This window comes from Variovorax guangxiensis, assembly GCF_003952165.1.
GTDB lineage: Bacteria > Pseudomonadota > Gammaproteobacteria > Burkholderiales > Burkholderiaceae_C > Variovorax > Variovorax guangxiensis.
This window is the reverse complement of the sequence record NZ_RXFT01000010.1, coordinates 223,610-268,099: the sequence shown is the minus strand read 5'-3', so window position 1 is coordinate 268,099 and position 44,490 is coordinate 223,610. Positions and strand designations below refer to the sequence as shown.

Here is a 44,490-nt window from a genome sequence, read left to right as displayed (position 1 = left end):
TCGAATACTCGGGCGCCAGTGCGTCGAGTGCGTACGGCAGGGGTGGGAGCACATGTTCCATGGTTTTTTCTCGTGGGTTGGTTGTGGGAATGAAGGATTCTAGGAAGTAATTATTGGGGCGACGTCGGACGCGTTCCCGTCGCGCCGCCCGGTGCGACGGTCAGGTCGACTTCACCGTCGGCCAATCGCGCCTTCACTGCATCGCCAGGCGCAAGTTGCTTCGCGCTGACGATCGCATGACCGTCTGTATCGGTCAGCCATGCATAGCCGCGCTGCAAGACCAGTGCCGGATCGAGCAGCCGCATACGAAGAGCCACACGTTCCAGCCGATCTCGCCGCTGCACAACCGCGCGGCCCAGCTTCTGCGGAAAGTCGGCGGCGATCAGGCGCGGTGCCTGCGTGAGGCGCTCCCTTCTGGCCAGCACCGTATAGCGAAGACGCTGCGCATGGTGTGCCAGGCGCAGTTGTTGCCGATTCACGAGGCCCGAAGGCCGGCCAAGGCGCCCCGCAGCCTGGTCCAGACGTTGCCCGAGCACATCGAGGCGTCCGCCCAGCGCCTCGCCCAGCCGCTCCTCGATCAGATCGAGCGCGCCCAGCCACACCTCGCGTGGCGCGCTCACCAACTCCGCCGCGGCAGTCGGCGTGGGTGCGCGCAGGTCGGCGCAGAAGTCGGCGATGGTGAAGTCGGTTTCGTGCCCCACGCCGCTGACCAGCGGCACCGGGCTCTGCACGATGGTGCGCGCCAGCGCCTCGTCGTTGAAGGCCCAGAGGTCCTCGATGGAGCCGCCTCCGCGCACCAGAAGAATCACGTCGACGGCAGGCGTGAGCTCATACAGCGACTGCAGCGCCCGCACCAGTTCACCCGGTGCGTTGACGCCCTGCACAGCCGCGGGGGCCAGTACGACCGGAATGTGTGGAACACGCCTTCGCAGCGCGGTGACCACGTCGTGCAATGCGGCGGCGCCGAGCGAAGTGACGATGCCGATCGAGCGCGGCATGGTCGGCAGCGCCCGCTTGCGCGCAGGATCGAAGAGGCCCTCGGCTTCCAGGCGCGCCTTGCGCTGCAGGAACTGCTCGAACAGGGCCCCCTGCCCAGCCCGGCGCAGGCTTTCGACCACCAGTTGCAGATCGCCGCGCGGCTCGTAGACGGCAAGGCGCCCGCGCACCTCCACCTGGTCGCCATCGCGCGGCGAAAAATCGAGAAGGCCGGCGGCCCGGCGGAACATCGCGCAGCGCAGCTGGCCCGACTCGTCCTTGAGCGCGAAGTAACAATGTCCACTTGAGGCGCGCGAAAAGCCGGAGATCTCGCCACGCACGGACACCGGGTTGAAGCGCGCGTCGAGCGCGTCGGCCACCGCCCGGCACAAGGCGCCGACGGCCCAGACACGCGGCCCCGGCGCGGAATTCTGTTCACGCACGCTCACAAAATGCACGCTCGGCCAGATGCCACTCTTCCACAACAGGCGGCAAGGCCCCGGCCTTGGGCCCCCGAGGCGAGACAGGCGCACGGTTTCTCGTGCAACCCATTGATTTCATTGAAAAAAGTGCTGCTCAAAATTCAGTCGATCCAGCGAAAAGGCCGTCCCATGCGGGTCCGGACACGTTGCGCAGCAGGTTAATCACAAAGTTATCCACAGAATCTGTGCGTCCTTGCTGACACAAAAACAAGGCGCGTGACGATGGTGACCTCAGTGGATAATCGCCGCGCATTTGCAGTCTACGGGCCGGAGGATTTTCTTGTTTTCCATCATAGTTGCCGCGGGTTGGCCGATCTGGCCCTTGCTTGCTTGTTCGATCATTGCGCTCGCGCTGGTTATAGAACGTTTCACGAGTCTCAAGACCGTGAGGGTACTTCCGCCGAAGCTGCTCGACGAAACCATCACCGCGTCGCACGGAGCCATTCCCGGTCCGGATGTCGTGACCAAACTCGAACGCAACTCGATGCTCGGCCAGGTCCTGGCCGCCGGCCTGCGCGCGCTGAACGCCAATCCGCGCTGCACCGAAGACGACCTGCGCGCCGCCATGGAAGCCTCGGGCCGCACCGTCGCCCACAAGCTCGAGCGCTACCTGCCCGCGCTGGCCACCATCGCATCGGCCGCCCCGCTGCTGGGCCTTCTGGGCACCGTGATCGGCATGATCGAGATCTTCGGCTCGCAATCGCCCGGTAGCGGCGCGGTGGGCTCGGGCAACCCAGCGCAGTTGGCGCACGGGATCTCGATCGCGCTCTACAACACCGCCTTCGGCCTGATCGTGGCCATCCCGACACTGATCTTCTGGCGCTACTTCCGCAGCCGGGTCGACGAGTACCTGCTGAACCTCGAACTCTCCGGCGAGCGCTTCGCCCGCCATCTCAACGCACTGCGCAAATGAGCCGCGCCCGCATGCAGTTCCGCCACGGCGCGCGCGACGAGCCGGAGATCAACCTGATCCCGTTCATCGACGTGCTGCTGGTGATCCTGATCTTCCTGATGCTGTCGACCACGTACAGCAAGTTCACCGAGATGCAGTTGCGGCTGCCCACGGCGGACGTCGATGCGCAGCGCGACTATCCGAAGGAAGTGATCGTGGCGGTGTCGGCCGACGGCCGCTATTCGGTCAACAAGAATGCCGTGGCCGACCGCAGCGTGGAAACCGTGACGGCCGCCCTCGCCGCCGCGGCCACCGGGGGCAAGGACAGCGTGGTGATCATCAGCGCCGACGCGACGAGCCCGCACCAGGCCGTGGTGACGGTGATGGAAGCCGCGCGCCGCGCCGGCCTGATGCAGATCACCTTCGCGGCCCAGTCGACGGCGCAAGCCGGGCACTGAGTGCCTTCGGACGGCGGCAGCAACAGCGGCAACCCGGGTTCGCGCCTGCAGGAGGCCTGGCTGCACCGCGGCCTCCTGGCCTGCATGCTGTGGCCGCTGTCGCTCGTCTACGCCGCGCTGTTCGCCGTGCGCGGCTTGTTCTATCGCATGGGATGGCTGCGGACCGAGCGCGTGCGCGTACCTGTGATCGTGGTCGGCAACGTGATCGCTGGCGGCGCGGGCAAGACGCCGGTCGTGATGGCCGTCGTGCGCCACCTGCAGGCGCGGGGCATTCAGGTCGGCGTGGTGTCGCGCGGCTATGGCCGCCGTACCGATGACTGCCGCGAAGTGCTCGGCGACAGCGATCCGCAAGATGTGGGCGACGAGCCGGCACTGATCCACCATGCGACCGGGGTCCCGGTGTTCGTGGCGCGCCAGCGCATCGATGCGGCCCGCGCGCTGCTCGAGCGGCATCCGGCCACGCAGGTCATCGTCAGCGACGACGGGCTTCAGCACCTGGCCTTGGCGCGCGACATCGAGATCTGCGTATTCGACGACCGGGGAATCGGAAACGGCTGGCGGTTGCCTGCCGGCCCGCTGCGCGAAGCCTGGCCGCGCCGTTGCGATCTGGTGCTGCACAGCGGATCGCGGCCGGCCTTCGCGGGCGGCCATACCGCCACGCGGACCCTCGCGAACGATGCCCTGGGCAGCGACGGAAACCGCGTGTCGCTGGCATCCCTCGCAGGCAAGCCCTTGACCGCACTGGCGGCGATCGCTCGGCCCGAAGCCTTCTTCGAAATGCTGCGCGCCCGCGGCCTGACGCTCGCCGACGTCATCGCCCTGCCCGATCACTTCGATTTCGAGAGCTGGCAACGCCCATCCGGCAAGGAGCAGATTCTCGTCTGCACCGAAAAGGACGCCGTCAAGCTGTGGCGCAAGGCGCCCGATGCGCTGGCCGTGCCGCTGGAGTTCGTACCGTCCGCGGAATTCTTCGCCGCACTCGACGCAAAGCTATCATCGCTCGATGGATACCAAGCTGCTTGAACTGCTCGTCTGCCCCGTCACCAAGGGGCCGCTGACCTGGAACCCCGAGAAGCAGGAGCTGTACTCGCGCAGCGCCCGCCTGGCGTATCCGGTGCGCGACGGCATTCCGGTGCTGCTCGAGAACGAGGCACGCACGCTTTCCGACGAAGAGCTCGGGCTGTGAGTTTCACCGTTCTCGTTCCGGCGCGGCTCGCGTCGACACGGCTTCCCAACAAACCCCTGGCCGATATCGCCGGCGTGCCCATGGTGGTGCGCGTGGCGCAGCGCGCCAGCGAGTCGGGCGCTGCACGCGTGGTCGTCGCTGGCGACGATCCATCCATCGTCGAAGCCTGCAAGGCGCATGGCGTCGAGGTTGTGCTCACCCGGCAGGATCACCCCAGCGGCACCGACCGGCTGGCCGAAGCCTGCGAGCAACTGGGCCTGGATGGTGAGGACATCGTCGTCAACGTACAGGGCGATGAGCCGCTGATCGACCCCGCGCTGATCGACGCCGTGGCGTCCACGCTCGCCACGCACGCCGAGGCGGCGATGAGCACCGCCGCCCACGAGATCGACTCGGTCGGCGACTTCATGAATCCCAATGTCGTGAAGGTCGTGCTCGATGCGCAGGGCAACGCGATGTACTTCAGCCGCGCGCCGATCCCTTGGTGGCGCGACGGCTCCGCCAATGGCGCCGCGCCTGCGATGCTGCCTGCCACCCCCGCGGCACTGCGCCACATCGGAATCTACGGCTACCGCGCCGGCTTCGTACGGCGATTTCCTTCGCTGCCCCCTGCGCCCGTCGAGTCGACGGAGGCACTCGAACAGCTGCGCGCGCTGTGGCACGGGCATCGCATCGCGGTGCATGTGAGCCATGTGGCGCCGGGGCCCGGCATCGACACGCCGGAAGACCTGGCGCGCGTGCGCGCCGTCTTCGCGGCGGCCGGCGCCTGAGCCTGCGCGTCTCCACGGCCACCGACAGCGGGATTTCCCGAAGGGCACGCATGCTATCCTCGAAGCAACTCCGCCCAGCCCAGCCATGGGGCCGACGCTCGGCGCGACACAAAATCTAAGAACCGTCCGAGGACACCATGAGACTAATTTTGCTGGGCGCGCCCGGGGCGGGCAAAGGCACGCAAGCGGCCTTCATTTGCCAGAAATACAGCATTCCCCAGATTTCGACCGGCGACATGCTGCGCGCAGCCGTCAAGGCCGGCACGCCGCTCGGGCTGCAGGCCAAGGCCGTCATGGACGCCGGCGCACTGGTCAGCGACGACCTGATCATCAATCTCGTGAAGGAACGCATCGCGCAGCCCGACTGCGCTAGCGGCTTCCTGTTCGACGGCTTCCCCCGCACCATTCCGCAGGCCGACGCCATGAAGGCGGCAGGCGTCAAGCTCGACTACGTGCTCGAGATCGACGTGCCCTTCGGCGACATCATCGAGCGCATGAGCGGCCGCCGCTCGCATCCGGCTTCGGGCCGCACCTACCACGTCAAGTTCAACCCACCCAAGGTGGAAGGCAAGGACGACGTGACTGGCGAGGACCTCATCCAGCGCGAGGACGACAAGGAAGAAACCGTGCGCAAGCGGCTCGACGTATACAGCCAGCAGACGCGTCCGCTGGTCGACTACTACTCCGCCTGGGCCAAGGCCGATCCGGCCGCCGCGCCCAAGTACCGCGCCATCAAGGGCGTGGGCACGGTCGACGAGATCACCCAGCGCGCCTTGGCCGCGCTGAGCAGCTGATCGAAAGATCGACCGATCATCCGACTCGCAGCAAACCGCCCCTCCAGAGGGGCGGTTCTGCTTTCAGCCCAGCAATTCGAGCATCAGGGCGATGCGGGCCTTCACGGGCGTCAGCGAGCCCGCATCGCGAAGCGGATCCCCCGCCTTCGGCAGAATGCGCCCGCTCGAGCAGCGCGTGGCTCGGAGCACCTGGATGCCGGCGTCCCGGGCCTTGAGCGCGGCAGCTTCCAGCGCATGGTGCAAGGTGCCGTTGCCGGTGGCGGCAAGCACCAGTCCGCGCAGAGGATCCGCTCCGCCCGCCTGAAGCAGCGCCTCGATCACAGCACCGCTGGCACCGGCGTGGCTCATCACGATCTCCACGCGTGGCCACTGCACCTCGGTAGCACCGAAGAGCTTCACTACCGGCAGCGTTCCGCCTTGCGGCCACGACCGGACAAGGCGCACCTCGCCCTCCTCCACATAGCCCACGGGGCCCGCATCGCCCGAAGCAAAGGCGTCCAGCCGATAGGTATGGACCTTCTGGATGTCGACGCCGGCATGGATTGCCCCGGCGCACACCACGGTGACTCCGTGTGCACCCCGTGTGGCGGCGACGCTGATCGCATCACGAACGTTCTGCGGACCGTCCGGCGACAGCGCGGTGGCCGGGCGCATCGCGCAGGTCAGCACGACGGGCTTGGACGGCACCAGCACAGAATGCAGGAAGAACGCGGTTTCCTCGATCGTGTCGGTGCCGTGCGTGATCACCACGCCTGCCACATCGGCCTGCGCCAGCCAGTGCGCGCAGCGCCGGGCCAGCTGCTGCCAGATGGCGAAGGACATGTCCTTGCTGTCGACCTGAGCCACCTGCTCGGCCTCCAGCATCACGCCGTCGGGTGCCTCGATGGCACCCAGCAGGTCGGCCACGCCCACCTGCGCGGCGGTGTAGCCGATGTTGTCGCCGCTACTGGCGGCCCGGCCCGCGATGGTGCCGCCGGTGCCCAGAACCACCACGCGGCGCGGCAGTTCGGACGAAGAGGAATTGACCATGGCTTGTCAACTTCTAAAAACTGGTTAAAAATACAGACACTGGATATCCAACCAGTGCCGCAAGGAACCACACATGCAGTTCGCCGTGAAGCTTACAGCCCGCCAGCAGCAGATCCTGGACCTCATCCAGAGCGCCATCGCACGCACCGGTGCGCCACCCACGCGCGCCGAAATCGCCAATGAACTCGGGTTCAAGTCCGCCAACGCCGCCGAAGAGCACCTGCAGGCACTGGCGCGCAAGGGCGTCATCGAGCTGGTCAGCGGCACTTCCCGCGGCATCCGCCTCAAGGGCGACGCGCTGCGCTCGCTCAACGAAACGCGCCACCGCGAGGGTGGACAGTTCTCCCTCTCGCTGCCCGGCATGGCCCAACTGGCGCTGCCGCTCATCGGCCGTGTCGCAGCCGGCTCGCCAATCCTGGCTCAAGAGCACGTCGACCAGACCTTCTACGTCGAAAACACGCTGTTCCAGCGCCAGCCCGACTACCTGCTCAAGGTGCGCGGCATGTCGATGCGCGACGCCGGCATCATGGACGGCGACCTGCTCGCGGTGCAGGCCACCAAGGAAGCACGCAACGGCCAGATCGTTGTCGCGCGCCTGGGCGACGAAGTGACCGTCAAGCGCCTGAAGCGCAACAAACAGGTCATCGAGCTGCACGCCGAGAACCCCGATTACCCGACCATCATCGTGCAGCCCGGCGAGCCTTTCGAAATCGAAGGCCTCGCGGTCGGGCTCATCCGGAACACCATGCTGATGTAGGCCGCTGCGACCTGCTTTCCAGAGCAACAGCACCCCATCCGGCAGCGACAGGTGGCGGGCGTATGGCGAAGAGTCGCCATCACCCTGTCGCGGCCGATTCAAGAAATCCTGCCTGTGTTCAACCTCATACTTTTTTGGAGTTCACATGGGAATCGCCCTCCTCGCCATCGCCGACATCTGGATGCCGCTGCAATCGCTGGCCAATCGCCTGATGACGGCTCGCCGCTCTTCGTCTTCGCACCGCAGGGATCGTCTCGACGCCACCGAGTCCTCGGCAGGGCTGCGCTATGTAGCGGTGCGCCCCGCCTGTACCGCCCGTTCCGGCGGCCCCGCGCCCTCTGAAACGGCCGCGCCGGCGCGCCCGCTGCGCGTGGTCCGCGTGGTCGATGGCAAGGGCCAGCAGCGCAACAACAACCGCGTGCGGATCTCCGGCCGCATGGCCGATGTCTGCGCCGAGCTCGACCGGCTGGCCGCTCTGGAGGCCGCGGAAACCATGGCCACTGCCCCGCGCTCCACGCGCCTGCACTGAGCCGGCGCCGGGCCCGAAACACCCTGCAAGCGGCTGCAGGGCGGGTATCCAAACGTTCGCCGGCGCGACATTCCAATGCTGCGAGGCACAATGGCACGCCATGAACATTGTGATCCTCGACGATTACCAGGACGCCGTACGCAAGCTGCGCTGCGCTTCCAAGCTGGACGCATACGCGGCCAAGGTCTATACCAACACGGTCAAGGGCATTGGGCAGTTGTCGGTCCGACTCAAGGACGCCGACGTGATCGTGCTGATCCGCGAACGCACCCAGATCTCGCGCCAGCTCATCGAGAAGCTCCCGAAGCTCAAGCTCATTTCCCAGACGGGGCGCGTCGCCGGACACATAGACGTCGCGGCCTGCACCGAGCGCGGCGTGGCCGTGGCAGAGGGTTCCGGCTCTCCCCAGGCGCCCGCCGAACTCACCTGGGCGCTCATCATGGCCGCCATGCGCCGGCTGCCGCAGTACATCAGCAACCTCAAGCACGGCGCCTGGCAGCAGTCCGGGCTCAAGTCGGCCTCGATGCCGCCCAATTTCGGTATCGGCTCCGTACTCAAGGGCAAGACTCTGTGCATCTGGGGCTACGGGCGCATCGGCCAGTTGGTGGCGCGCTACGGACAGGCCTTCGGCATGCAGGTCGTGATCTGGGGCCGTGAAGCCAGTTGCGCCAAGGCGCGCTCCGACGGCTTCCAGGTGGCCCAGAACCGCCATGAGTTCTTCGCCGCGGCCGACGTGCTGTCGGTGCACCTGCGGCTCAACGAAGAGACCAACGGCCTCATCACCCTCGAAGACCTCTCGCGCATGAAGCCGACCGCCCTGTTCGTGAACACCTCGCGCGCGGAGCTGGTCGAGGCCGATGCCCTGCTCGCGGCCCTCAACCGCGGCCGCCCGGGGCTCGCGGCCGTCGACGTGTTCGAGAGCGAACCGCCGCTGCAGGGCCACGCGCTGCTGCGCCTCGAGAACTGCATCTGCACGCCGCACATCGGCTACGTCGAGCAGGAAAGCTACGAGAGCTACTTCGGCCAGGCCTTCGACAACGTCGTGAGCTACATCAACGGCAACCCCACGAACATCGTGAATCCCGGCGCGCTGCAGGTCCGTCGGTGAGCCAGCCGGCGCCACGGAGGGCGCTCTGGGCGCTGCTTGCCGGCAATTTCGTGATCGGAACGGGCGTGATGGTCGTGCCCGGCACGCTCAACGAGATCAGCGCCTCGCTCTCGGTCACGGCCGCCACGGCGGGGCAGCTCATCACTGCCGCCGCGGCGGTCATGTGCATAGGCGCACCGTTGCTGGCCGCCGCAGTGGCCGGATGGGACCGCCGCCAGCTTCTCGCCCTCACCCTTCTCTGGTACGCCATCGGCCACGTTCTCTGCGCGCTCATGCCCACCTTCGGCGCCCTGCTGCCGGTGCGCATGCTCACGGTGATCGCGCCCGCAATCTTCACGCCCCAGGCCGCCGCCTGTGCCGGCCTGCTTGTGCCGCCGGAGCATCGCGGGCGGGCCGTGACCTTCGTCTTTCTCGGCTGGTCGATGGCTTCGGTGCTGGGCCTGCCCATCGGCGCGCTGATCGGCGGGCACCTGGGCTGGCGCATGGCTTTTGCGGCGATTGCGGCACTCAGTGTCGCGAGCGCGACATCGGTGTGGCTCACCTTGCCCAACGGCATCCGCCCCGCCGCGCTGACGGCCGCCGCATGGTCGCGCGTGCTGCGCAGCCCGGTGCTGATGGGCATTGTCTCGGTCACGGCGCTGCAGGGCGCGGGCCAGTTCGTGCTGTTCAGCTATTTCGGCCCGATCCTCAAGCAGAGCTTCGGCGCCGACGCCACCACGCTGAGCGTGATGTGGGCGCTGTTCGGTGCCTGCGGGCTGGTCGGCAACATGGTGGTCAGCCGCTTCATCGACCGCGTGGGCGCCGGGCGCATGGTGCTCGTCACCACGGTGCTGATCGCCTCCAGCCTGCTGCTGTGGCCGCTGGCCTCCACGCTGGCGTGGCTGGCGGTGGTGCTCGTTCCCTGGGGACTGGGCTGCTTCGCGACCAACTCGGCGCAGCAGGCCCGCCTGGTGGGCCTGGCGCCCGCGCTGGCGCCGGGCTCGGTGGCGCTCAACAGTTCCGGCATCTACACCGGGCAAGCCGTTGGCGCAGCGCTGGGTGGCTGGCTGCTCGCCAACGATGCGGGCGCATGGATGAGCTGGGTCGGCCTCGGCCTGCTGATGGTCGCCATCTCGCTGAGCGTGGCCATCGACCGCAGCCGTCGTGCGCCCTGAAAGCGCGCCCCCGCGTAAAACCCGTCACGCCCCGCCCGCGCGGGGCTGCAAAATCGAAGACTTCGACAGCGGTGCCGATGCGTACGGCACCTGTGTCGACGCCTGCCCCGCAGGCCCGGATACCACCCAACCAGTGAAAATCTCCAGCAAATGACAGTGAACTACTCCCGAATCGGCGTCGTCGGCGCCGGCGCCATGGGGCGCGGCATCGCGCAGATCGCGGCGCAGGCAGGCAGCGAGGTGCTGCTGCTCGACAGCTTCGCGGGCGCCGCCGAGCGCGGGCGCGAAGCCCTTTGCGCCCAATGGAACAAGCTGCACGAGAAGAACAAGATCGATGCCGCCATGCGCGATGCGTACATCGCCCGCGTGAAGGCTGTCGATTCGATCCAGGCGCTGGCGGGCTGCGACCTGATCGTCGAAGCCATCGTCGAAGACCTGGAAGTCAAGCGCAAGCTCTTCAGCGAGCTCGAAGGCGTGGTGGCGGAGACTGCCACGCTGGTCACCAACACCTCGTCCCTCTCGGTGACGGCCATCGCGGCCGGCCTGAAGCATCCGGCGCGCGTCGCGGGCTTCCACTTCTTCAACCCTGTGCCGTTGATGAAGGTGGTCGAGGTGGTCGCGGGCTTCAAGACCTCGCCCGATGTGTGCAAGCAGCTCGCCGGCTACGCCACGCAGATGGGCCACAGCGCCGTGCAGGCGCAGGACACGCCCGGCTTCATCGTCAACCACGCCGGCCGGGGCTACGGCACCGAGGCGCTGCGCATCGTCGGCGAAGGCGTGGCCGACTTCGCGACCGTCGACCGCATCCTCAAGGACCAGGCCGGCTTCCGCCTCGGCCCCTTCGAGCTGCTGGACCTGACGGCGCTCGACGTGTCGCATCCGGTGATGGAGTCGATCTATCACCAGTACTTCGAGGAGCCGCGCTTCCGCCCCAGCGTGATCACCGCGCAGCGCCTGGCCGCCGGTGCGCTGGGCCGCAAGACCGGCGAAGGCTTCTACCGCTACGACGACGGCGTGATGCAGCAGGTGCCCGAGGCGCCCGCGCCGGTGGTCGAGGGCACGCCTTCGGTGTGGGTGTCGCCGCGCGCGGCACGCCGTGCCGAGCTGCTGCGCCTGGTGAACACGCTGGGTGCGCAGATCGACAGCGGCGCCACCGCCGCGCCGCATTCGCTGATCCTGGTGGCGCCGCTGGGCTTCGACGTAACGACGGTTGCCGCGGTCGAGCGCCTGGACGCCACGCGCACCGTCGGCATCGACATGCTGATCGACGACGCGGTCACCAAGCGCCGCGTGCTCGCCACCAACCCGGCCACGCGCCGCGACATCCGCGATGCAGCGCACGCGCTCTTCGCACGCGACGGCAAGGCCGTGAGCGTGATCCGCGACAGCGGCGGCTTCGTCACGCAGCGCGTGATCGGCACCATCGTCAACATCGCCGCCGACATGTGCCAGCAGCGCGTGTGCACGCCGGCCGACCTCGAGACCGCCGTGCAGCTGGGCCTGGGCTATCCGCGTGGCCCGCTGGCCATGGGCAACCTCTACGGACCGACCAACATGCTCGAGGTGCTGTTCAACCTGCAGACGGTGTATGGCGACCCGCGCTATCGCCCGAGCCCATGGCTGCGCCGCCGCGGCGCGCTGGGCCTGAGCCTGCTGCACGAGGAAGAATGATCACGAAATGAACGAGGAGCACGGAAGCGAGCCATGAGCACCGCAGAACTCAAGAGCACGAGCGAGGGCAGCACCATGGTGCTGACGATCTCCAACCCGAGCCAGCGCAACGCGCTGGGCCCCGACATCTACGCAGCGGGCATCGAGGCGCTCAACGGCGCCGAGAACAGCGCGGAGATCCGCAGCGTGGTCATCGTGGGCGAAGGCTCATGGTTCTGCGCCGGCGGCTCGCTGCAGCGGCTGCTGGCCAACCGGCAGCTCGACCGCTCGGTTCAGGCCGAGAGCATCGAGGGCCTGCACAACTGGATCGACTCGATCCGCACCTTTCCCAAGCCGGTCATCGCCGCCGTCGAGGGCGCGGCTGCCGGCGCGGGCTTCTCGCTCGCGCTGGCCTGCGACTTCGTGGTGTCGGCGCGCGATGCGGTCTTCGCGGCCTCTTACAGCAACGTGGCGCTGTCACCCGACGGTGGCCTGAGCTGGCACCTGGGCCGGCAGCTGCCGCGCCAGCTTGCGAGCGAATGGCTGATGAACGGCGAGCGCATCGAGGCTTCGCGCCTGCATGCGCTGGGCCTCGTCAACGAGCTCACCGAAAGCGGCCAGGCCCTTGCGGGCGCGCTGGCGCTGGCGGGCCGGCTCAATGCCCGCGCACCGAACTCGCTGGCCAGCATCAAGGAGCTGCTGAGCGAGGCCCGGGGCGCCACCCTGGCATCGCAGCTCGCGCAGGAGCGAGACCATTTCGTGCGCAACCTGCACCACGCGAACGCAGGCATCGGCATCGCCGCGTTCCTCGAGAAGAAGCCGCCGCAGTACGAGTAAGCACCCATGTGACGGGCCGGCGCCTGACGGCGTCGCTCCCGTGACACCCACCAGCCTTCCAGTCGCCGAGAGGACAGACCAATGGACGACCCCATTCTTACCATCGAAGAACGTGAAGCGATCAACAGTGGTCGCTGGTTTTCTTCCCTTTCTCCATCGCTGCGGCACGACATCCTCCGATGCGCCTTCGTCAAACGCTACAAGGACGGCGACCTGATCGCTGCCCGCGGCGATCCGCCCGAACACTGGATCGCCTGCGCCAAGGGCGCGGTGCGGGTCAGCTCGACGGCCGTCTCGGGCAAGCAGGTGACGCTGACCTACGTGGAGCCGGGCATCTGGTTCGGCGACGTGGCGATGTTCGACGGGGACCGGCGCACGCACGACACCTACTCGCATGGCGACACCACCATCCTGTGCGTGGCGCGCGCCGACTTCCAGAAGATCCTGGCCTCGCACGTGGAGCTGTACGAGGCGCTGATGCGGCTGCAGGCGCGGCGCATCCGCACGCTCTTCGGGCTGGTGGAAGACCTCAACACCCTGCCGCTGCGCGCACGGCTGGCCAAGCAGCTCATCCATCTGGTGCGCAGCTACGGCGTGCCGAACCTGGAAGACGGCAGCCAGATGCGCATCGGCCTGCAACTGGCGCAGGAAGAACTGGCGCAACTGCTGGGCGCGTCGCGCCAGCGGGTCAACCAGGAACTGAAGACCATGGAGCGCGAGGGCACGATCCGCATCGAGCCGGGCGGCCTCGTGGTGCTCGACCGCTCGGCGCTGATGCGCGTCTCGGAAGCTGAAAGCTAGAACGACAACGACAGGCAGATAGACATACCGACATGAGCCAGGACTTCTCCTCCTTCATCGGCACCCGTGCCGTCTCGCAACAGCACGCCTTCGACGTCGACGCGCTCGCAGCCTGGCTCGGGAAGAACCTCGACGGCTTCAAGGGCCCGCTGACGGTCGAGATGTTCAAGGGCGGCCAGTCGAACCCGACCTACAAGCTGGTCACGCCCACGCAGAGCTACGTGATGCGCGCCAAGCCGGGCCCGGTCGCGAAGCTGCTGCCCTCGGCCCACGCGGTGGAGCGCGAGTACAAGGTGATGAGCGGCCTGGCCGGCACCGATGTGCCCGTGCCGCGCATGTACTGCCTGTGCGAGGACGAGAGCGTCATCGGCCGCGCCTTCTACGTCATGGAGTTCATGCAGGGCCGCGTGCTGTGGGACCAGTCGCTGCCCGGCATGAGCAACGCCGAGCGCGCCGCGCACTACGACGAGATGAACCGCGTGATCGCCGCGCTGCACACGGTCGACTTCGCCGCCCGCGGTCTGGCCGACTACGGCAAGCCCGGCAACTACTTCGAGCGCCAGATCGGCCGCTGGAGCAAGCAGTACAAGGCATCGGCCGACGGCGCGGGCGAGCTCTCGCAGCCCATCGAGGCCATGGAGCGGCTGATCGACTGGCTGCCCGCGCACATGCCCGCAAGCGCGCGCGACGAGAGCAAGGTGTCGATCGTCCATGGCGACTATCGCCTCGACAACGTGATGTTCCATGCCACCGAGCCGCGCATCATCGCGGTGCTCGACTGGGAACTGTCGACGCTCGGCCACCCGCTGGCCGACTTCAGCTACCACTGCATGTCGTGGCACATGCCCCCGACCACCGGGCGCGGCATCGGCGGCGTCGACGTCGCCTCGCTGGGCATTCCCACCGAGAGCGAATACATCCGCCGCTACTGCGAGCGCACCCGCATCAGCACGCCCGAGGCGCTGGCGCCGGACTGGAACTTCTACCAGGCCTACAACCTGTTCCGCATGGCCGCGATCCTGCAAGGCATTGCCAAGCGGGTCGAGGCCGGCACCGCGTCGAGCGAGCAAGCCGTGGCTTCGGCCCGCGGCGCCCGCCCCATGGCCGACATGGCCTGGCAGTTTGCCCAAAAGGCATAAGCCGCCCCACCCCACCAGGAGAGACAAAGATGGACTTCGAATACTCGGCCAAGACCAAGGACCTGCAAAAGCGCGTGCAGGCATTCATGGACGACCACATCTATCCGGCCGAAGCCGAGTACGCCGCCGAGCTGGCCGCGAACACCGCCGCCGGCAAGCGCTGGACGGCGCTCAAGACGGTCGAGAAGCTCAAGGAGAAGGCCAAGGCCCAGGGCCTGTGGAACCTGTTCCTGCCGGTCGACAGCGCCGCCGCCTCGGGCTATGACGGCGCGGGCCTCACCAACCAGGAATACGCCCCGCTGGCCGAGATCATGGGCCGCGTGCCATGGGCCTCGGAAGCCTTCAACTGCTCGGCGCCCGACACCGGCAACATGGAGACCATTGCCCGCTACGGCTCCGAAGAGATCAAGGCCCGCTGGCTCAAGCCACTGCTCGAAGGCCAGATCCGCTCGGCCTTCGCCATGACCGAGCCCGAAGTGGCCTCGAGCGACGCCACCAACATTTCCACGCGCATCGAGCGCCAGGGCGACGAGTACGTCATCAACGGCCACAAGTGGTGGATCTCGGGCGCGGCCGACCCGCGCTGCGCGGTCTTCATCACCATGGGCAAGAGCGACCCCGAGGCGCCGCGCCACTCGCAGCAGAGCATGATCGTGGTGCCGGCCGACGCCAAGGGCATCCGCATCGTGCGCCCGCTGAACGTGATGGGCTATGACGACGCGCCGCACGGCCACGTCGAGATGTACTTCGAGAACGTGCGCGTGCCCGCCAGCAACATACTGCTGGGCGAAGGCCGCGGCTTCGAGATCGCCCAGGGCCGCCTCGGCCCCGGACGCATCCACCACTGCATGCGCCTGATCGGCCTGGCCGAGCGAGCGCTGGAACTGATGTGCAAGCGCGCCTCGTCACGCGTGGCCTTCGGCAAGACCGTCGCCTCGCAGACGGTCACGCAGGAGCGCATCGCCGAAGCCCGTTGCAAGATCGACATGGCCCGCCTGCTCACGCTCAAGGCAGCGTGGCTGATGGACGTGGCCGGCAACAAGGTCGCCAAGAACGAGATCGCGATGATCAAGGTCGTCGCGCCGTCGATGGCCTGCCAGGTGATCGACTGGGCCATGCAGGTCCACGGCGGCGGCGGCATGTGCGACGACTTTCCCCTGGCCGCGGCCTATGCCGGCGCACGCACGCTGCGCTTCGCGGACGGTCCGGACGAAGTGCACCGCAATGCGATCGCCAAGTGGGAACTGGGCAAGTACGCGCCGGGCAAGGCCGACGCCGAAATGCCGGTGACGCGCTTCTGATCTGGCGGTAAAGAACAAAGGGCCGGTGGCGAACGATTCGCCCCGGCCCTTTTCCCTTGGTTGCTTGCGCTCAGAGCTTCTTCTGCAGGAAGACTGCGGTGCCGAATGCCGGATCGAGCTGGTAGCCCGCGAAGCCTTCGCGCTCGTAGGCGCGCAGCGCGGGCGCGTTGCCCGAAAGCACCTCCAGCGTGAGCTTGCACGCGCCGCGGCGACGAGCTTCTTCCTCTACCAGAGAGAACATCTTCTGCGCCACGCGCTGCCCGCGATGGCTGGGCAGCACGACCACGTCGTGCACGTTCACCAGCGGCTTGCAGGCGAAGGTCGAGAAGCCCTCGATGCAGTTGATCAGGCCCACAGGCTGCCCGCCGTCGAAAGCCAGCACGCTGAAGGCCTGGGGACGCGCGGCCAGCGCCGAGGGCAAGCCTGCGAGCACCGCGGGATCGAGCGGTGTGCCGCCGCCGGCCGGGTCACCGGCATAGGCGTCGAGCAGACCGACCAGGGCGGTCGCGTGGGCGGCGTTGCGGTAGTCGGCGATGAAGACTTCGATCGGCTGCGCGCCAGCCGCTGCTGTCATCGCGCAGGCTCCAGCGTGGCCGCGAGGCGCCTGGCGCACGATTCGGCCTGCTTCGCATCGCGAGCCTCGACCATCACCCGAACCAGCGGCTCGGTACCGCTCGCGCGGATCAGCACGCGGCCCGAATCGCCGAGTTCGGCCTCGATGCGCGTGGTTTCGCTGGCCAGCGCCTTGTTGGCCTTCCAGTCCTGGTCGGGCGAGATGCGCACGTTGATCAGCGTCTGCGGGAACAGCGTGACGCCTTCGAGCAGCTGCGCCACCGTCTTGCCGCTGCGCACGCAGGCCTGCAGCACCTGCAGCGCGCTCACGATGCCGTCGCCGGTGGTGTGGCGGTCGAGCGCCAGCAGGTGGCCGGAGCCCTCGCCGCCCAGCAGCCAGCCGCGCTTGTCGAGCTCTTCGAGCACATAGCGGTCGCCGACCTTGGCGCGCACGAATTCGATGCCCTGCCCGCGCAGGGCGACTTCGACGGCCTTGTTGGTCATGAGCGTGCCGACCACCCCCACCGGCTTGTCGCCGCGCGCGATGCGCTCGGACACCATCAGGTAGAGCAGCTCGTCGCCGTTGAACAGGCGCCCGCTCGCGTCGACCAGCTGCAGGCGGTCGGCGTCGCCGTCGAGTGCGATGCCGTAGTCGGCCTTCTGCGCCGTCACCGCGGCGATCAACGCCTCGGGGTGCGTGGCGCCGAAGCCCTTGTTGATGTTCAGCCCGTCGGGCGCGACGCCGATGCTCGTCACTTCCGCGCCCAGCTCGTGGAACACGTTGGGCGCCACCTGGTAGGCCGCGCCATGGGCCGCGTCGACCACCAGCTTCATGTCGCGCAGCGTCAGGTCGTTGGCGAAGGTGCTCTTGCAGAACTCGATGTAGCGGCCGGGCGCGTCGTTGAGGCGGCGGGCCTTGCCAAGGTTGGCGGAATCGACCCAGACCGGGTCTTCCTCCAGCGCGGCCTCGACGGCCAGCTCCCAGGCGTCGTCGAGCTTGGTGCCCTGCGCGCTGAAGAACTTGATGCCGTTGTCCGGATAGGCGTTGTGGCTGGCGCTGATCACCACGCCGAGGCTCGCGCGCTGCGCGCGGGTGAGGTACGCCACGCCGGGCGTCGGCAGCGGGCCGAGCAGCACCACGTCGACACCGGCCGAATTGAAGCCGGATTCGAGCGCGGATTCGAGCATGTAGCCCGAGATGCGCGTGTCCTTGCCGATGAGCACGGTGGGACGCGACTGCGTCTTCTTGAGCACGCGGCCCACGGCGTGCGCTAGGCGCAGGACGAAGTCGGGAGTGATGGGCGCCTTGCCCACGGTGCCACGGATGCCGTCGGTGCCGAAATATTTGCGGGTCATGGTGTGGGTGCCTGTCCTTGTGGTTGTAGTTGTGACTTTTCCTGAGCCTTCATTGCGCGCCATACGGCGAGTGCGGCGACGGTGTCGCGCACGTCGTGCACGCGCACCACGGCCGCGCCACGGTCCGCAGCCAAAACGGCAGCCGCGACGCTGGGCACGATGCGCTCGCCCGCCATCTCGATGCCGGTGACGGCGCCGATCGACGACTTGCGCGACCAGCCAAGCAGCAGCGGATGACCCGCCGCGAGCAGTTCGCGCTGACGCGCGAGCAAGGCGAAGTTCTGCGCCACCGTCTTGCCGAAGCCTACGCCGGGGTCGAGCGTGATGCGCGCAGCGTCGACGCCGAGGTCGTAAAGAAGCTGCGCCTGCTCCCGCAGGAAAGAAAGGACTTCCGGAACTACGTCGCCCGACATGGGCATGGCCTGCATGGTCTGCGGATCGCGGTGCATGTGCATCAGGCAGATGCCGCAGGAAGGATGCGCCGCGACGGCCTCGCGCGCGCCCGGCTGGCGCAGCGCCCAGATGTCGTTGACGATGTCCGCGCCCAGGTCGAGCACGGCACGCATGACCTCGGGCTTGTAGGTGTCGATGGAGATCGGCGCATTGAGCTTCACCGCCTCGCGCACCACCGGCACCACGCGCGCCAGCTCGGCTTCGAGCGGCACCGCCGGGCTGCCGGGGCGGGTCGATTCGCCGCCGATGTCGAGGATGTCTGCGCCCTCCTTCAGCAACTGCTCGCAGTGCCGGAGGGCCGTCTCGGTGGAGGCATGAGCGCCGCCGTCGGAAAAGGAATCGGGCGTGACGTTGACGATGCCCATCACGCGCGGCTGCGCGAGGTCGATGCGGAAGCGGGAGGTCTGCCAGAAAGCGCTGCCGGCCGCCGCGTGCTCGCCATCGAAAACGGGGCCAGAGGCCCCGTTGTGGTTTGACGCCGGATTCGCGCTCACGCTGCGTTGGGCGCCGGGTCGGTCGTCACGGCCGGCGTACCGCCGCTGCCGCCACCGCTGCCCGAGGGCGGAATGCGGGGCGTCCAGTCCTTGGGAGGACGTGGCGCGCGGCCGGCCATGATGTCGTCGAGCTGCTCGGTGTCGATGGTTTCCCATTCGAGCAGCGCCTTGGCCATGGCGTGCATCTTGTCGCTGTTCTCCTCGATCAGGCGGCGCGCCAGGGCGTATTGCTCGTCGATGATGCGGCGGACTTCCGAGTCGACCTTCTCCATGGTCTGCTCACTCATGTTCGTGGTCTTGGTGACCGAGCGGCCCAGGAACACTTCGCCTTCGTTCTCGGCGTAGACCATCGGCCCAAGGGCATCGCTCATGCCGTACTTCATGACCATGTCGCGCGCCAGGTTGGTCGCACGCTCGAAGTCGTTGCTTGCGCCGGTGGTCATCTGGTGCATGAACACTTCCTCGGCGATGCGGCCGCCGAACAGCATGCTGATCTGGTTCAGCATGTACTCGCGGTCGTAGCTGTAGCGGTCCTGCGAGGGCAGGCTCATGGTCACGCCGAGGGCGCGGCCGCGCGGAATGATCGTGACCTTGTGGACCGGGTCGCACTTGGGCAGCAGCTTGCCGATGAGGGCATGGCCGGACTCGTGGTAGGCCGTGTTGCGGCGCTCTTCCTCGGGCATGACCATGCTCTTGCGCTCGGGGCCCATGAAGATCTTGTCCTTGGCCTTCTCGAAGTCCTGCATCTCGACCACGCGCGCGTTGCGGCGGGCGGCCATCAGGGCGGCTTCGTTGCAGAGGTTGGCCAGGTCGGCGCCGGACATGCCGGGCGTGCCGCGGGCGATCACGCTCGGGTTCACGTCCTGGCCCAGCGGAACCTTGCGCATGTGCACGCCGAGGATCTGCTCGCGGCCGCGGATGTCGGGCAGCGTGACGTAGACCTGGCGGTCGAAACGCCCCGGGCGAAGCAGCGCGGCGTCCAGGATGTCGGGGCGGTTGGTGGCAGCCACCACGATCACGCCGAGGTTGGTTTCGAAGCCGTCCATCTCGACCAGCATCTGGTTGAGCGTCTGCTCGCGTTCGTCGTTGCCGCCGCCGAGGCCGGCACCGCGCTGGCGGCCCACCGCGTCGATTTCGTCGATGAAGATGATGCAGGGAGCGTTCTTCTTGGCGTTCTCGAACATGTCGCGGACGCGGGCAGCGCCCACGCCGACGAACATTTCGACGAAGTCGGAACCGGAAATCGAGAAGAAAGGCACCTTGGCCTCGCCGGCGATCGACTTGGCCAGCAGCGTCTTGCCGGTGCCCGGAGGGCCGACCAGCAGCAGGCCTCGAGGAATGCGGCCGCCGAGCTTCTGGAAGCGCTGCGGGTCCTTCAGGAAGTCGACCACTTCACGGACTTCTTCCTTGGCCTCGTCGCAGCCCGCGACGTCGGCGAAGGTGACCGTGTTGTTGTTCTCGTCCATCATGCGGGCCTTGCTCTTGCCGAAGCTGAACGCCCCGCCCTTGCCACCGCCCTGCATCTGTCGCATGAAGTAGATCCACACGCCGATCAGCAGCAGCATCGGCCCCCAGCTGACCAGCAGGGTCATGAGCAGGGAGCTTTCTTCGCGCGGCTTGACGTCGAACTTGACGTTGTGGTCGATCAGGTCGCCCACGAGGCCGCGGTCGAGCACGGTTGCAGTCGTGCGGATCTTGCGGTCGTCGTTCGTGACGGCGACGATCTCGCCGCCTGCGGCGCCTTCAGGAATGACGGCGCTCTTGATCTGGTTGTTGCGGACCTGGTCCAGAAACTCGGAGTAGCTGACTGTCCCCGAGCCGACGCCGCCGCGGGTGTCGAACTGCTTGAAGACAGTGAACAACACCATGGCGATGACGAGCCACACGGCAACTTTGGAAAACCACTGATTGTTCAAACGAAGCTCCAGGCTAAAGCGCGTGACAGGTGAATGAAAAAACGCGCTGTGGGTACGCAATTGCGCCCCATTTTAGGCTTTTCAAGCTACGAAAAGCTGGCATTTCCCTAATGCGGCCATAGCCTGACGTGGGTTTGTGCCGCCGAGGCTGTTGCTCCGGCCGGTATCAAGGCGTATCCACGGCCTTCAGTCCTACCCCGACCAGGAAGGTCTCGGCAGATTTGTCCCGCGACGCCTTGGGTTTGAAGGGTTTCACGACACGGAAATTGGCCTTGAAAAGCTTCACCAGCTCGTCGTAGCCGCTGCCATGGAAAACCTTCGCCACCAGCGCGCCCTCGGGCTTCAGGTGGTTCTGGGCGAAGTCGATGGCGAGCTCGATCAAGTGCGAAACGCGGGCTGCGTCGGCCGAATGGATGCCCGACAGGTTGGGCGCCATGTCCGAAACCACAAGATCGGCCTTGCGCCCGGCCAGCACGCCCAGCAGTTGCTGCAGCAGCTCGTCTTCGCGGAAATCCCCCTGCAGGAAGGTCACGCCCTCGATGGGCTCCATCGGCAGCAGGTCGAGCGAGACGATGGTGCCGTTCAGTTCACCGGCCGCAGCCCCGCCCGGCGACATCCGCCGGCGCAGGTACTGGCTCCATGCGCCCGGAGCGGAGCCGAGGTCCACCACCAGCTGGCCCGGCTTGACCAGGCCGAGGGATTCGTCGATCTCCTTGAGCTTGTAGGCGGCGCGAGCCCGGTAGCCCTCCTTCGTGGCGAGCTTCACGTAGGGGTCGTTGATATGGTCGTGCAGCCACGCCTTGTTGACTTTCTTGCTTTTGGCTTTGGTGCTCATGGGGGTCTTCGTGTACGGGTCGATAATACGGGGATGCCCGCCATTCAACTTACCCCTGCCGAGCGCAAGGTGCATCGCGCCGAAGCTCACCACCTGGATCCGATCGTCATGGTCGGTGGAGACGGGCTCACCCCTGCCGTGAAGAAGGAAGCCGACGCGGCGCTCAAGGCCCACGGCCTGATCAAGATCCGAGTCTTCTCTGACGACCGCCTGGCCCGCGATGCCATGCTGCGCGAACTGGCCGAAGAACTCGACGCTGCCCCCATCCAGCACATCGGCAAGCTGCTCGTGCTGTGGCGCCCCAAGGCCGAGAAGGAGCGCGTGGTCGACGAAGACCGCATGCCCGGCCCACGCGACGTGAAGATCGTCAAGTACAGCAAGCGCGGCGGCCAGCGCCCTGAAATCAAGACCCTGCGCGTGCTCGGCAACCAGCGCCTCACCCCTGGCGGCACCATCAAGCGCGCCAAGGCGAAACGGCCCCTGTCGGTCAAGAAACGCAACCAGGCGGATTGAACTTGGCGCCAGCGCAAGGCGCCCAGCGCCATATCCTCTGCATGAAGTGGGGCACGAAGTACGGCCCCGAATACGTCAACCGGCTCTACGCGATGGTCCGCCGCAACCTCGGCGGCGACTTCAAGTTCGTCTGCCTGACCGACGACGGCAACGGTGTTCGCCCCGAGGTGACCTGCCTGCCGATCCCCCCGCTCAACCTGCACCTGGCTCCGGGCCAGCGCGATGGCGCCTGGAAGAAGCTCACCACCTTCGAGCAAGATCTTCACGGCCTGCGCGGCCCCGCCCTCTTCCTCGACCTCGACGTGGTGGTCGTCGGCAGCCTGGACGCGTTTTTCGAGCAGCCGGGCGAGTTCCTGATCATTCACGACTACGACCGTCCCTGGCGACGCGGGCGCATCACAGGCAACTCGTCGGTCTACCGCTTCGAGCTCGGCGCCCATGCCGACGTGCTGGCCTATTTCCGCGCCAACATGGACAAGGTCCAGGCCGAGTACCGCAACGAGCAGACCTACCTGTCGGACGTGCTCCACAAGCAGGGCAAGCTGTCCTACTGGCCCGACGGCTGGTGCCCCAGCTTCAAGTACCACGGCATCCCGACCTGGCCGACCAACTACTGGGAAGAGCCCTTCGTGCCCGAAGGCGCGCGGATCATGGTGTTCCACGGCGAATGCAACCCGCCCGACGCGCTGGCTGGCCGCCGCAACCGCGCCTTCCGGTTCATCAAGCCGGCGCGCTGGGTCGCGGAATACTGGAAAGAGTAGGAAGCGACAGGCAAAAAGCAAAGGGCGGCCCGGGCCGCCTTTTTTCTTGCTCCGACATCGCTTCAGCCTGCCGTGCGGCCCCCGATGCGCCACAGCACCACGCCGGCGCACAGCCACTGCACGAAGTACATCCCGGTGCCCATGGCGTGCCACAGCTTGAGGTTCTCGCGGGCCACGATGCGCGGCGCCACCGCGTACTGCTGCAACAGCGCCAGCAACAGCGCACCCAGGATGAAGAAGATGGTCGTCATCGCCGGCCCGCTCACGCGCTCGTCGGCCTTGGAGCGGAAATGGATCAGCAGGATCACGCCGCAGGCGATGGCGATCCAGCTCTGCGCCTCGAACAGCTGCGCCGCGAAATTGCCCGCCACCGCCGGGTTGCCCAGCTTCGCGAACAGCATCGGCACGACGAGAAAGCCGATCGTCGTCAGGCTGCCCCACCAGAAGGCAGCCAGCATCAGCGCAATACGGTCTTTCAGGTCCTTCATGCGCGCGGCGATCAGAGGTAGCTGACCGCCACGATCTCGTAGCGCTTCAGGCCGCCGGGCGTCTGCACCTCGGCGGTGTCGCCCTCTTCCTTGCCGATGAGCGCGCGGGCGATCGGGCTGGACACGTTGATCAGGCCCTGCTTCAGGTCGGCCTCGTCCTCGCCCACGATCTGGTACTTGACGGCGTCGCCGCTGTCTTCTTCCTCGAGTTCGACGGTGGAGCCGAACACCACCTTGCCGCCGGCATCGAGTTCGCTGGGGTCGATCACCTGCGAAGCGGAGAGCTTGCCCTCGATCTCCAGGATGCGGCCTTCGATGAAGCCCTGGCGGTCCTTGGCGGATTCGTACTCGGCGTTTTCGCTGATGTCACCCTGCGCGCGCGCTTCGGCGATCGCATTGATGACGGCGGGGCGGTCCACCGACTTGAGCCGGCGCAGTTCTTCGCGCAGCTTCTCCGCGCCGCGCTTGGTGATGGGGATGGTCGCCATATCTAGTTCTCCATAAAGCGAAACCGCCGAACGCTGCCGTTCGGCGGTCGATGGGGGACTGCGCTCAGACGAGCGTCCGTCCTGTCAGCCGGCTCAGGATGGCGAGCGGGCTCGAAGCGGGATTGTATTGCTTGGAAGCGTCCAGGTGGAGGGTCTGCTCGAGCATGTACTGGCCCGCCATCACGGCGTGCGAAGTCTGGTCGGAGAAGCAGACCCACACCGAACCCGGCGGGAACTTCGCGGTTTCCTGCGGCGAGTTCTCCTGATAGGCCATGTCCGACTTCATGCCGTCGTGCAACTGCAGCATGAGGTGGTCGTACTCGCTGCGGAACGACTTGGTCACATGCAGCGCCTGCAGCAGCTTGGCCTGCCAGCGCGAGTAAGGCTTGGCGCGCGGCAGGAAGCGCTTCGCGATGTCCTCGAAGGGTTCGCCCACGCGCCACACGCGCGGCGCGCCGTCGGGATTCACGTTGGTGAAGACGCGCAGGATGCGCTCGCCGTAGTTCGGCCGCGACGGGAATGCATCGACATGCAGGCGCCGGTCGTCGGCGCGCCACGACTGCACCCGCGTCTCGACCTGCGCAGGACGGTAGCTGGTCGGCGCCAGCCGCAGCGCCGGCGCGTAGTGCGGCAGCAACCCGTGGATGAGCTGCGTGGCCTGCGCCCTGAAGCGCCCCACCATCGCGGCAGCCGTCCGCTGTACCGTCTCGTCGCCCACGGCGCCCTTGAGCTTGCCGTTGGCGTCGAGGCTGATGTTGCGCACATCGGGCGACAGCAGGCTGGGCGTGAGCAGGCTGCGCTCTTCGGGCAGCAGCTCGAAACCCAGGCGCGGAAAGTACAGCACCTTGCCCGCCTCCAGCTCCGCGATCCACGCCTCGTTGGGCGTGGCCGCGTTCCAGTCGGTCAGGCCGAGTTCGACGAGCTGCGTTTCCATGATCGCGATGACGCTCAGGCCGCGGCCAGTTGCGCGTGCATTTCCTGCACCGAGATCACGCCGAGCTCGTCCATGAAGCCCATGCCCTCGACCGCGGCTTCGGCGCCGAAGATCGTGGTGAAGGTCGTCACGCGCGCCTGCAGCGCCGAGGTGCGGATCTGGCGCGAGTCGGTGATCGCGTTGCGGCGCTCTTCGACCGTGTTGATGACCAGGGCGATCTCGTTGTTCTTGATCATGTCCACGATGTGCGGGCGGCCTTCCGTCACCTTGTTCACCGTCGCGCACTCGACGCCGGCGGCATTGATGGCGGCGGCCGTGCCCTTGGTCGCGATCAGCTCGAAGCCCAGCTTGGCCAGGCCGCGGGCCACTTCGACCGCGCGCGTCTTGTCGTTGTTCTTCACCGAGATGAAGACCTTGCCCGACTTCGGCAGGTGCGTGCCCGCGCCAAGCTGCGACTTGACGAAGGCTTCGCCGAAGGTCTTGCCCACGCCCATGACTTCGCCGGTCGACTTCATCTCGGGGCCGAGGATGGTGTCCACGCCCGGGAACTTGACGAACGGGAACACGGCTTCCTTCACGCTGAAGTACGGCGGCGTCACTTCCTTCTCGATGCCTTGCGACTTCAGCGACTGGCCGGCCATGCAGCGGGCCGCCACCTTGGCGAGCTGGATGCCGGTGGCCTTGCTCACGTAAGGCACGGTGCGCGAGGCGCGCGGGTTCACTTCGAGCACGTAGATGACGTCCTTGCCGTCCTTCTGCTGGATGGCGAACTGCACGTTCATCAGGCCGACCACATTCAGCGCGGCCGCCATGGCGGCGCTCTGGCGCTTGAGTTCGGCCACCGTTTCGGCGCCCAGGCTGTAGGGCGGCAGCGAGCAGGCGGAGTCACCCGAGTGCACGCCGGCCTGTTCGATGTGTTCCATCACGCCGCCGATGAGAGTCTGGCCCTCGGCGTCGCGCAGGCAGTCGACGTCGCACTCGACGGCGTCGTTCAGGAAGCGGTCGAGCAGCACCGGCGAATCGTTGCTGACCTTGACGGCTTCGCGCATGTAGCGCTCGAGGTCACGCTGCTCGTGCACGATTTCCATCGCGCGGCCGCCCAGCACATAGCTCGGGCGCACCACCAGCGGGTAGCCCAGCTCGGAGGCCTTCTCGAGCGCCTCGGCTTCGGTGCGCGCGGTGGCGTTCGGCGGCTGCAGCAGCTTGAGCTCGTGCAGCAGCTTCTGGAAGCGCTCGCGGTCTTCGGCCGCGTCGATCATGTCGGGCGAGGTGCCGATGATCGGCACGCCGTTGGCCTCCAGGTCGAGCGCGAGCTTCAGCGGCGTCTGGCCGCCGTACTGCACGATCACGCCCAGCGGCTTTTCCTTGTCGACGATCTCGAGCACGTCTTCCAGCGTCAGCGGCTCGAAGTACAGGCGGTCCGAGGTGTCGTAGTCGGTCGACACGGTCTCGGGGTTGCAGTTGACCATGATGGTCTCGTAGCCGTCCTCGCGCATGGCGAGCGCGGCGTGCACGCAGCAGTAGTCGAACTCGATGCCCTGGCCGATGCGGTTGGGACCGCCGCCGAGCACCATGATCTTCTTCTTGTCGCTCGGGTCGGCTTCGCACTCGTCTTCATAGGTCGAGTACATGTAGGCCGTGTTGGTGGCGAACTCGGCCGCGCAGGTGTCCACGCGCTTGTAGACCGGGCGCACGCCCAGGGCGCGACGCTTCTCGCGGATGGCGGTGTCGGTGGTGCGCAGTTGCTTGGCCAGGCGGCGGTCGGAGAAGCCCTTCTGCTTCAGCAGGCGCAGCGTGGCGGCGTCGATGTCATCGAGCGACTTGGTCTCCAGCTCGAGTTCGATCTTCACGATCTCCTCGATCTGCACCAGGAACCACGGGTCGATCTTCGTGAGCGCGAACACTTCATCGACGCTCATGCCCTGGGCGAAGGCATCGCCCACGTACCAGATGCGCTCGGGGCCGGGCTCGCCCAGTTCCTTCTCGAGCACTTCGCGGTCCTGCGTCTTCTCGTTCATGCCGTCGACGCCGACTTCGAGGCCGCGCAGCGCCTTCTGGAACGATTCCTGGAAAGTGCGGCCCATGGCCATCACCTCGCCCACCGACTTCATCTGCGTCGTCAGGCGCGAATCTGCCTGCGGGAACTTCTCGAACGCGAAGCGCGGAATCTTGGTGACCACGTAGTCGATCGAGGGCTCGAACGAGGCCGGCGTGGCACCGCCGGTGATCTCGTTGCGCAGCTCGTCGAGCGTGTAGCCGACGGCCAGCTTGGCCGCGACCTTGGCGATCGGGAAGCCCGTGGCCTTGGAGGCCAGCGCCGACGAACGAGACACGCGCGGGTTCATCTCGATGACGACCATGCGGCCGTCCTTCGGGTTGATGGAGAACTGCACGTTCGAGCCGCCGGTGTCCACGCCGATCTCGCGCAGCACCGCCAGCGAGGCGTTGCGCAGGATCTGGTATTCCTTGTCGCTCAGCGTCTGCGCGGGCGCCACGGTGATCGAGTCGCCGGTGTGCACGCCCATCGGGTCGAGGTTCTCGATGGAGCAGACGATGATGCAGTTGTCGGCCTTGTCGCGCACGACTTCCATCTCGTACTCCTTCCAGCCGAGCAGCGATTCTTCGATCAGCAGCTCGTTGGTCGGCGAGGCTTCGATGCCGCGCTTGCAGATGGTCTCGAACTCTTCCGGGTTGTAGGCGATGCCACCGCCGGTACCGCCGAGCGTGAAGCTGGGGCGGATCACGGTCGGGAAGCCGACGTGCTTCTGCACCGCCCAGGCCTCTTCCATCGAGTGCGCGATGCCGGAACGGGCCGAGCCCAGTCCGATCTTGGTCATCGCGTCCTTGAACTTCAGGCGGTCTTCGGCCTTGTCGATGGCCTCGGGCGTGGCGCCGATCAGCTCGACGGGCCTGTTGGTGGCAGCGCCCGTGTACTTGTCGAGCACGCCGTTGCGCCACAGGTCGAGCGCGCAGTTCAGCGCGGTCTGGCCGCCCATGGTCGGCAGGATCGCGTCGGGGCGCTCCTTGGCGATGATCTTCTCGACCGTCTGCCAGGTGATGGGCTCGATGTAGGTGACGTCGGCCGTGGCCGGGTCGGTCATGATCGTCGCGGGGTTGCTGTTGATCAGGATGACCTTGTAGCCCTCTTCGCGCAGCGCCTTGCAGGCCTGCACGCCGGAGTAGTCGAACTCGCAGGCCTGGCCGATGATGATCGGGCCGGCGCCGATGATGAGGATCGATTTGAGGTCTGTACGCTTGGGCATTTTTAGTTGTCCTTGGTGAATCCGATGCCGCGGCCGCTATAGGCGCCGGGTTTCGGCTCATCCATCAGTTGATGGATCGCGGTGAATACATCGCGAAAGTTCTGGTCGTATTTCTGTTCGAGCGCGTTCAGCCTGCGCTTGAGGTCCGCGTGCTCCGACGCCATGTTTCGCAGCTTCACGAAGGTGCGCATGATTTCGATATTGACTGCCACGGCCCGCGCGCTGCGCAGCACGCTCGACAACATTGCCACGCCCTGTTCAGTGAAGGCCATGGTTGCGTAGCGCGCGCCGCCGTGCCCTTTGCCTTGCTCATTTGAGATCACGATTTGTGATCTCAAGTTTGCAACATCCTGATTTGAAAGGGAAAAGGCAAAGTCGCCCGGGAACCGGTCGGGGTTGCGGCGCACGGCCTGCATCAGCACGCGGGTTTCGACACCGTACAAGGCAGCAAGATCCTGCGCCAGCATGACTTTCAAGCCACGCAATACGTAGATCTTCTCCTCGGCATCGCGCAAAGCGGCGATGACCGAGGCGTCGAGCGCCGCGGCCGCATCAGCCACGCGTCGTCTCCATCAGCGCGATGAAGCGATCGAACAGGTAGCCGATGTCGTGCGGGCCAGGCGAGGCTTCGGGGTGGCCCTGGAAGCAGAACGCGGGCTTGTCGGTGCGAGCCAGGCCCTGCAGCGTGTTGTCGAACAGGCTGATGTGGGTGGGACGCAGGTTGGCCGGCAGCGACTTCTCGTCGACCGCGAAGCCGTGGTTCTGGCTGGTGATGCTCACGCGGCCGTTGTCGAGGTCCTTCACAGGATGGTTCGCGCCGTGGTGGCCGAACTTCATCTTGAAGGTCTTGGCGCCGGAGGCCAGCGCCATGATCTGGTGGCCCAGGCAGATGCCGAAGGTGGGAATGCCGGTCTCGATCAGCTCCTTGACGGCGCTGATGGCGTAGTCGCAGGGCTCCGGGTCGCCAGGGCCGTTGGCCAGGAAGATGCCGTCCGGCTTCAACTTGAGCACGTCGGCCGCGGGCGTCTGCGCCGGCACCACGGTAATGCGCGCACCGCGCTGGGCGATCATGCGCAGGATGTTCTTCTTGACGCCGTAGTCGAAGGCCACGACGTGGAACTTCGGCGTGATCTGCACGCCGTAGCCCGAGCCCAGCTTCCACTCGGTCTCGGTCCACTCGTAGGTCTGCTTGACCGACACGACCTTGGCGAGGTCGAGGCCCGACATGCTCGGCGCGGCCTTGGCGGAGGCGATGGCCTTGTCGATCAGCGCCTGCGTCACGGTCTCGCCCGCGGCCAGGCCCAGGATGCAGCCGTTCTGGGCGCCGTTGGTGCGCAGGTGGCGGGTGAGCTTGCGGGTGTCGATGTTCGCGATGGCCACGGTGTTGCCCGACACGAGGTACTCGGTCAGCGTGGCGGTCTTGCGGAAGTTGGAGGCGACGAGAGGCAGGTCCTTGATGATCAGGCCCGCGGCATGGATCTTGTCGGCTTCGATGTCCTCGCCGTTGACGCCGTAGTTGCCGATGTGCGGATACGTGAGCGTCACGATCTGCTGGCAGTAGCTCGGGTCGGTGAGGATTTCCTGGTAACCGGTCATGGCGGTGTTGAACACCACTTCACCGGTCGTGGAGCCGGTGGCTCCGATCGAGTTGCCGAGAAAGACCGTGCCGTCTGCGAGCGCCAGGATGGCGGGCGGGAAACTTCCCTTGAGAGACAAAAGCACTGGGTTCTCCGGATGGTTACGGTCGCCCGGAGCCTCAGGCGTATAGCCTGGGGACTGCTGCTTAAGGGGAAGATGGCGTTGTAGGCGGCCGGGCGACGCTGATTTGCGAGTAAGCCCCCGATTGTAGCCCGGACTGGGTGTGTTATTCGGCCAGCAGGGCTGCTCCGCTCGCATGCAGGCAGATCGCGGCGGCCGCGGCCACGTTCAGCGACTCCTCTCCACCCGGCTGCGCGATGCGGATATGGTGCGAGGCCCGGGCTTCCAGCGCCGCCGAAACGCCCTGCCCCTCGTGCCCCATAAGCCAGGCGCAGGGATGCGGCAGATCGGCCTTGTGCAGCCAGTCGCCGCGGTGCGAGCTGGTCGCCACCAGGGGCACTCTCAGGCTGTCGAGCACATCTGGGTCCACACCTTCGATCAGCCGCAGGCCGAAATGCGCCCCCATGCCGGCGCGCAGCACCTTGGGCGCCCACAGCGCGGCCGTGCCCTTGAGCGCGATCACCTGCGCGAAGCCGAATGCGGCGGCGCTGCGCAGGATGGAGCCGGCATTGCCGGCGTCCTGCAGACGGTCGAGCACGACGCTCGGGGCATCGGGCAGCAATTCGGGGCGGGCCGGTACGTCGAGCACGAAGCCCATCGGCGCTGGCGACTCGAGGCCGCTGACGTCGCGCAGCAGGCTGTCCGCGACAACTACGGTTTTGATAGCACCCATCGACCACTCCGCCGGCGCTTTCGGCCAGAACGACTCCGAGAACACGGCAATGGCGGGCTTCACGCTCCGCGCCAGCGCCGCCCGGCACAGATGGTCGCCCTCGAGCCAGATGCGGCCCAGCTTGCGATAGGCGCCCGGATCCTGGGCAAGCTTGCGCAAGTCCTTGAGCAGGGGGTTGTCGCGCGAGCTGATGTGGCTGGCGCCGGTATCGGAAGTCATCGGGCCGGGTTCAGGGAGCAGCGCGAAGCTCGGACCGCGCGACCTCGATGGCACCGATGCCCATCGCCGGCTGCCCATCGGATTCAGCCGGCAGCATCATGTTCAGGACGCCGCCGGTGCGGAGGAGCGCCGCCGCCACCGGGCTGAAGGACTTCCGGTGATGCACGCAGGCACCATGGCGCTGCAGCGCCTCCAGATGCTCCGGCGTGCCGTAGCCCTTGTGGCCCGCAAAGCCGTAGTGCGGGAATTCGACGTGCAGTTGCTCGCACAGCCGGTCGCGGTGCACCTTCGCCAGGATCGACGCGGCGGAAATCGCCTTGACCCGGGCGTCGCCCTTCACGATGGCCTCGGCCAGCACGTCGAGCGTGGGCAGACGGTTGCCGTCGACCAGCACCTTCACCGGCTTGAGCCGCAGCCCCTCGACGGCCCGGCGCATCGCCAGCATGGTCGCCTGCAGGATGTTGTGGGTGTCGATTTCCTCGACGGTAGCCTGCGCGATGGAGCAGCACAGCGCCTTGGCGAGGATCTGGTCGTGCAGGCGTTCGCGCTGCAGCGCGGTCAGCGTCTTGGAGTCCGCGAGACCGCGGATGGGCCGCATGTCGTCGAGGATCACGGCTGCAGCCACCACGGGCCCGGCCAGGGGCCCGCGGCCCGCCTCGTCGACGCCCGCGATCAGGCCGGGTGCGTCCCACACCAGCGGGGCCTGCTCAGCCTTCAAGAACTTTCTGGATCGCATCGGCGCAGAGTGTGGGCGTATCGCGCTGCAATTGCACATGCAGCTCTGAAAATCTTTGTTGCAGCGCCCGGGTCTTTTCAGGCGCGTCCAGCCAGTCGAGCGTGGCCCGGGCCAGCGCCTCGGGGGTGGCGGCCTCCTGCAGCAGCTCGGGCACCACGAAATCGCGGCACAGGATGTTGGGCAATCCCACCCAGGGCTGCAGCTGCTTGCGCCGCATGAGGCGCCACGAAAGCGCGTTCATGTTGTAGGCGATGACCATCGGCCGCTTGAACAGGGCCGCCTCGAGCGTGGCGGTGCCGCTGGCGATCAGCGTGGCGTCGCAGGCGGCCAGCACCGCATGCGACTGGCCGTCGAGCAGCCTGACGCGCCCGGCCATGCCGCTGGCCTGCAGCAAGGCTTCGACTTCGGCGCGAAGGCCCGGAATGATGGGCGCCACGAACTGCAGTTCCGGCCGCGCCTTGTGCATCAGCGCCGCGGCGGCGAAGAAACGGGCGGCCAGGTAGCGGATCTCGGAACGGCGGCTGCCCGGCAGCAGCGCGACGACCGGCGCATCGGGCGCCAGGCCCAGCGCGGCGCGCGCACCAGCCTGGTCGGGCACCATCGGGATCACGTTCGCGACGGGATGGCCCACATAGCTCGCGGCCACGCCCTTCTCCGCCAGCAAGGCGGGTTCGAACGGGAAGATGCACAGCACGTGGTCCGCCGCTGCCCGGATCTTCTCGATGCGCTCCGGCCGCCAGGCCCAGATCGACGGGCAGACGAAGTGCACCGTCTTCATGCCCTGGCTGCGCAGGCCGGCTTCGAGGTCGAGGTTGAAATCGGGTGCGTCGACGCCGATGAAGAGCTGGGGCCGCTCCTGCAGCAGCCGCGCCTTGAGCTGGCGGCGGATGCCGGCAATTTCGGCGTAGTGCCGCAGCACCTCGATGTAGCCACGCACCGCGAGCTTTTCCTGCGGCCACCAGCTCTGGAAGCCGTGGGCCAGCATGCGGGGCCCGCCGATGCCGACGGTCTGGAGGTCGGGCCAGCGCGCCAGCAGCCCGTCGAGCAGCAGGCCGGCGAGCAGGTCGCCGGACGCTTCGCCCGCGACCAGCGCGAAGCGTCGCTGTCCGTCGTTCTGCATGGCCGTCACTTCAGCGCGCGATGCCGCGCGTCGAATTGGCGAGGAAGGATTCCATCAGCGCGACGTCGCCGGCCGCTTCGGGCATTTCGGTCGCCAACGCGGCGATGCCTGCGCGCGCCTCGTCGAGCGTCTTGCCCTGGCGGTACAGCAGGCGATGCATCTGCTTCACCGCGGCGAGCCGCTGCGCGGAGAAATCGCGCCGGCGCAGGCCGACGATGTTGAAGCCGCGCACCGCCAGCGGATTGCCGTCGACCAGCATGAAAGGCGGCACGTCCTGCGTGACCGCGCTCGCGAAGCCGAGCATGGCGTGGGCTCCGATGGAGACGAACTGGTGGATGCCCGTGAGACCGCCGACCGTCACCCAGTCGGCCAGGTGCACATGCCCGGCCAGCGTGGTGTTGTTGGCGAGCGTCGTGTGGTCGTCGACGCGGCAGTCGTGGGCGATGTGCGTGTACGCCATGATCCAGTTGTCGTTGCCGACACGCGTGACGCCCCCCGCCCCCGGCACGCCGAGGTTGAAGGTGCAGAACTCGCGGATCACGTTGCGGTCGCCGATGACGAGCTCGGTAGGCTCGCCGGCGTATTTCTTGTCCTGCGGAATGGCGCCGAGGGACGAAAACTGGAAGATCCTGTTGTCGCGCCCGATGGTGGTGCGGCCCTCGATCACGCAGTGCGCGCCGATGGTGGTGCCCGCGCCTATGCGCACATGCGGGCCGATCACGGTATAGGGCCCGACCGACACCGAGGCGTCGAGCTGTGCCTGGGGGTCGACGACGGCCGTCGAATGAACCTGGGTCATGCCTTGTGAAGAAGCAACTGGCTGCGGCCGGCCATCAGTTGATCTGGCGCATGGCGCACATCAGCGACGCCTCGCAGGCGAGCTCGGTGCCCACCAGGGCCCGGCCCTTGAACTTGGAGATGCCCGCCTTCATGCGCTCGATCTCGACTTCGAGGGTGAGTTGGTCGCCCGGCTCCACCGGACGCTTGAAGCGGGCGCCGTCGATGGCAGCGAAGTAGTAGACGGTGTTGTCGTCCGGCACGATGTCCAGCGAATGGAAGGACAGCAGCGCCGCCGCCTGGGCCATCGCTTCGAGCATCAGCACGCCCGGCATCACAGGGCGGTGCGGGAAGTGGCCGTTGAAGAACGGCTCGTTCATCGTCACGTTCTTCAGCGCCGTGATGCGCTTGCCCTTTTCCATGTCCAGCACGCGGTCCACCAGCAGGAACGGGTAGCGGTGAGGCAGCAGCTTGAGGATTTGATGGATATCGAGCGTCGTCATGATTTTCTGTTCCTGCATCGTCGTCATTTTTTCGAGGGAGCCTTCTCCAGCGCCTTCAGTCGTTCGCGCAGGCTGTGCAACTGCTTGAGCGTTGCCGCATTCTTTTCCCAGTTCGCATTGTCATCGATGGGAAACATGCCGGTGTATTGGCCGGCCTTGTGGATGGACCGGGTGACCACGGTCGCGGCCGACACATGCACGCCGTCGGCGACCGTCAGGTGCCCCAGCACGATGGCGCCGCCACCGAAGGTGCAGCCGGCCCCGATGATGGCGCTCCCGGCCACGCCGACGCAGCCCGCCATGGCCGTGTTCTTGCCGACCCGGACGTTGTGGCCGATCTGGATCAGGTTGTCGAGCTTCACGCCGTCTTCGATGACGGTGTCGTCCAGAGCGCCGCGGTCGATGCAGGTGTTGGCACCGATCTCGACGTCGTTGCCGATGCGCACGGCTCCGAGCTGCTCGATCTTGATCCAGCGCCCCTCGTGTGGAGCGAGCCCGAAGCCGTCGGCGCCGATCACCACGCCGGGATGCAGCAGGCAGCGCTCGCCGATGACGCAGTCCTCGCTGACCGTCACGCGTGACTTCAGCACGGTGCCCGCGCCGATGCGGGCGCCCCGCTCCACCACGCACAGCGCGCCGATGCGCGCCGTGGCGTCGACCAGCGCTTCAGGATGGATCACCGCGCTGGGATGGACGCGGTCGGCCTCCGGGCGCGCATGGTGCGCCTTCCACAGCTGCGTGAGACGGGCGAAGTAGAGGTACGGATCGGGCGTAACGATGTAGGCGCCACGCGCAGCTGCCGCCTCGCGCATGGCGGGCGACACGATCACGCAGGCGGCCTTCGAAGCCGCCAGCTCCTGCTGGTATTTGGGATGGCTCAGGAAGCTGAGCGCATCGGGCTGTGCATTCTGGAGAGGCGCGAGCCGCTCGATGGACAGCGCCGCATCGCCATGAAGCTCGCCCCCGAGGGCGTCAACAATGGCTCCGAGCTGCAGTGACACGCCGGTTCGCGGCGTTACTTGCCGGCCGCGGGCGCAGGAGAAGCGACGGACGCGTTCAGCGCCTTGATCACCTTGTCGGTGATGTCGTGCTTCGGATTGATGTAGATCGCTTCCTGCAGGATGGCGTCGTACTTCTCGGCCTCGGCCACCTGCTTCACCACGCGGTTGGCACGCTCGTAGACCTGCTGGAGCTCTTCGTTCTTGCGCGCGTTCAGGTCTTCCTGGAACTCGCGGCGCTTGCGCTGGAAGTCGCGGTCCTGATCGACCAGGGCGCGCTGGCGGGCAACGCGCTGGGTTTCAGAGAGGGTGGGTGCCTCGCGCTCGAACTTCTCGGAAGCAGCCTTCAGGGCATCGCCCTGCGCGGTCAGGTCTTTCTCGCGCTTCAGGAACTCCGCCTCGAGCTTTGCCTGGGCAGTCTTGGCGGGCTGCGCTTCACGCAGCACGCGGTCCGGATTCACAAAGCCGATGCGAAAAGTTTCCTGCGCCTGTGCCTGGGCAGGTGCCGTGGCAAGTGCGAAAGCGGGAATCAACAACGCGCCGGCCGCGGCGCGGATCAAATGCTTCATTTAGAAAGACGTTCCGATCTGGAATTGGAGGCGCTGAATTCTATCCTTCGGGATATAGCCTGCCGTGAACGGTTGCCCCACTTCCTTCTGGGACTTGATCGGGAAGGCGTAGGCAAGGCGCAGCGGGCCCAGCGGCGAGATCCAGCTGACGCCAAGGCCGACCGAGGCGCGCAGCTTCTTCTCGGCCTTCCATTGCTCGTCGGTCACGCCGGCGGCACGGGTGCCGAAGACGTTGCCGACGTCGAAGAAGCCGTACAGACGCAGGGTGCGGTCGTTGCCGGCGCCGGGGAACGGCGTGCTCAGCTCCGCATTGAAGATCGCCTTCTTCGTACCCCCGATGGCCGCGCCTTCGCTCTGCAGGAACAGCGGCGCATCACGCGGACCCAGCGAGTTCTGCTCGAAGCCGCGCACCGAACCCAGGCCACCCGCGTAGAAGTTCTTGAAGATCGGATAGACCTTGTTGCCGAAGGCTTTGGCGTAGCCGACCTCGCCGTTGATCGAGAAGGTGTACTGCTTGTTGATTGCGAAGAACTGCTGGTACTGGTAGTTCGTCTTGACGTACTTCATGTCGCCGGCGGCACCCACCTCGAGGTTGGCGCGTTGCAGGCGGCCGGTGGTCGGGATCAGCGCGCTGTCGCGGCTGTCGCGGCCCCAGCCGACGCTCAGCGGAATGCCCCAGACGCTCTTCTGGTCGCAGCCGGTCACCAGCAGGCCCGTCGGGTCCTTCTTGCACTGGAAGTAGTTGAGGTACGACGGCGGCGTGTACAGGCCGGAGAAGGCGGTCGAGCTGTTGGGATCGAACGCATAACGCTCGATGCCGACGCCGAAGAAGACGGTGTCGACCTCGCTGAACGGCACACCGAAGCGCACGGATGCGCCCTGGTTCACCAGCTTGTAGTCGCCGTCGGTCGAGGTCTGGTACGGACGCGTCGTGGTGTGGTAGATGCTGAAAGTGCGCGAGATGCCGTCGGCCGTGAAGTACGGGTCGGTAGCCGTCAGCGACAGCGTGCGGTTGTACTTGCTGGTGTTGACCTGCACGCCCAGGAAGTTGCCCGAGCCGAACACGTTCTCCTGCGAGATGCCGAAGGTCAGCGCGACCTTTTCCGCGCTGGAGTAGCCGGCGCCGAGCTGCAGGCTGCCAGTGGGCTTCTCAACCACGCTGACGGTCAGGTCCACCTGGTCCGGCGAGCCGGGCACTTCCTGCGTATCGACGTTCACTTCGGTGAAGAAGCCCAGGCGGTCCACGCGGTCGCGCGAGAGCTTGATCTTGTCGCCGTCGTACCAGGAGGCCTCGTACTGGCGGAACTCGCGACGGATCACCTCGTCGCGGGTCTTGTTGTTGCCGCCGACCGAAACGCGGCGCACGTACACGCGGCGCGAGGGCTCGGCCTGCAGCGTGAGGGCCACGCGGTTGTTGACGCGGTCGATCTCGGGGCGCGCCTGCACGCGCGCAAAGGCGTAGCCGAAGGTGCCGAAGTAGTCGTTGAACGCCTTGGTGGTCTCCGTGACCTGCTCGCCGTTGTAGGGCTCGCCCGGCTTGATGGTGATGAGCGACTTGAACTCGTCGTCGCGGCCGAGGTAGTTGCCATCGAGCTTGACGCTCGACACCACGAACTTCTCGCCTTCGGTGATGTTCACCGTCACCGTCAGGTCCTTGCGGTCCGGGGAGATGGCGACCTGCGTCGAGTCGATGCGGAACTCGAGATAGCCGCGCGTGATGTAGTACGAGCGCAGGGTTTCGAGGTCGGCGTTGAGCTTGGCGCGCGAATACTGGTTCGACTTCGTGTACCAGCTCATGAAGCCGCCGCTGTCCTGGTCGAACAGGCTCAGCAGCGTCGATTCGCTGAAGGCCTTGTTGCCCACCACGCGCACTTCGCGGATGCGGGCCGACTCGCCTTCGGTCACGGTGAAGGTCAGGTTGACGCGGTTGCGCTCGATGGGCGTGACGGTGGTCACGACCTGCGCGTTGTAGAGGCTGCGGCTCACGTACTGGCGCTTGAGCTCCTGCTCCGCACGGTCGGCCAGCGCCTTGTCGTAGGGGCGGCCATCGGCCAGGCCCACTTCGCGCAGCGCCTTCTGCAGCGCGGCCTTGTCGAATTCCTTGGTGCCGACGAAGTCGACATCGGCGATGGTCGGACGCTCTTCCACGATGACCACCAGCACGTTGCCGTTCACGTCGATGCGCACGTCCTTGAACAACCCCAGATCGAACAGCGCGCGAATCGCGGCGGAGCCGCGCTCATCGCTGTAGGTATCGCCCACGCGAAGCGGCAGCGACGCAAAGACCGTACCGGCCTCGACGCGTTGCAGGCCTTCGACGCGGATGTCGCGCACCGTGAAAGGTTCGACTGCCCAGGCGGCCGAAGCCGCAAGCGCACTGGCAACCACCGCGACAACGCTACGCAGGCGAAAGCGACTGAAGTTTTTGTTCATCTGTGAATTGAGCCGGCACGGAAAGGGCCGGCAGAAAGTTAACCAAAGAGCCGCGTGACGTCGTTGAAGAGTGCGACCGACATCATGACCAGCAGCAGGGCCACACCCCCGCGCTGAAGCCGTTCCATCCAGGCGTCAGAGACGCTCTTGCCGGTCAGGCCCTCCCAAAGATAATACATCAGGTGTCCTCCATCGAGGACCGGCAGCGGCATGAGATTGAGCACCCCGAGGCTCACGCTGATGAGCGCCAGGAAGACCAGGTACTGGGTGAAACCGAGGCTTGCGGACTTGCCCGCGTAGTCCGCGATGGTGAGCGGACCACTGAGATTCTTGACCGACGCCTCGCCGATGACCATCTTGCCCATCATGCGCACGGTCAGCGCCGAAACCTCCCAGGTACGCACCACGCCGCGCCAGATGCCGTCGACCACGCCCTGGCGCACGGTCACCATTTCGGGCGGCGCGCCAACATAGGCGCCCACGCGCCCCACCTTGGCGCCGCCCTCTTCCCGCACTTCGGGCTTCACGTCGATGGCGAGCGCCCGGCCGCCGCGCTCGATCTGCCATGCCTGCGTGCGCGGCTGGCCACCGTCGACCGACGCCCGGATCGCCTCGCGCAGCTGCTGCCCGTCGATGATCGGCGTGCCGCCGATGGCGCGCACCACGTCGCCGTTGAGCAGGCCCGCCGCTTCGGCCGCGCTGCCCTTCATGACTTCGCCGATCTCGGGGCGCGTCAGGGGCGCCAGCACGCCGATCTTTCGGAACATCTGCGGATCGGCGTCCTTGGTCTCCATGCGGCTGAGCGGGAGCACCAGCTCGCGCGCGGGCCGACCACCCTCGCCCGCGACCTCGAGCTTCAGGTCGCGACCATCGAGCGCTCCGCGCGTCATGCGCCAGCGCAGGTCCTCGAAGGACTGGACCGGCGTCAGCTCGCCGTCGAACCCAGCCCGGGAGATGTGCTCGCCGCCCTTCAGGCCCGCCAACTCGGCAAGGGAGCCTGCCACCGGCCGCGCCAACGTGGCGACCGGCTCCTGCACGCCGATCCAGTTGACTGCCGTGTAGAGCGCCACCGCCAGCAGCAGATTGGCGATCGGCCCCGCGGCCACGATGGCCGCGCGCGAACGCAGCGGCTGCGTGTTGAAGGCGCGGTGGCGTTCCTCGGGTGCCACGGGGCCTTCACGCTCGTCGAGCATCTTGACGTAGCCGCCGAAGGGAAATGCGCCGATGACGAACTCGGTCTGCTGGCCCGGATGCTGGCGCCTGGGCTGCCAACGGAAAAGCGCCTTGCCGAAGCCGACGGAGAAGCGCTCCACCTTGACGCCGTAGGCCACCGCCACGCGATAGTGGCCGTATTCGTGCACCGCGATCAGGACACCGAGCGCAACCACAAAGGCTATGACAGTAAGCAGCATCGGAGTCCTTGCTTTACGAGGGAGGCGTCAGGCAGCGAATCGCAGCGCCGCGGCATTGGCTGCCGCCCGGGCGCTGGCGTCGATCGCCAGCAGGTCAGCCAGCGATGCCGGCTTGGAGGGGGCGACTCTTTCCAAAGTTTCCATGTTGACCGCATGTATGCAATCGAAACGCAGGCGGCGGTTGAGGAATGCTTCAACTGCGACCTCGTTGGCGGCATTGAGCACAGCCGTCGTGCCGGGCGCGGCGCGCAGCGCGTGCCATGCAAGGCCCAGCCCCGGGAAAAGCGCCGCATCGGGCGATTCGAAGGTCAGCGAGCCCATCTGCCGGAAGTCGAGCCGCGCGGCGCCGCTTTCGATGCGCTCGGGCCAGGCCAGGCCCACCGCGATCGGCACCCGCATGTCGGGCGTGCCGAGCTGGGCGATGACCGACGCATCGGTGAACTGCACCATCGAGTGCACCACGCTCTGCGGATGGATGACCACCTCGATCTGCTCGGGCGAGACGCCGAACAGATGGCGCGCCTCGATCACCTCGAGCGCCTTGTTCATCATCGTGGCCGAATCGACCGAAATCTTGCGGCCCATGACCCAGTTCGGATGGGCGCAGGCCTGCTCGGGCGTCACCGCGCCCAGGGTTTCCGGCGCACGGGTGCGGAACGGGCCTCCCGAGGCGGTCAGGATGATCTTGTCGATGCGCCGCGCCCAGGTGGACGGGTCCTCGGGCAGCGACTGGAAGATGGCGGAATGCTCGCTGTCGATGGGCAGCAGCGTCGCCCCACCCTCGCGCACGGTGCACATGAAGAGTTCGCCGCCGACGACCAGCGCTTCCTTGTTGGCCAGCAGGAGCCGCTTGCCGGCGCGCGCGGCCGCCAAGCATGGCCCCAGGCCAGCGGCACCGACGATGGCAGCCATCACGGAATCGACCTCGTCGTGCGACGCTATCGTTTCGAGAGCATCGCCCCCTATCAGTACGACCGTCTTCAGGCCATTCTGCTTGAGCTTCTCGGCCAGCAGCGCGGCGTGCGGCGCGCTGGCCATCACGGCGAACCTGGGCGTGAACTGGGCGCACTGCGCCAGCATCTCGTCGACCTTGGTGGCCGCGGAAAGCGCGAAAACCTCGAAGCGCTCGGGGTGGCGCGAAATGACGTCGAGCGTGCTCACGCCGACCGAACCGGTCGAGCCGAGCACCGTGACGCGTTGTCTTCTGGGTGAATTCACAGGAAAGCCAGCATCATGGCAATGGGAAGGGCCGGCAAGAGGGCATCCACGCGGTCGAGGACGCCGCCGTGGCCGGGCAGCAGCCTGCTGCTGTCCTTGGCGCCGGCGCTGCGCTTGATGAGAGATTCGACGAGGTCGCCCACGACGCTCATGGCCGCGAGGAACAACGCAGCCAGCAGCAGCAGCCACCAGCCACGCTCGGCGAGACGGGTATACAGGCTGGCCACCGTGGCGCCCGCGGCCTTGTCGGCCCAGACCCAGGCGAAAGCCAGCACCACCACACCGACCATGCCGCCCCACACGCCTTCCCAGCTCTTGCCGGGACTGATCGCCGGAGCGAGCTTGTTGCGGGTGAACTTGAGGCCGAAGGCCCGGCCGGCGAAATAGGCGAATACGTCGGCCACCCACACCAGCACGAGGATCGACAGCAGGAAGTTGATGCCGATCATGCGCGCCTGCACCGCAGCCAGCCACGCTACCCACAGCGCCAGCAGGCCACCGACCAGCCGCAGCCCGCGCGGAATGCGGGGCCAGCCCGGCACTGCCACGCGCAGCAAAGCCGCGCCGCCCAGCACCCAGGCAGCGCTCGCCAGGGTCCACATCACGACCAGGGGCTGCTCCAGCAGCCCGAGCCACCAGGAGAGCCCGCAGAGCACCACCGTCTCGGCACCGAGGAACAGCGACACCCCCTGCCCATAGCCGTTCAGACGCCCCCACTCCCAGGCGGCGGCGCCGATCAGCACCAGCATGACGCAGCCGAAGGGGATATAGCTTGGGTAGAACAGCGCCGGCAGCAGGATCGCGAGGAGCACGATCGCCGTGATGATGCGTTGCTTGAGCATGCGGAGGCTGCCTGGCCGTCAGGCCGCGGCGGTGGAAGAGACTTGCGCCGAGGTCTGTCCGAAACGCCGCTCGCGGCCCTGGAACGCGGCAATGGCCTCGTCCAGCGCTGCCTCGTCGAACTCGGGCCACAGCTTGTCGCTGAAGAAAAGCTCGGCGTAGGCACTCTGCCAGAGCAGGAAGTTGGAGAGACGCTGCTCGCCGCCGGTGCGGATGAACAGGTCGGGGTCGGGCACGTGGGCCAGGGCCATGGCGCGATCGAGGCTGAGCTCGGTGATCGCTTCGCCCTGTGCTGCAAGCTTGGCTGCGGCCTGTGCGATGTCCCAGCGGCCGCCGTAGTTGAAGCAGACGTTGAGCACGAGCCGGGTGTTGTGCGCCGTGGCGGCTTCGGCGTCGAGCAGGCCGTTCACCATCTTGGGCGACAGACCGGCGCGCTCGCCGACGAAATGCAGCCGCACGCCGTCGGCGCTGAGCTTGGGCACCTCGCGAGCAAGCGCACCGACCATCAGTTCCATCAGCCCGGAAACCTCCTCGACGGGACGGTTCCAGTTCTCGGACGAGAACGCGAACACGGTGAGCACACCCACGCCGCGCTCGGCGCAGGCCTTGACGCAGCGGCGCAGCGATTCGACGCCCTGCTTGTGCCCCGCGATGCGGGGAAGAAAGCGCCGCGTCGCCCAGCGGCCGTTGCCGTCCATGACGATGGCAACGTGGTGGGGAATGCGCGGCGCCGACGAGGCCATGGCGGGCCTCAAACGGCCATGATCTCCGCTTCCTTGGCCGCGACCAGGCGGTCGATTTCCGCGATATGGCGGTCGGTGACCTTCTGGATCTCGGCTTCGGCGCGCTTCTGGTCGTCTTCCGACGCCAGCTTTTCCTTGACCAGCTTCTTGACCGCTTCGTTCGCATCACGGCGCAGGTTGCGCGTGGCGATCTTGGCGCTCTCGCCTTCGTTGCGGACGAGCTTGGTCATTTCCTTGCGGCGCTCTTCGCTCATTGCCGGCAGCGGCACGCGGATCAGGTCGCCCATCGAGGCGGGGTTGAGGCCCAGGTCGCTTTCGCGGATGGCCTTCTCGATCTTGGCGCCCATGCCCTTTTCCCAGGGCTGCACGCTGAGCGTGCGCGAATCGAGCACCGACACGTTGGCCACCTGGCTCAGCGGCACCTGCGAGCCGTAGTACTCGACGTGGATCGCGTCGAGCAGCGCCGAGTTGGCGCGGCCGGTACGGATCTTGGTGAGGTTGTTCTGGAATGCGGCGATCGACTGGTTCATCTTCGCGTCGGTCGCACTGCGGATGTCTGCAATGGTCATCTCAAATACTCCTAGGCATGCACCAGCGTGCCTTCGTCCTCGCCCATGACGACGCGCTTGAGCGCGCCATTCTTGAAGATCGAGAACACCTTGATCGGCAGCTTCTGGTCGCGGCACAGCGCGAAGGCCGTGGCGTCCATGATGCCGAGGTTCTTCGCAATCGCCTCGTCGAAGGTCAGCGTGGCGTAGCGGGTCGCGTCGGGGTTGGTCTTGGGGTCGGCGGTATAGACGCCGTCGACCTTGGTCGCCTTGAGCACCAGCTCGGCGCCGATTTCGGCACCGCGCAGCGCGGCGGCCGTGTCGGTGGTGAAGAACGGGTTGCCCGTGCCGGCCGCGAACACCACGACCTTGCCCTCTTCGAGGTACTGCAGCGCCTTGGGGCGCACATAGGGCTCGACCACCTGCTCGATGGCGATGGCGGACATCACGCGGGCCACGAGGCCCTGCTTGTCCATCGCATCGGCCAGGGCCAGCGAGTTCATGACCGTGGCCAGCATGCCCATGTAGTCGGCGGTTGCGCGGTCCATGCCGACGGAGCCGCCCGCTACGCCGCGGAAGATGTTGCCGCCGCCGATCACGACCGCCACCTCGACCCCCATGTTCACGACCTCGGCCACCTCCTGCACCATGCGCACAATGGTCGCACGGTTGATGCCGAAGGCGTCGTCACCCATCAATGCCTCTCCCGACAGCTTCAACAAGATTCGCTTGTGGGCTGGGCGGGCATCAGACATGGGCAATTTCCTTTGGTTGGGTCGGGACGAGTGTAAAACGTGGCGATGAAAAAACGACGGTGCGCGCGAACGCACCGTCGCTGGAGCCGTAAAGGCTTAAGCGGCAGCCTTGGCTGCGGCGACTTGGGCTGCGACTTCAGCGGCGAAGTCGTCAACTTTCTTCTCAATGCCTTCGCCGACCACGTACAGGGTGAAGCCCTTGATCGTGGTGTTGACGGCCTTGAGCATCTGCTCGACGGTCTGCTTGTCGTTCTTCACGAAGGGCTGGTTGTGCAGCGAAACTTCCTTGAGGAACTTCTGCACGCCGCCTTCGATGCGCTTGGCGACGATGTCGGCCGGCTGGGGCTTCTTGCCTTCGGCTTCGGCCGTCTTGCGGTCTTCCTCGGCCTTGCCGGCGGCAACTGCGCGTTCCTTCTCGATCAGCTCGGCGGGCACGTCCGAAGCAGCAACCGACACAGGCTTCATGGCGGCGATGTGCATCGCGACGTCCTTGGCAGCGGTGTCGTCGCCCTCGAACTCCACCATCACGCCGATGCGCGTGCCGTGCAGGTAGGAGGCCAGCTTGCCATTGCCGGCGAAGCGCTTGAAGCGGCGGAACGTCATGTTCTCGCCGATCTTGCCGATCAGGCCCTTGCGCACGTCCTCGAGCGTGGGGCCGAAGCCGTCCTGCTCGTAGGCCAGGGCGCCCAGCGCGGCGATGTCGGCGGGGTTCTTCTCGGCGATCAGCTTGGCGGCGGCATTGACCAGGGCCAGGAAGCTGTCGTTCTTCGAGACGAAGTCGGTTTCGCAGTTGACTTCGATCATCGCGCCGGCGTCACCGCCAACGTATGCGGCCACCACGCCTTCGGCGGTGATGCGGCTCGAGGCCTTGCCAGCCTTGTTGCCGAGCTTGATGCGCAGCAGCTCTTCGGCCTTTTCCATGTTGCCGTCGGCCTCGGTCAGGGCCTTCTTGCATTCCATCATCGGCGCGTCGGTCTTTGCGCGCAGTTCGCCCACCATGCTTGCGGTGATTGCAGCCATTTCGTATCTCCGTGAATTCAAAAATCAGGTTAAAAAAAAGGGGCACCAAAGCCCCTTCTTCAGGCTCGCGGGCGCGCCAATCAGGCCGAGGCGCCCTCTTCGACTTCGACGAATTCGTCATTGCCTTCGGCGATGGCCTTGACCACGTCGCCGGTGGCGCTGTTGCGGCCTTCGATGATCGCATCGGCGATGCCGCGGGCATACAGCGTGACAGCCTTCGACGAGTCGTCGTTGCCGGGGATCACGTAGTCGA

Annotated in this window: 46 protein-coding genes (1 of these 46 running past the window's edge); 17 read left to right on the top strand and 29 right to left on the bottom strand. The window is 66.7% G+C overall.

What is annotated here, in order from left to right; genetic code table 11:
- Window positions 1–110: 110 nt before the first annotated feature.
- A complete protein-coding gene (gene xseA / locus EJP67_RS23140; protein WP_126024056.1) occupies window positions 111–1,424 on the bottom strand; it encodes an exodeoxyribonuclease VII large subunit in 1,314 nt (437 codons plus the stop codon).
- 313 nt (window positions 1,425–1,737) lie between these two features.
- Between xseA and EJP67_RS23135 the strand changes: the two genes are divergently transcribed.
- The 6 genes from EJP67_RS23135 (at window position 1,738) to adk (ending at window position 5,557) form a co-directional block, all read left to right on the top strand.
- On the top strand, window positions 1,738–2,370 hold the full coding sequence (locus EJP67_RS23135) for a MotA/TolQ/ExbB proton channel family protein (RefSeq protein ID WP_126024055.1): 633 nt from the start codon (window positions 1,738–1,740) through the stop codon (window positions 2,368–2,370).
- Window positions 2,371–2,381: 11 nt separating this feature from the next.
- A complete protein-coding gene (locus EJP67_RS23130) occupies window positions 2,382–2,807 on the top strand; it encodes an ExbD/TolR family protein (RefSeq protein ID WP_371287180.1) in 426 nt (141 codons plus the stop codon).
- 84 nt (window positions 2,808–2,891) lie between these two features.
- On the top strand, window positions 2,892–3,830 hold the full coding sequence (gene lpxK / locus EJP67_RS23125; protein WP_240650753.1) for a tetraacyldisaccharide 4'-kinase: 939 nt from the start codon (window positions 2,892–2,894) through the stop codon (window positions 3,828–3,830).
- Window positions 3,811–3,993 (top strand): Trm112 family protein, encoded by a 183-nt coding sequence (locus tag EJP67_RS23120; protein ID WP_126024053.1) that lies wholly within the window; start codon window positions 3,811–3,813, stop codon window positions 3,991–3,993. The genes lpxK and EJP67_RS23120 overlap by 20 nt, the downstream gene beginning before the upstream one ends.
- On the top strand, window positions 3,990–4,763 hold the full coding sequence (kdsB, locus tag EJP67_RS23115; RefSeq protein WP_126024052.1) for a 3-deoxy-manno-octulosonate cytidylyltransferase: 774 nt from the start codon (window positions 3,990–3,992) through the stop codon (window positions 4,761–4,763). Before EJP67_RS23120 ends, kdsB begins: the two co-directional genes overlap by 4 nt.
- A 137-nt stretch (window positions 4,764–4,900) precedes the next feature.
- Window positions 4,901–5,557 carry an adenylate kinase gene (gene adk, locus EJP67_RS23110; protein ID WP_126024051.1) on the top strand — a complete coding sequence of 219 codons (657 nt, stop codon included), beginning with the start codon at window positions 4,901–4,903 and terminating at the stop codon, window positions 5,555–5,557.
- 63 nt (window positions 5,558–5,620) lie between these two features.
- On the opposite strand, the gene EJP67_RS23105 is transcribed toward adk, so the two are convergent.
- Entirely contained in the window at window positions 5,621–6,586 is a 966-nt protein-coding gene (locus EJP67_RS23105) for an asparaginase (RefSeq protein WP_126024050.1), read from the bottom strand.
- A 73-nt stretch (window positions 6,587–6,659) separates the two neighbouring features.
- On the opposite strand from EJP67_RS23105, the gene lexA reads away from it, so the two are divergent.
- The 9 genes from lexA (at window position 6,660) to EJP67_RS23060 (ending at window position 15,862) form a co-directional block, all read left to right on the top strand.
- Window positions 6,660–7,343: a transcriptional repressor LexA gene (gene lexA / locus EJP67_RS23100; RefSeq protein ID WP_126024049.1), complete on the top strand. Its 684-nt coding sequence runs from the start codon at window positions 6,660–6,662 to the stop codon at window positions 7,341–7,343.
- Between the two features lie 145 nt (window positions 7,344–7,488).
- The gene (locus tag EJP67_RS23095) at window positions 7,489–7,872 is read left to right on the top strand and encodes a hypothetical protein (RefSeq protein WP_126024048.1); all 384 of its coding nucleotides are present in this window, start codon (window positions 7,489–7,491) and stop codon (window positions 7,870–7,872) included.
- A 100-nt stretch (window positions 7,873–7,972) separates the two neighbouring features.
- Window positions 7,973–8,980 carry a D-2-hydroxyacid dehydrogenase family protein gene (locus EJP67_RS23090; protein ID WP_093202278.1) on the top strand — a complete coding sequence of 336 codons (1,008 nt, stop codon included), beginning with the start codon at window positions 7,973–7,975 and terminating at the stop codon, window positions 8,978–8,980.
- Window positions 8,977–10,134 carry an MFS transporter gene (locus EJP67_RS23085; RefSeq protein ID WP_126024047.1) on the top strand — a complete coding sequence of 386 codons (1,158 nt, stop codon included), beginning with the start codon at window positions 8,977–8,979 and terminating at the stop codon, window positions 10,132–10,134. Before EJP67_RS23090 ends, EJP67_RS23085 begins: the two co-directional genes overlap by 4 nt.
- 150 nt (window positions 10,135–10,284) lie before the next feature.
- Window positions 10,285–11,805: a 3-hydroxyacyl-CoA dehydrogenase gene (locus EJP67_RS23080; protein WP_126024046.1), complete on the top strand. Its 1,521-nt coding sequence runs from the start codon at window positions 10,285–10,287 to the stop codon at window positions 11,803–11,805.
- Between the two features lie 33 nt (window positions 11,806–11,838).
- Window positions 11,839–12,621 carry an oxepin-CoA hydrolase, alternative type gene (locus tag EJP67_RS23075; RefSeq protein WP_126024045.1) on the top strand — a complete coding sequence of 261 codons (783 nt, stop codon included), beginning with the start codon at window positions 11,839–11,841 and terminating at the stop codon, window positions 12,619–12,621.
- 81 nt (window positions 12,622–12,702) lie between these two features.
- On the top strand, window positions 12,703–13,422 hold the full coding sequence (locus EJP67_RS23070) for a Crp/Fnr family transcriptional regulator (protein WP_093202289.1): 720 nt from the start codon (window positions 12,703–12,705) through the stop codon (window positions 13,420–13,422).
- 32 nt (window positions 13,423–13,454) lie between these two features.
- Window positions 13,455–14,561, top strand: a complete 1,107-nt coding sequence (locus EJP67_RS23065) for a phosphotransferase (RefSeq protein ID WP_126024044.1) — start codon at window positions 13,455–13,457, stop codon at window positions 14,559–14,561.
- A 29-nt stretch (window positions 14,562–14,590) separates the two neighbouring features.
- The gene (locus EJP67_RS23060; RefSeq protein WP_126024043.1) at window positions 14,591–15,862 is read left to right on the top strand and encodes an acyl-CoA dehydrogenase family protein; all 1,272 of its coding nucleotides are present in this window, start codon (window positions 14,591–14,593) and stop codon (window positions 15,860–15,862) included.
- A gap of 70 nt (window positions 15,863–15,932) precedes the next feature.
- Here the strand turns inward: EJP67_RS23060 and EJP67_RS23055 are convergent, their stop codons facing one another.
- The 5 genes from EJP67_RS23055 to EJP67_RS23035 form a co-directional block, all read right to left on the bottom strand.
- Window positions 15,933–16,436 carry a GNAT family N-acetyltransferase gene (locus EJP67_RS23055; protein ID WP_126024042.1) on the bottom strand — a complete coding sequence of 168 codons (504 nt, stop codon included), beginning with the start codon at window positions 16,434–16,436 and terminating at the stop codon, window positions 15,933–15,935.
- Window positions 16,433–17,770: a phosphoglucosamine mutase gene (gene glmM, locus EJP67_RS23050; protein WP_126024041.1), complete on the bottom strand. Its 1,338-nt coding sequence runs from the start codon at window positions 17,768–17,770 to the stop codon at window positions 16,433–16,435. The genes EJP67_RS23055 and glmM overlap by 4 nt, the downstream gene beginning before the upstream one ends.
- Window positions 17,767–18,588, bottom strand: coding sequence for a dihydropteroate synthase (gene folP, locus EJP67_RS23045; protein ID WP_126024066.1), 822 nt, complete (start codon window positions 18,586–18,588; stop codon window positions 17,767–17,769). The genes glmM and folP overlap by 4 nt, the downstream gene beginning before the upstream one ends.
- 125 nt (window positions 18,589–18,713) lie before the next feature.
- Complete coding sequence (gene ftsH, locus EJP67_RS23040) at window positions 18,714–20,633, bottom strand: ATP-dependent zinc metalloprotease FtsH (protein WP_019652445.1); 1,920 nt, start codon at window positions 20,631–20,633, stop codon at window positions 18,714–18,716.
- Window positions 20,634–20,799: 166 nt separating this feature from the next.
- A complete protein-coding gene (locus tag EJP67_RS23035; protein ID WP_126024040.1) occupies window positions 20,800–21,468 on the bottom strand; it encodes an RlmE family RNA methyltransferase in 669 nt (222 codons plus the stop codon).
- Window positions 21,469–21,501: 33 nt separating this feature from the next.
- Between EJP67_RS23035 and EJP67_RS23030 the strand changes: the two genes are divergently transcribed.
- Complete coding sequence (locus EJP67_RS23030; RefSeq protein ID WP_093202307.1) at window positions 21,502–21,981, top strand: YhbY family RNA-binding protein; 480 nt, start codon at window positions 21,502–21,504, stop codon at window positions 21,979–21,981.
- A gap of 41 nt (window positions 21,982–22,022) precedes the next feature.
- Window positions 22,023–22,742, top strand: a complete 720-nt coding sequence (locus tag EJP67_RS23025; RefSeq protein ID WP_165909677.1) for a glycosyltransferase — start codon at window positions 22,023–22,025, stop codon at window positions 22,740–22,742.
- A gap of 62 nt (window positions 22,743–22,804) precedes the next feature.
- On the opposite strand, the gene EJP67_RS23020 is transcribed toward EJP67_RS23025, so the two are convergent.
- The 22 genes from EJP67_RS23020 to rpsB all read right to left on the bottom strand — a co-directional run.
- The gene (locus tag EJP67_RS23020; protein WP_165909676.1) at window positions 22,805–23,230 is read right to left on the bottom strand and encodes a DUF4149 domain-containing protein; all 426 of its coding nucleotides are present in this window, start codon (window positions 23,228–23,230) and stop codon (window positions 22,805–22,807) included.
- A gap of 11 nt (window positions 23,231–23,241) precedes the next feature.
- A complete protein-coding gene (greA, locus tag EJP67_RS23015) occupies window positions 23,242–23,718 on the bottom strand; it encodes a transcription elongation factor GreA (protein ID WP_126024038.1) in 477 nt (158 codons plus the stop codon).
- 64 nt (window positions 23,719–23,782) lie between these two features.
- On the bottom strand, window positions 23,783–24,652 hold the full coding sequence (locus tag EJP67_RS23010) for a Kdo hydroxylase KdoO (protein WP_126024037.1): 870 nt from the start codon (window positions 24,650–24,652) through the stop codon (window positions 23,783–23,785).
- 14 nt (window positions 24,653–24,666) lie between these two features.
- Window positions 24,667–27,915, bottom strand: a complete 3,249-nt coding sequence (gene carB, locus EJP67_RS23005; RefSeq protein WP_126024036.1) for a carbamoyl-phosphate synthase large subunit — start codon at window positions 27,913–27,915, stop codon at window positions 24,667–24,669.
- A 2-nt stretch (window positions 27,916–27,917) separates the two neighbouring features.
- Window positions 27,918–28,475 carry an ORF6N domain-containing protein gene (locus EJP67_RS23000; RefSeq protein ID WP_126024035.1) on the bottom strand — a complete coding sequence of 186 codons (558 nt, stop codon included), beginning with the start codon at window positions 28,473–28,475 and terminating at the stop codon, window positions 27,918–27,920.
- Window positions 28,468–29,637 (bottom strand): glutamine-hydrolyzing carbamoyl-phosphate synthase small subunit, encoded by a 1,170-nt coding sequence (gene carA, locus EJP67_RS22995; RefSeq protein WP_126024034.1) that lies wholly within the window; start codon window positions 29,635–29,637, stop codon window positions 28,468–28,470. Before carA ends, EJP67_RS23000 begins: the two co-directional genes overlap by 8 nt.
- Before the next feature lie 142 nt (window positions 29,638–29,779).
- Window positions 29,780–30,565, bottom strand: coding sequence for a TrmH family RNA methyltransferase (locus EJP67_RS22990; protein ID WP_126024033.1), 786 nt, complete (start codon window positions 30,563–30,565; stop codon window positions 29,780–29,782).
- A 10-nt stretch (window positions 30,566–30,575) separates the two neighbouring features.
- Window positions 30,576–31,301, bottom strand: a complete 726-nt coding sequence (gene rnhB / locus EJP67_RS22985) for a ribonuclease HII (protein ID WP_240650749.1) — start codon at window positions 31,299–31,301, stop codon at window positions 30,576–30,578.
- Complete coding sequence (lpxB, locus tag EJP67_RS22980) at window positions 31,273–32,421, bottom strand: lipid-A-disaccharide synthase (RefSeq protein WP_126024032.1); 1,149 nt, start codon at window positions 32,419–32,421, stop codon at window positions 31,273–31,275. The genes rnhB and lpxB overlap by 29 nt, the downstream gene beginning before the upstream one ends.
- Window positions 32,422–32,431: 10 nt before the next feature.
- The gene (lpxA, locus tag EJP67_RS22975; protein ID WP_126024031.1) at window positions 32,432–33,220 is read right to left on the bottom strand and encodes an acyl-ACP--UDP-N-acetylglucosamine O-acyltransferase; all 789 of its coding nucleotides are present in this window, start codon (window positions 33,218–33,220) and stop codon (window positions 32,432–32,434) included.
- 34 nt (window positions 33,221–33,254) lie between these two features.
- Window positions 33,255–33,728: a 3-hydroxyacyl-ACP dehydratase FabZ gene (fabZ, locus tag EJP67_RS22970; RefSeq protein ID WP_184637576.1), complete on the bottom strand. Its 474-nt coding sequence runs from the start codon at window positions 33,726–33,728 to the stop codon at window positions 33,255–33,257.
- The gene (lpxD, locus tag EJP67_RS22965; RefSeq protein WP_126024028.1) at window positions 33,725–34,702 is read right to left on the bottom strand and encodes a UDP-3-O-(3-hydroxymyristoyl)glucosamine N-acyltransferase; all 978 of its coding nucleotides are present in this window, start codon (window positions 34,700–34,702) and stop codon (window positions 33,725–33,727) included. The genes fabZ and lpxD overlap by 4 nt, the downstream gene beginning before the upstream one ends.
- Before the next feature lie 14 nt (window positions 34,703–34,716).
- Window positions 34,717–35,268, bottom strand: a complete 552-nt coding sequence (locus EJP67_RS22960; RefSeq protein WP_126024027.1) for an OmpH/Skp family outer membrane protein — start codon at window positions 35,266–35,268, stop codon at window positions 34,717–34,719.
- On the bottom strand, window positions 35,269–37,701 hold the full coding sequence (bamA, locus tag EJP67_RS22955; protein WP_126024025.1) for an outer membrane protein assembly factor BamA: 2,433 nt from the start codon (window positions 37,699–37,701) through the stop codon (window positions 35,269–35,271). It lies immediately after the preceding gene.
- 38 nt (window positions 37,702–37,739) lie between these two features.
- Window positions 37,740–39,113, bottom strand: coding sequence for an RIP metalloprotease RseP (rseP, locus tag EJP67_RS22950; RefSeq protein ID WP_126024023.1), 1,374 nt, complete (start codon window positions 39,111–39,113; stop codon window positions 37,740–37,742).
- Window positions 39,114–39,140: 27 nt separating this feature from the next.
- On the bottom strand, window positions 39,141–40,331 hold the full coding sequence (gene ispC / locus EJP67_RS22945; protein WP_126024022.1) for a 1-deoxy-D-xylulose-5-phosphate reductoisomerase: 1,191 nt from the start codon (window positions 40,329–40,331) through the stop codon (window positions 39,141–39,143).
- Window positions 40,328–41,173 carry a phosphatidate cytidylyltransferase gene (locus EJP67_RS22940; RefSeq protein ID WP_126024020.1) on the bottom strand — a complete coding sequence of 282 codons (846 nt, stop codon included), beginning with the start codon at window positions 41,171–41,173 and terminating at the stop codon, window positions 40,328–40,330. The genes ispC and EJP67_RS22940 overlap by 4 nt, the downstream gene beginning before the upstream one ends.
- 18 nt (window positions 41,174–41,191) lie before the next feature.
- Window positions 41,192–41,914, bottom strand: coding sequence for a polyprenyl diphosphate synthase (gene uppS, locus EJP67_RS22935; RefSeq protein WP_126024019.1), 723 nt, complete (start codon window positions 41,912–41,914; stop codon window positions 41,192–41,194).
- A gap of 8 nt (window positions 41,915–41,922) precedes the next feature.
- Window positions 41,923–42,483, bottom strand: a complete 561-nt coding sequence (gene frr, locus EJP67_RS22930; RefSeq protein ID WP_126024017.1) for a ribosome recycling factor — start codon at window positions 42,481–42,483, stop codon at window positions 41,923–41,925.
- 11 nt (window positions 42,484–42,494) lie between these two features.
- Window positions 42,495–43,217 (bottom strand): UMP kinase, encoded by a 723-nt coding sequence (gene pyrH / locus EJP67_RS22925; protein ID WP_093202350.1) that lies wholly within the window; start codon window positions 43,215–43,217, stop codon window positions 42,495–42,497.
- Window positions 43,218–43,313: 96 nt separating this feature from the next.
- On the bottom strand, window positions 43,314–44,237 hold the full coding sequence (gene tsf / locus EJP67_RS22920; protein WP_126024016.1) for a translation elongation factor Ts: 924 nt from the start codon (window positions 44,235–44,237) through the stop codon (window positions 43,314–43,316).
- Window positions 44,238–44,317: 80 nt separating this feature from the next.
- A protein-coding gene (rpsB, locus tag EJP67_RS22915; protein WP_126024014.1) for a 30S ribosomal protein S2 crosses the window boundary here: on the bottom strand, window positions 44,318–44,490 show its 3' portion. It continues 580 nt past the right edge of the window; the window shows 173 of its 753 coding nt (coding positions 581–753); the start codon falls outside the window, past its right edge; the stop codon is at window positions 44,318–44,320.

Coding starts and splice junctions, on each gene's coding strand:
- EJP67_RS22960 (WP_126024027.1), bottom strand. CDS start 35,268: ATGAAGCATTTGATCCGCGCCGCGGCCGGCGCGTTGTTGATTCCCGCT.
- EJP67_RS23030 (WP_093202307.1), top strand. CDS start 21,502: ATGCCCGCCATTCAACTTACCCCTGCCGAGCGCAAGGTGCATCGCGCC.
- EJP67_RS23055 (WP_126024042.1), bottom strand. CDS start 16,436: ATGACAGCAGCGGCTGGCGCGCAGCCGATCGAAGTCTTCATCGCCGAC.
- bamA (WP_126024025.1), bottom strand. CDS start 37,701: ATGAACAAAAACTTCAGTCGCTTTCGCCTGCGTAGCGTTGTCGCGGTG.
- EJP67_RS23080 (WP_126024046.1), top strand. CDS start 10,285: ATGACAGTGAACTACTCCCGAATCGGCGTCGTCGGCGCCGGCGCCATG.
- folP (WP_126024066.1), bottom strand. CDS start 18,588: ATGGGCATCGTCAACGTCACGCCCGATTCCTTTTCCGACGGCGGCGCT.
- rseP (WP_126024023.1), bottom strand. CDS start 39,113: ATGCTGCTTACTGTCATAGCCTTTGTGGTTGCGCTCGGTGTCCTGATC.
- EJP67_RS23060 (WP_126024043.1), top strand. CDS start 14,591: ATGGACTTCGAATACTCGGCCAAGACCAAGGACCTGCAAAAGCGCGTG.
- EJP67_RS22990 (WP_126024033.1), bottom strand. CDS start 30,565: ATGACTTCCGATACCGGCGCCAGCCACATCAGCTCGCGCGACAACCCC.
- EJP67_RS23025 (WP_165909677.1), top strand. CDS start 22,023: ATGAAGTGGGGCACGAAGTACGGCCCCGAATACGTCAACCGGCTCTAC.
- EJP67_RS23070 (WP_093202289.1), top strand. CDS start 12,703: ATGGACGACCCCATTCTTACCATCGAAGAACGTGAAGCGATCAACAGT.
- lpxK (WP_240650753.1), top strand. CDS start 2,892: ATGCTGTGGCCGCTGTCGCTCGTCTACGCCGCGCTGTTCGCCGTGCGC.
- EJP67_RS23020 (WP_165909676.1), bottom strand. CDS start 23,230: ATGAAGGACCTGAAAGACCGTATTGCGCTGATGCTGGCTGCCTTCTGG.
- fabZ (WP_184637576.1), bottom strand. CDS start 33,728: ATGACGACGATGCAGGAACAGAAAATCATGACGACGCTCGATATCCAT.
- EJP67_RS23035 (WP_126024040.1), bottom strand. CDS start 21,468: ATGAGCACCAAAGCCAAAAGCAAGAAAGTCAACAAGGCGTGGCTGCAC.
- EJP67_RS23065 (WP_126024044.1), top strand. CDS start 13,455: ATGAGCCAGGACTTCTCCTCCTTCATCGGCACCCGTGCCGTCTCGCAA.
- lexA (WP_126024049.1), top strand. CDS start 6,660: ATGCAGTTCGCCGTGAAGCTTACAGCCCGCCAGCAGCAGATCCTGGAC.
- EJP67_RS23090 (WP_093202278.1), top strand. CDS start 7,973: ATGAACATTGTGATCCTCGACGATTACCAGGACGCCGTACGCAAGCTG.
- adk (WP_126024051.1), top strand. CDS start 4,901: ATGAGACTAATTTTGCTGGGCGCGCCCGGGGCGGGCAAAGGCACGCAA.
- glmM (WP_126024041.1), bottom strand. CDS start 17,770: ATGACCCGCAAATATTTCGGCACCGACGGCATCCGTGGCACCGTGGGC.
- EJP67_RS23095 (WP_126024048.1), top strand. CDS start 7,489: ATGGGAATCGCCCTCCTCGCCATCGCCGACATCTGGATGCCGCTGCAA.
- greA (WP_126024038.1), bottom strand. CDS start 23,718: ATGGCGACCATCCCCATCACCAAGCGCGGCGCGGAGAAGCTGCGCGAA.
- EJP67_RS23075 (WP_126024045.1), top strand. CDS start 11,839: ATGAGCACCGCAGAACTCAAGAGCACGAGCGAGGGCAGCACCATGGTG.
- EJP67_RS23120 (WP_126024053.1), top strand. CDS start 3,811: ATGGATACCAAGCTGCTTGAACTGCTCGTCTGCCCCGTCACCAAGGGG.
- pyrH (WP_093202350.1), bottom strand. CDS start 43,217: ATGTCTGATGCCCGCCCAGCCCACAAGCGAATCTTGTTGAAGCTGTCG.
- frr (WP_126024017.1), bottom strand. CDS start 42,483: ATGACCATTGCAGACATCCGCAGTGCGACCGACGCGAAGATGAACCAG.
- EJP67_RS23010 (WP_126024037.1), bottom strand. CDS start 24,652: ATGGAAACGCAGCTCGTCGAACTCGGCCTGACCGACTGGAACGCGGCC.
- EJP67_RS22940 (WP_126024020.1), bottom strand. CDS start 41,173: ATGCTCAAGCAACGCATCATCACGGCGATCGTGCTCCTCGCGATCCTG.
- tsf (WP_126024016.1), bottom strand. CDS start 44,237: ATGGCTGCAATCACCGCAAGCATGGTGGGCGAACTGCGCGCAAAGACC.
- lpxB (WP_126024032.1), bottom strand. CDS start 32,421: ATGCAGAACGACGGACAGCGACGCTTCGCGCTGGTCGCGGGCGAAGCG.
- carB (WP_126024036.1), bottom strand. CDS start 27,915: ATGCCCAAGCGTACAGACCTCAAATCGATCCTCATCATCGGCGCCGGC.
- uppS (WP_126024019.1), bottom strand. CDS start 41,914: ATGGCCTCGTCGGCGCCGCGCATTCCCCACCACGTTGCCATCGTCATG.
- EJP67_RS23130 (WP_371287180.1), top strand. CDS start 2,382: ATGCAGTTCCGCCACGGCGCGCGCGACGAGCCGGAGATCAACCTGATC.
- rnhB (WP_240650749.1), bottom strand. CDS start 31,301: ATGCGATCCAGAAAGTTCTTGAAGGCTGAGCAGGCCCCGCTGGTGTGG.
- lpxA (WP_126024031.1), bottom strand. CDS start 33,220: ATGACCCAGGTTCATTCGACGGCCGTCGTCGACCCCCAGGCACAGCTC.
- EJP67_RS23105 (WP_126024050.1), bottom strand. CDS start 6,586: ATGGTCAATTCCTCTTCGTCCGAACTGCCGCGCCGCGTGGTGGTTCTG.